At 47.3% G+C, this 57,671-nt stretch carries 43 protein-coding genes, 1 tRNA gene and 2 pseudogenes (1 of these 46 running past the window's edge); 21 read left to right on the top strand and 25 right to left on the bottom strand.

Annotation, left to right across the window (positions count from 1 at the left end; translation table 11 throughout):
• From RDN79_RS08105 to RDN79_RS08050, 12 genes and pseudogenes are all read left to right on the top strand, one after another.
• Window positions 1–2,329 carry the 3' portion of a TonB-dependent receptor gene (locus tag RDN79_RS08105; protein ID WP_298553085.1) on the top strand. It extends 1,151 nt beyond the left edge of the window, so 2,329 of the gene's 3,480 nt are visible here — the last part of the coding sequence; the start codon falls outside the window, past its left edge; it ends in the stop codon at window positions 2,327–2,329.
• Between the two features lie 34 nt (window positions 2,330–2,363).
• Complete coding sequence (locus tag RDN79_RS08100; RefSeq protein ID WP_298553084.1) at window positions 2,364–3,836, top strand: RagB/SusD family nutrient uptake outer membrane protein; 1,473 nt, start codon at window positions 2,364–2,366, stop codon at window positions 3,834–3,836.
• Window positions 3,837–3,918: 82 nt separating this feature from the next.
• Window positions 3,919–5,106 carry a family 16 glycosylhydrolase gene (locus RDN79_RS08095; protein ID WP_298553082.1) on the top strand — a complete coding sequence of 396 codons (1,188 nt, stop codon included), beginning with the start codon at window positions 3,919–3,921 and terminating at the stop codon, window positions 5,104–5,106.
• 1 nt (window position 5,107) lies between these two features.
• Window positions 5,108–6,679 (top strand): DUF4832 domain-containing protein, encoded by a 1,572-nt coding sequence (locus RDN79_RS08090; RefSeq protein WP_298553080.1) that lies wholly within the window; start codon window positions 5,108–5,110, stop codon window positions 6,677–6,679.
• The gene (locus RDN79_RS08085) at window positions 6,676–8,832 is read left to right on the top strand and encodes an alpha-N-acetylglucosaminidase (RefSeq protein ID WP_298553078.1); all 2,157 of its coding nucleotides are present in this window, start codon (window positions 6,676–6,678) and stop codon (window positions 8,830–8,832) included. The genes RDN79_RS08090 and RDN79_RS08085 overlap by 4 nt, the downstream gene beginning before the upstream one ends.
• Before the next feature lie 57 nt (window positions 8,833–8,889).
• A pseudogene (locus RDN79_RS08080) lies at window positions 8,890–9,744 on the top strand (glycoside hydrolase family 31 protein); the annotation flags it as partial.
• 86 nt (window positions 9,745–9,830) lie between these two features.
• Window positions 9,831–10,385, top strand: a complete 555-nt coding sequence (locus RDN79_RS08075) for an RNA polymerase sigma-70 factor (protein ID WP_298553076.1) — start codon at window positions 9,831–9,833, stop codon at window positions 10,383–10,385.
• 71 nt (window positions 10,386–10,456) lie between these two features.
• Window positions 10,457–12,445, top strand: coding sequence for a hypothetical protein (locus RDN79_RS08070; protein WP_298553073.1), 1,989 nt, complete (start codon window positions 10,457–10,459; stop codon window positions 12,443–12,445).
• Window positions 12,446–12,477: 32 nt separating this feature from the next.
• On the top strand, window positions 12,478–13,422 hold the full coding sequence (locus RDN79_RS08065; RefSeq protein WP_298553071.1) for a FecR family protein: 945 nt from the start codon (window positions 12,478–12,480) through the stop codon (window positions 13,420–13,422).
• A gap of 215 nt (window positions 13,423–13,637) precedes the next feature.
• Window positions 13,638–16,916, top strand: coding sequence for a TonB-dependent receptor (locus tag RDN79_RS08060; RefSeq protein ID WP_298553069.1), 3,279 nt, complete (start codon window positions 13,638–13,640; stop codon window positions 16,914–16,916).
• Window positions 16,917–16,939: 23 nt separating this feature from the next.
• Window positions 16,940–18,607: a RagB/SusD family nutrient uptake outer membrane protein gene (locus RDN79_RS08055; RefSeq protein WP_298553068.1), complete on the top strand. Its 1,668-nt coding sequence runs from the start codon at window positions 16,940–16,942 to the stop codon at window positions 18,605–18,607.
• A 110-nt stretch (window positions 18,608–18,717) separates the two neighbouring features.
• Window positions 18,718–21,561, top strand: a complete 2,844-nt coding sequence (locus RDN79_RS08050; protein ID WP_298553066.1) for a sugar-binding domain-containing protein — start codon at window positions 18,718–18,720, stop codon at window positions 21,559–21,561.
• 152 nt (window positions 21,562–21,713) lie between these two features.
• On the opposite strand, the gene RDN79_RS08045 is transcribed toward RDN79_RS08050, so the two are convergent.
• Window positions 21,714–22,232, bottom strand: a complete 519-nt coding sequence (locus RDN79_RS08045; RefSeq protein ID WP_298553064.1) for a hypothetical protein — start codon at window positions 22,230–22,232, stop codon at window positions 21,714–21,716.
• Window positions 22,233–22,296: 64 nt separating this feature from the next.
• Window positions 22,297–23,079: a phosphatidylinositol-specific phospholipase C/glycerophosphodiester phosphodiesterase family protein gene (locus RDN79_RS08040; protein ID WP_298553062.1), complete on the bottom strand. Its 783-nt coding sequence runs from the start codon at window positions 23,077–23,079 to the stop codon at window positions 22,297–22,299.
• A gap of 95 nt (window positions 23,080–23,174) precedes the next feature.
• Here RDN79_RS08040 and RDN79_RS08035 point away from each other — a divergent pair, with 95 nt between their 5' ends.
• The 6 genes from RDN79_RS08035 (at window position 23,175) to RDN79_RS08010 (ending at window position 31,899) form a co-directional block, all read left to right on the top strand.
• A complete protein-coding gene (locus RDN79_RS08035; protein ID WP_298553060.1) occupies window positions 23,175–24,080 on the top strand; it encodes a metallophosphoesterase in 906 nt (301 codons plus the stop codon).
• Between the two features lie 5 nt (window positions 24,081–24,085).
• The gene (locus tag RDN79_RS08030) at window positions 24,086–24,700 is read left to right on the top strand and encodes an RNA polymerase sigma-70 factor (protein ID WP_298553057.1); all 615 of its coding nucleotides are present in this window, start codon (window positions 24,086–24,088) and stop codon (window positions 24,698–24,700) included.
• Between the two features lie 91 nt (window positions 24,701–24,791).
• Window positions 24,792–25,790: a FecR family protein gene (locus tag RDN79_RS08025; protein WP_298553056.1), complete on the top strand. Its 999-nt coding sequence runs from the start codon at window positions 24,792–24,794 to the stop codon at window positions 25,788–25,790.
• 48 nt (window positions 25,791–25,838) lie between these two features.
• A complete protein-coding gene (locus tag RDN79_RS08020) occupies window positions 25,839–29,060 on the top strand; it encodes a TonB-dependent receptor (RefSeq protein ID WP_298553055.1) in 3,222 nt (1,073 codons plus the stop codon).
• Window positions 29,061–29,082: 22 nt separating this feature from the next.
• Entirely contained in the window at window positions 29,083–30,813 is a 1,731-nt protein-coding gene (locus RDN79_RS08015; protein ID WP_298553054.1) for a RagB/SusD family nutrient uptake outer membrane protein, read from the top strand.
• A 108-nt stretch (window positions 30,814–30,921) separates the two neighbouring features.
• Complete coding sequence (locus tag RDN79_RS08010) at window positions 30,922–31,899, top strand: family 43 glycosylhydrolase (RefSeq protein WP_298553052.1); 978 nt, start codon at window positions 30,922–30,924, stop codon at window positions 31,897–31,899.
• 84 nt (window positions 31,900–31,983) lie between these two features.
• Here RDN79_RS08010 and RDN79_RS08005 read toward each other — a convergent pair whose 3' ends face one another.
• A complete protein-coding gene (locus tag RDN79_RS08005) occupies window positions 31,984–33,924 on the bottom strand; it encodes a heavy metal translocating P-type ATPase (RefSeq protein WP_298553050.1) in 1,941 nt (646 codons plus the stop codon).
• Window positions 33,925–33,927: 3 nt separating this feature from the next.
• Window positions 33,928–34,176 (bottom strand): hypothetical protein, encoded by a 249-nt coding sequence (locus tag RDN79_RS08000; protein ID WP_298553047.1) that lies wholly within the window; start codon window positions 34,174–34,176, stop codon window positions 33,928–33,930.
• A gap of 107 nt (window positions 34,177–34,283) precedes the next feature.
• Here RDN79_RS08000 and RDN79_RS07995 point away from each other — a divergent pair, with 107 nt between their 5' ends.
• Entirely contained in the window at window positions 34,284–34,838 is a 555-nt protein-coding gene (locus RDN79_RS07995) for an RNA polymerase sigma-70 factor (RefSeq protein ID WP_298553045.1), read from the top strand.
• Between the two features lie 223 nt (window positions 34,839–35,061).
• Here the strand turns inward: RDN79_RS07995 and RDN79_RS07990 are convergent, their stop codons facing one another.
• The 7 genes and pseudogenes from RDN79_RS07990 to RDN79_RS07960 all read right to left on the bottom strand — a co-directional run bounded on the left by RDN79_RS07990 (window position 35,062) and on the right by RDN79_RS07960 (window position 41,326).
• Window positions 35,062–35,979, bottom strand: a complete 918-nt coding sequence (locus RDN79_RS07990) for a hypothetical protein (RefSeq protein WP_298553043.1) — start codon at window positions 35,977–35,979, stop codon at window positions 35,062–35,064.
• A 41-nt stretch (window positions 35,980–36,020) separates the two neighbouring features.
• Window positions 36,021–36,908 carry a slipin family protein gene (locus RDN79_RS07985; protein ID WP_298553041.1) on the bottom strand — a complete coding sequence of 296 codons (888 nt, stop codon included), beginning with the start codon at window positions 36,906–36,908 and terminating at the stop codon, window positions 36,021–36,023.
• A gap of 2 nt (window positions 36,909–36,910) precedes the next feature.
• Window positions 36,911–37,294 (bottom strand): GntR family transcriptional regulator, encoded by a 384-nt coding sequence (locus RDN79_RS07980; protein ID WP_298553039.1) that lies wholly within the window; start codon window positions 37,292–37,294, stop codon window positions 36,911–36,913.
• Between the two features lie 637 nt (window positions 37,295–37,931).
• Window positions 37,932–39,197, bottom strand: coding sequence for an ATP-binding protein (locus RDN79_RS07975; protein WP_298553037.1), 1,266 nt, complete (start codon window positions 39,195–39,197; stop codon window positions 37,932–37,934).
• Between the two features lie 274 nt (window positions 39,198–39,471).
• Window positions 39,472–39,753: pseudogene (locus RDN79_RS07970) on the bottom strand (Arm DNA-binding domain-containing protein); the annotation flags it as partial.
• Window positions 39,754–40,026: 273 nt separating this feature from the next.
• Window positions 40,027–40,099, bottom strand: a tRNA-Lys gene (locus tag RDN79_RS07965).
• A 78-nt stretch (window positions 40,100–40,177) separates the two neighbouring features.
• Window positions 40,178–41,326, bottom strand: a complete 1,149-nt coding sequence (locus RDN79_RS07960) for an AI-2E family transporter (protein WP_298553032.1) — start codon at window positions 41,324–41,326, stop codon at window positions 40,178–40,180.
• A gap of 89 nt (window positions 41,327–41,415) precedes the next feature.
• Here RDN79_RS07960 and dacB point away from each other — a divergent pair, with 89 nt between their 5' ends.
• The gene (gene dacB, locus RDN79_RS07955; protein ID WP_298553030.1) at window positions 41,416–42,873 is read left to right on the top strand and encodes a D-alanyl-D-alanine carboxypeptidase/D-alanyl-D-alanine-endopeptidase; all 1,458 of its coding nucleotides are present in this window, start codon (window positions 41,416–41,418) and stop codon (window positions 42,871–42,873) included.
• Window positions 42,874–42,890: 17 nt separating this feature from the next.
• Here dacB and RDN79_RS07950 read toward each other — a convergent pair whose 3' ends face one another.
• The 14 genes from RDN79_RS07950 to RDN79_RS07885 all read right to left on the bottom strand — a co-directional run bounded on the left by RDN79_RS07950 (window position 42,891) and on the right by RDN79_RS07885 (window position 56,730).
• Window positions 42,891–43,604 (bottom strand): LytTR family DNA-binding domain-containing protein, encoded by a 714-nt coding sequence (locus tag RDN79_RS07950; RefSeq protein WP_298553028.1) that lies wholly within the window; start codon window positions 43,602–43,604, stop codon window positions 42,891–42,893.
• 42 nt (window positions 43,605–43,646) lie between these two features.
• A complete protein-coding gene (locus RDN79_RS07945; RefSeq protein WP_374044497.1) occupies window positions 43,647–44,714 on the bottom strand; it encodes a sensor histidine kinase in 1,068 nt (355 codons plus the stop codon).
• 246 nt (window positions 44,715–44,960) lie between these two features.
• Window positions 44,961–46,181, bottom strand: a complete 1,221-nt coding sequence (locus RDN79_RS07940; protein ID WP_298553027.1) for an ABC transporter permease — start codon at window positions 46,179–46,181, stop codon at window positions 44,961–44,963.
• Window positions 46,182–46,326: 145 nt separating this feature from the next.
• Window positions 46,327–47,067 carry an ABC transporter ATP-binding protein gene (locus RDN79_RS07935; RefSeq protein WP_298553025.1) on the bottom strand — a complete coding sequence of 247 codons (741 nt, stop codon included), beginning with the start codon at window positions 47,065–47,067 and terminating at the stop codon, window positions 46,327–46,329.
• A gap of 40 nt (window positions 47,068–47,107) precedes the next feature.
• Window positions 47,108–48,337, bottom strand: coding sequence for an efflux RND transporter periplasmic adaptor subunit (locus tag RDN79_RS07930; protein WP_298553023.1), 1,230 nt, complete (start codon window positions 48,335–48,337; stop codon window positions 47,108–47,110).
• Between the two features lie 135 nt (window positions 48,338–48,472).
• On the bottom strand, window positions 48,473–49,828 hold the full coding sequence (locus RDN79_RS07925) for a TolC family protein (protein ID WP_298553021.1): 1,356 nt from the start codon (window positions 49,826–49,828) through the stop codon (window positions 48,473–48,475).
• Window positions 49,829–50,043: 215 nt separating this feature from the next.
• The gene (locus tag RDN79_RS07920; protein ID WP_298553019.1) at window positions 50,044–50,595 is read right to left on the bottom strand and encodes a chromate transporter; all 552 of its coding nucleotides are present in this window, start codon (window positions 50,593–50,595) and stop codon (window positions 50,044–50,046) included.
• 1 nt (window position 50,596) lies between these two features.
• Window positions 50,597–51,127 carry a chromate transporter gene (locus RDN79_RS07915; RefSeq protein WP_298553017.1) on the bottom strand — a complete coding sequence of 177 codons (531 nt, stop codon included), beginning with the start codon at window positions 51,125–51,127 and terminating at the stop codon, window positions 50,597–50,599.
• Window positions 51,128–51,133: 6 nt separating this feature from the next.
• Complete coding sequence (locus RDN79_RS07910; protein ID WP_298553016.1) at window positions 51,134–51,412, bottom strand: type II toxin-antitoxin system YafQ family toxin; 279 nt, start codon at window positions 51,410–51,412, stop codon at window positions 51,134–51,136.
• Window positions 51,409–51,603, bottom strand: coding sequence for a hypothetical protein (locus RDN79_RS07905; RefSeq protein WP_298553015.1), 195 nt, complete (start codon window positions 51,601–51,603; stop codon window positions 51,409–51,411). Before RDN79_RS07905 ends, RDN79_RS07910 begins: the two co-directional genes overlap by 4 nt.
• 75 nt (window positions 51,604–51,678) lie before the next feature.
• Window positions 51,679–53,271 carry a S41 family peptidase gene (locus tag RDN79_RS07900; protein WP_298553014.1) on the bottom strand — a complete coding sequence of 531 codons (1,593 nt, stop codon included), beginning with the start codon at window positions 53,269–53,271 and terminating at the stop codon, window positions 51,679–51,681.
• 12 nt (window positions 53,272–53,283) lie between these two features.
• Window positions 53,284–53,757 carry a pantetheine-phosphate adenylyltransferase gene (gene coaD, locus RDN79_RS07895; RefSeq protein ID WP_298553013.1) on the bottom strand — a complete coding sequence of 158 codons (474 nt, stop codon included), beginning with the start codon at window positions 53,755–53,757 and terminating at the stop codon, window positions 53,284–53,286.
• Complete coding sequence (locus RDN79_RS07890; protein WP_298553012.1) at window positions 53,744–55,609, bottom strand: DNA topoisomerase IV subunit B; 1,866 nt, start codon at window positions 55,607–55,609, stop codon at window positions 53,744–53,746. Before RDN79_RS07890 ends, coaD begins: the two co-directional genes overlap by 14 nt.
• The gene (locus tag RDN79_RS07885) at window positions 55,597–56,730 is read right to left on the bottom strand and encodes a hypothetical protein (RefSeq protein WP_298553011.1); all 1,134 of its coding nucleotides are present in this window, start codon (window positions 56,728–56,730) and stop codon (window positions 55,597–55,599) included. Before RDN79_RS07885 ends, RDN79_RS07890 begins: the two co-directional genes overlap by 13 nt.
• 271 nt (window positions 56,731–57,001) lie before the next feature.
• On the opposite strand from RDN79_RS07885, the gene RDN79_RS07880 reads away from it, so the two are divergent.
• On the top strand, window positions 57,002–57,190 hold the full coding sequence (locus RDN79_RS07880) for a hypothetical protein (RefSeq protein ID WP_298553010.1): 189 nt from the start codon (window positions 57,002–57,004) through the stop codon (window positions 57,188–57,190).
• The last annotated feature ends 481 nt before the right edge of the window (window positions 57,191–57,671 follow it).

The raw sequence follows: 57,671 nt of genomic DNA, 5'->3' as shown, positions 1-57,671 counted from the left end.
GGCAACAAACAATTATAATCGTGAATTATGGTTGCGTACGAATGGTGTGGGTATTTATGGGGGAAAGTCGGAATCAGATATTGCGATGCCATATGTACCTAAATATACTGAATCAGAAATTGCCAATCCGGCAAATAATACGAATTGGTTCGACGAAATCTCACGTTTAGGTTTCCAGACTTCTCATAACTTGTCTGTAACGGGTGGTAACGACAATACGAAATATTTGGTTTCTGGAAACTATTTCAAACAGGACGGTGTAATCAAGAATAACGCCATGGAACGTTATTCCGCCCGTGTTAATCTGGATCAGAAATTGAGCAAGTATGTGAAGATGGGTATAAACTTGAATGTTTCCCGTAACGAATATGATAATGTGCCGTTGGGCGATGGACAGAATGAAAATGCTGGTATTTTGGTTTCTGCCGCTCAGTTCAACCCGTCTCTGCCGATCCGTGATGAGAATGGCGATTATTCGATGAACTCTGATGCCTCTTTCTTGCCTAATCCTGTGTCTTTATTGGATATCACAGACAAGACAACAAAGGAGCGTCTGTTAGGAAACGTATTTTTTGAAGTGCGTCCTATCCAGGATTTGCTGTTGAAAGCAAACTTCGGTATTGACCGTAACTATCAGAAACGTAAACAGTATATGCCGACAACAACTCTTTACGGAGCCAGAGAAAACGGTTCTGCTTATGTGGCTCAGGCTGATAACTCCGATTATCTGATGGAATTGACAGCAAGCTACACGAAACAGATCGGTGAGCATAATTTTGGTGTATTGGCAGGTCATTCTTACCAGCTGTTTACATATGAAATGTTGTCGGGCAAGAACAATGACTTTATTACGGACGGTTTCTTGTTCAATAATTTAGGTGCTGGTAATGCGAAACGTCCGACTGTCGGTTCAAGTGCTACGAAATCTCGTATGGCTTCATTCTTCGGTCGTGTGAACTATTCGTTCAAGGATCGTTACCTGTTGACTGCAACTATTCGTACGGATGGTTCTTCAAACTTTGCTGAAGGTAATCGGTGGGGTGTTTTCCCGTCAGTTGCTGCCGGATGGAGATTTTTGGAAGAAGATTTTATGTCTCCGTTGAAAAACGTGTTATCTAACGGTAAGTTACGTTTGAGCTATGGTGAAACCGGTAACTCTAACGTGGGTGATGTGGCTTATAGTTATTATAAGGTCGGAAATCGTAATAACATCTTCGGAGGTTCTATGGTCAACGGTGTTTACCTGGACCAGCTGGGCAACAGTGATGTGACTTGGGAAACTACACGTGAGTGGAACGTTGGTTTGGATTTAGGATTCCTGAATGGACGTATCAATGTAACAGCTGAATATTACCATAAAATTATCTCGGATCTGCTGAACGAGCGTACATTGCTTTCTTATAACGAAGTAAACAAGCTTATTGCAAACGTTGGCAAAACACAGAGCCAAGGTTTTGAGTTGACAATCAATACAACGAATATCCGCAATAAAGATTTCGAATGGACTTCCGATTTGACATTCTCTTTGTATCGTGACAAGTGGAAAGAACGTGATCCGAACTGGAAACCGAGTGCTTATAGCGAATATAACGGATATATCCGTACGTTTGCAGGTTATTTGTCGGATGGCCTGGTTCAGCCGGGAGAAACAATCGACCACATGCCGGGTGCACTTCCTGGACAAGTAAAGATTAAAGATATCGATGGTTATGTGTACGAAGCTGATGGTTCCATCAAGGTAGACAAACATGGTATTCCAATGAAGACCGGTAAGCCTGACGGTAAGTTGGATGATGCCGATAAAGTGATTTACGGAAGTAAAGACCCAGGTTACTTGTTGGGATTCAACAATACATTGCGATATAAAAATTTTGATTTCAATATCTATTTCTACGGACAGTTTAACAAATTGTCTGCTGGTAGTTATAAGAAAACATGGATCAGTAATAACGTAAATGATTTGCGTCGTGGTTATAATCAACCGACTTCCATTAGCGACCTTTGGAGTTCTTCTAATCAGGACGGAACATTACCGGGTTATTTCCAAACAGAAAGCGCATATGGAACCGGTGATTACTATTACGAAAAGACATGGTTTATTCGTTGTCGTAACATTACGTTAGGTTATAATATTCCGATTAAGACCAGCAAACATATTTTGTCAAACGTACGTGTATACTTTGATGTGAACAATCCATTTATCATTACTCCGTATACAGGTCTTGACCCCGAAACAGATGCTTCAAGTAGTGATACCAATGCATCGCAGTTGCAATGGGCTTACCCGAACGTTCGTACATACAGTTTCGGTTTGGATATTACATTCTAATAGTATAAACAGATAAAAATATAAAGATAAAGTCATGAAAAAATTATTATATACAGTAATGTGCTGCTGCGCATTAGCCTCATGTACTAATTTGGATTCGGAGAGATACGACGCGATTAATCCGGACTTCTTTCCGACAAATGAAAAGGATGCGGAAGCACTTGTTGTAGGAGGTGTTTATGCTCCTTTCCGTAGTGCTGAGTATAGCGGTGTATTCAGTACGGCTCATAGCTTTCAGGTTATCGGAGATATGTCAACCGATATTGCTGTTTGTTGTTGGGTAAATGATAGCTGGATTCCGTTGACGACTCACAACTGGACTCCGAACCATTCTTATACGACTCTCAACTATACGGATTATGCCAAATATTTAGGAACAATGACACTGACATTGGACCGTATTTCAAAGGTGGAAATGAGCGATGAGAAAAAGGCCTTGCTGGTTTCAGAAGCTCATTTCGGACGTGGATGGCTGGCTTTCATGTTGTATGATTTCTATGGTCCTATTCCAATTCCGACATTGGAAGATCTACAAAATCCGTTGGATGAAATCATCGAACCGCGTGCGACTAAGGAAGAAATGACAAACTTCATTGAAACGGAATTAATAGAATCACTGAAAGGTCTGCCGACCCGTACGACACAGTACGGACGTTTCGACAAGGGGCTGGCATATACAGTCCTGATGAAGTTCTACATGCACGAAAAGAATTGGGCAAAAGCAGAAGAATGCGGTCGTGAATTGATGAAAGCAGAATATGGCTACGGATTGATGGACAGATATGCAGATATCTTTACGCTCGAAAATGAAGGGAATAAAGAGATTATTTTTGCTTGTACGCAAGAAAGAGGAACGGCCCTGCAATTGTGGCATGACCATGCACTGCCGGGCAACTATCCAACTCAGAATACTGCTATCCAGAAATGGGATGGTTTCAAAGTGCCTTGGGCTTTCTATCATACTTTTGAAAAGAATGACGATCGTTTGTCTGTTTTGGTTGGTGAATATGTAGGTACTGATGGTGTTCTTTTCAATGAAGAATCCGATATCAAGAAACATGGTACTATTTATTCAGGAGCTGTGCCAGTGAAGTATGGCGAAGACCCTGAATCTACTGGTGACGGTAGCCAGATCGACCTGGTTGTTTACCGCTATGCGGATGTTCTGACTTTGCTTTCAGAAGCAATCGTTCGTAAAGGGAATGCCGTTACTTCCGAAGCGTTGGATCTGTTGAACCAGGTTCGTGTGCGTGCCAAACTGAATCCATATGCTATGGGTGATATAAAAGGCGTAAACGATTTCTTGCAGAAGATATTGGATGAAAGAGGTCATGAACTATGGTGGGAAGGCGTTCGCCGTTCCGACCTGATCCGTCACGGACAATTCATCCAGAACGCAAGAGACCGTGGTTGTACGACTACTAAAGATGAATTCGTTCTCTTCCCGTTGCCTCAGGCCGTTATCAATGAAGGTAAAGGTAAGATCATTCAGAATCCGGGTTATTAATCCGATTTTTTAGAGTCTATATTTAATAGAGAAAGGGCCGCTTTATTGCGGCCTTTTTTCTCTCTGTTAACACGTAAATATCATGAGTAACAAATATATATTCAGTACACTTTTTGCCTGTTTCCTTTTGCAGGGTAACTTACAAAACATACAGGCGCAGGATTATCCCGCCAGCCCGTTGGAAAAAGAGGGATACCGTTTGATCTTTCACGATGAGTTCGAGGGGAAAGAGATCGACCGGGCGAAATGGATTCCGGAGTATCTGCCTTCCTGGCCGAAAGACCGGACTGTCTGTACACCGACATACGAAATGAAAGACGGCGTGATCCGGCTGACGATCGATCGGGATTCGAAGAACGAGTTTGATAAAGGGATGTATATATCGGGCTTTATGAGTGCCAGCCGTACAGGCATGCATCATTATGACCCGGAAAGAAAGGCGCTTCACCGGATTAAGACCGAAGCTACGCAGATCAACCAGTATGGTTATTATGAAATGCGGGCGAAGATGCAGGCCGGAGGCGGTGTGCATTGTGCTTGGTGGCTGATCGGCTTTGAGGATGATCCGAACCAGAGTTGCGAGATCGACATCTTTGAAATATTGGGAACGGATGTGGATCGCATCTGGTCGACCGTGCATAGCTGGAAAGACTCGACGATCCGATATCATACGGAACATCCCTGGTTTGCCAATAAGAAGTTGGCGGATGAGTTTCATGTATATGGCTTCGACTGGACACCGGAAGGCGTAACCGTTTATGTGGATGGCATACAGGTGATGACGCATAAGGCGGCGATCACGTATCCGCTGATCCAGATTATCTCTTTCTATGACAATCGGAAAGCGAAGAACGGCTGGACAGGGACGTACGATCCCTCTGTCCCGTATCCGAAGAGTTTCGATATCGACTATATCCGCATGTACAAGAAGATACCCGACAGCTGTCAGGCGGTACCGGAAAATGAACTGCGTATTACTGCAATCGAGCCTGCCCGCTTGCAGGTATCCGAAGGAAAAGCTACCTTGCGCGATATTGACGGACATGTGACACGCGAATTGTTGTACACGCCTTCGTTTGTGAACGTGCATTATAACGACGGGACGGTAACACAGCAGTTCGTGGAATGGGAACCGTTGAGCGATACTGCCTTTCGCCGGATTCAGGATGCCGGGACGGTTATCGTGAACGGAAAGATCACCGGCCTGTCGGATGATTTGCTGAAAGGGCAGGAAGCAACATTGATTATAACAACAACTAAAAACGATTGATATGAAGAACATAGTGACCTTGGCTCTGGCTATCGCATTGGCACTTGGGTATTTCACCTCTTGCAACTCCGGTGTGCAGCATCGTACTTTCCGGGGCATTTATGCGGATGATCCGGCAGGTATGGAAGGACTGTATAATCCCGAAAGAGGGTTCCGTCTTGAAGTGGCGCTGGATGTAACGGAAAAGAACTATGTCTGGGCTCCCGAAGAATATCCTGATATCACCTCCTATCTGGAAGAGCAGTCCGAACTTTATGCATCCGACAGTGTTTCCCTGGTTCAGACCTATTTCTATCTGACGGGAGCAGTCGGAAAGGATTTGACAGAGGCGGATTTCCGGACGATGAATATTTTTCTTGATAAACTGCGTGAACTTGGCAAGAAAGCAGTGCTCCGTTTTGCCTACGAAACCCAATTTATGGGAAGGGCGGCAACGGGGCCGACGTTGGAAGATATCGTCCGTCATACGGAACAGCTCCGGCCTTTTCTCGAAAAGAATAAAGATGTGATCCAGGTCGTGCAAGCAGGTATGATCGGCGCTTGGGGAGAATGGCACAGTTCTTTTCACGGCTTGGAGAAGTCGGACGAGACGAAACGGACTGTTTTGCAACACATCTGCCGGATGGCACCGGAAGGGCGGGCTGTCCAGATACGGGTTCCCGAATATAAGAACTTGTTGGATCCGGTTTCGGATGATTATAAGCGTGTCTCTTTTCACGATGATTTTATTGTGATCAAGCAACATCGCTGGGATGGTGAAATGTCCGAAGGCACGCCGGCTTATGAACAAATTGTGCGTGAGTCTCCTTATCTTCCGGTCGACGGGGAACTGCCCTGGGGGACCTGGAGCATGAATGAGGACCCTGATAATCCCGAAGCCGGATGGGTGATCGACGGATTGCAGACGGCACGGCGCCTGTTCCTGCAACATTTCACTTCGCTTAGTGCGACCCATAACTATAAAGAAAAGAATACGAAAGAGAAGTATTCCATGATGTATTGGAAGGAAACCCCTGTTTCCGTAGAATTCCTGCGGGAAAACAAGATGCCGGTATCGGACGGATATTTCACCAGGAAAGACGGTTCTGTGGCAGAACGGAACGTATTCGATTATATCCGGGACCACCTCGGTTACCGTATCGAGTTGCAGGAGATGACGGCTCCGGCGACTTTGCTTGCCGGGCAGGCTAATCCGGTCGAGATATCTTTGGTAAACCGGGGATTCTCGACCTTGTTTAACGAACATCCGGTCTATTTGGTCCTGATCGACGAGTCTGGCAAGGTCTGCCATGCCGCCTTGACCGATGCGGATGTGAACGACTGGCAACCGTATGAGCCGGGTGATAGCGCATGTACTCCGTTGCTGCATACAATTTCGACCGATCTGCAAATTCCGGCAGACCTGGAAAAAGGGACGTACCGCCTCGGCCTATGGATTCCGGACGGTTCCGCTCGTCTGCAGTATGATAACCGTTGCGCGATCCGTTGCGCGAATGGCGATACGCAATGGTGGGTGTCGCCTGACGGAAAGTATGGTGTCAATATCTTAATGAATAAAATCTCTATCAAATGAAAATCATCCATATCCTCGGCTTGCTGCTGGTTGCGCTTGCCGTTAAGGCGGCTTCCCCTATCGAAGGGTTGCTGGAACGTATCGACAAAGGTGCATCGCGTAAATTTGTGATTGAACAGGTAAAATCGCCTGCCGATTTCTTCGAACTCGACCAGAAAGGCGACAAGGTGGTGATCCGTGGAAACAATTATGTGAGTATCGCTTCCGGGTTGAACTGGTATCTGAAATATTATGCTGGGATTCATCTTTCCTGGAACGGCATGCAGGCGGAGTTGCCCGAAGTCCTGCCCGCCGTGAAGCAGAAGGAACGTCATGAGACGGATATGAAATACCGTTATGACTTCAACTATTGTACGTTTTCCTATACGATGGCTTTCTGGGATTGGGCGCGTTGGGAGAAAGAGATCGACTGGATGGCGTTGCACGGGATCAACCTGCCGTTGGCGATGGTCGGGACGGATGGTGTCTGGTACAATGTATTGAGCAAGTTGGGCTATACGAAGGAGGAGATCGACGAGTTTGTAGCCGGTCCCGGTTTCCAGGCCTGGTGGCTGATGAACAACCTGGAAGGCTGGGGCGGTCCGAATCCGGACAGTTGGTACGGGCAGCAGGTCGCTTTGCAGAAACAGATCGTGAAGCGGATGCGTGAGTACGGTATCGAGCCGGTTTTCCCCGGATACTCCGGGATGGTTCCCCATAACGCAAAAGAAAAGTTAGGCTTGAATGTCTCCGATCCGGGTTTGTGGTGCGGATATCGCCGTCCGGCATTTTTGCAGCCGACCGACCCTCGGTTCCAGGAGATTGCTTCCTTATATTATAAGGAGATGAATAAGTTGTACGGCAAAGCGAACTATTACAGCATGGACCCGTTCCATGAAGGCGGGAGTGTGGCCGGCGTGGATCTGGATGCGGCCGGCAAAGCGATTATGCAGGCGATGAAAAAGAACAATCCGGAAGCCGTTTGGGTGGCGCAGGCCTGGCAGGCGAACCCGCGTCCCCGGATGATCGAGAATTTAAAAGCCGGTGATCTGATCGTGTTGGATTTGTTTGCGGAAAGCCGTCCGCAGTGGGGGGATCCGGCCTCTACCTGGTATCGGAAGGATGGTTTCGGGCAGCACGACTGGATTTACTGCATGTTGTTGAACTATGGAGGGAACGTCGGGTTGCACGGGAAGATGAAACATGTGATCGACGAATTCTATAAGGCAAAGGAAAGCCCCTTCGGCACGACGCTGAAAGGGGTCGGCATGACGATGGAAGGAAGCGAAAACAACCCGGTGATGTTCGAACTGTTGACCGAACTGCCTTGGCGCTCGCAGCGTTTCGATAAAGATCAGTGGTTGAAAGCCTACACGGCGGCCCGTTACGGAAAGAGCGATCCGGCTGTTGAGGATGCATGGGTCCTGTTGAGCAATTCCATCTATAATTGTCCGGACGCGAATACGCAGCAGGGAACCCATGAGTCCGTGTTCTGTGCCCGTCCTACCGATCATCCGTATCTGGTTTCGAGCTGGTCGGAAATGGAAGATTATTACGATCCGAACGATGTGATCCGTGCCGCCGCCATGATGGTGTCTGTTGCCGATCAGTTCAAGGGAAACAATAATTTCGAGTATGATCTGGTCGATATCGTCCGCCAGGCAATCGCCGAGAAAGGACGTCTGACGGAAAAAGTCGTGGAAGCGGCCTTCGCCGCCGGCGACAAGGTTTTGTATAAGGATGCCGCCGACCGTTTCCTGCGCCTGATCCTGTTGCAGGACGAATTGCTCGGAACACGCCCGGAGTTCAGGGTCGGAACCTGGATTGGCCGGGCCCGCAGTCTGGGAAATACCCCCGAAGAAAAGGACTTGTACGAATGGAACGCCCGTGTGCAGATCACGACCTGGGGCAACCGGTTGGCGGCCGACGAAGGCGGCTTGCGTGATTATGCCCATCGTGAATGGAACGGTATCCTGAAAGATTTCTATTATATGCGTTGGAAGACCTGGTTCGACTATCAGACACGGCTTTTGGAGGGTAAAACTCCGGCAAAGATCGACTTCTATGCGATCGAGGAACCCTGGACAAGGCAGACAAGTCCTTACTCCAACCAGCCGGATGGTGATTGCATTCCAACTGTAAAACGTATATTTGCCGAAATATTCGGTAACTGATGATTTATTGTCGTGAGAGAATTCCTGTTGTACTTTCTTTTAGGCACGGATTACTCTTGGTGGAACGGCTATAGCGCCTGCTATGACCTGAGTAATCCGGCGGCTGCCGGACATCTGAAACAACAGTTGCGCGGCATGCAGGAGAAATACGGGGCGGATGGCTTTAAGTTCGATGCCGGTGACATCGGCCATTATAACGACCCGGAACTGGAGTTTTACGATAAGTCGGCTACCTCCGTCGATATATGCCGGTATTGGGCGAAGATCGGGTTGGACTTCCCGTTCAATGAATACCGGGCCGGATGGAAGATGGGCGGCGAAGCATTGGTCCAACGCCTCGGTGACAAGGATTACTCCTGGAAAGCAGTCGGTCTGCTGATACCCGACATGATGGCTGCCGGCCTGTTGGGCTATGCATACGCCTGCCCGGATATGATCGGCGGCGGACAGTTCGCTTCATTCTTGGGGGTAGATCAGACGAAGCTCGACCAGGAATTGATTGTCCGTTCCTGCCAGGTACACGCCTTGATGCCGATGATGCAGTTTTCGGTAGCCCCATGGCGTATCCTCGATGCGGAACATCTGGCGATCTGCCGCGATTATGCCCGTCTGCATGAAAAGATGGGAGCATACATCCTCGAACAGGCGCATCATGCCGCAAAGACCGGGGAACCGATTATCCGTCATATGGAATATGCGTTCCCGCATCAAGGTTTCATCGATTGTAAAGACCAGTTCATGTTGGGCGACAAATATTTGGTTGCTCCGGTACTGACGAAAGGGAATACACGAAAAGTGCAGTTGCCAAAAGGCGTATGGCTGGACGATACGGGCAAAAAGTTCAAGGGGCCGAAAACGATCGACGTGGCGGCTCCTTTGGAACGCCTTCCTTGGTTTGAAAAAATAAGATAAATGCGCAGAAAGTTTCCGGAAAACACTCTTCCCGGAAACTTTCTGTTAGGAAATTTATATTATCTTTATCCGCGAATAAAGGAACCATGGAAACTACCTCGGAGATAAAAGCTTTTAACAAATTGTTTGCCGATTATCACGGATTGTTTGTGCGTTTCGCCAATACGTACACACAAGATGAAGCGGCAGCGGAAGATATTGCTGTCGAGGGGATCATGTATTACTGGGAAAACCGCCACGCGCTTGCATCCGATTCGAATATCCCTGCCTATATCTTGGAAGCGATCAAACATAAATGCCTGAACTACCTTCGCCATCTTCGTGTCCGCGAGGATGTGGAACAACGCATCCAGGAACACCAGCAGCGGGTGAACGACCTGCGGATCGCCACCCTTGAAGCCTGCGATCCGCAGGAAATCTTCAGTTCGGAAGCCGGACGTCTCGTCGATGAGGCCTTGGCGATGATGTCCGACAAGACCCGCCGGATCTTTATCATGAGCCGCTATGAAAATAAAACCTATCCGGAAATCGCCGCCCATTTTTCGCTCTCCGTCAAGAGCGTGGAGTTCCATATTTCCAAAGCATTGAGGATCTTAAAGGTGCAGTTGAAGGATTATATGACCATCCTGTTGTTCATATGATTTAGGGGGTTCTCCGTTTGAAGTGCTTATTATTATAGGAAGTTTGAAAAACACATTATCAATTAAATAACATGAAAAAACAGATTTATTGCCTTTTATCTCTTTTATGGATCAGTTGCCTTTCCGTTTCGGCAGCCGATCGTTGGGTCATTAATCCTGCCGGTGGTATTACCTGGCAGATAGACGGGCGCGTCCCGCATGAAGACCATCTCGAAATGAGCGGGTTGAAAGTTTCGACCGTCCTGCGTTACGGAGTCGATGCGAACGGGGCTTTTCTGCTGAACAGGAGTCTGGTATGGCCGATGCTCCGCACGATCCCGAACAATACGCATGCCAGCCTGATGCGCCGTTTTGCCTGGGACGTGACGGATATGGTCGAAGTAAACGGACAGTCGTTGCTGAACGAAAAAGTAAAAGAGGTCACGTTGAACGGCACGATGGTCGTGCAGAGCGAATATGTGCTTCCCCGCAAAGGCAAGCTCGGCCTAACCCGCATCCTGTTCCCTTCCACCAAGAATCCTGCTTTTTGTGAAAAATATATTTTACGGAATACAGGCGAATCCGTCGTGTCGGTGGAAATTCCTTCTTCCCGTTCGGTGATCGGGACGGATCCTGCGAAAGGAGTGGAGGGTAGCTACAAGCTGGTTGCGACTATCAACGGACAAGCGGCCCGCCAGTTGCAACCGGGCGAGGAGTTGACCTTCAGCGCGACCTTCGCCGGATATAAGAAGGATGAAAATGAACAGGCTTTCGACATAGAGCAGGAATTGCAGGCCCGCCAAGCGTTGATTGCCGGATTTTGGGACAAGCTGGTCTTAGACACGCCCGATCCTGTCATCAACACGATGTTCGCCTTTGCAAAAATACGCGGTGCCGAAAGTATTTACGACACGAAAGGCGGCTTGATGCACGGTCCCGGCGGCGAATCCTATTATGCCGCTATCTGGGCGAACGACCAGGCGGAATATATCAATCCCTTCTTCCCTTATTTAGGGTATGAGATTGGAAACCGCTCCGCACTGTGTTCCTATGAGCACTTTGCCCGTTTCATGAATCCGGAATACAAGCCGATCCCCAGTTCGATCATAGCCGAAGGCATCGACATCTGGGCGGGAGCCGGCGACCGTGGCGATGCGGCAATGGTTGCGTATGGCGCTTCCCGTTATGCTTTGTCATGCGGAGACAAGGAGGAGGCCGAAAAATTATGGCCGCTGATCGAATGGTGCCTGGAATATTGCCGGCGCAATTTGAATGAAGGCGGAGTTGTGGCTTCCGATGCGGATGAACTGGAAAACCGTTTCCCTGCCGGAAAAGCAAATCTTTGTACTTCTTCCTTATATTATGATGCTTTGATCTCGGCCGGTTATTTAGGAAAAGATTTGGGTAAGCCGGTAGCTGCCTATGCTCGTCAGGCTACAACGCTGAAGAAAAATATCGACCGCTATTTCGGCGGGACCGTCGAGGGATTCGATACCTATAAATATTATGAAGGCAACGATGTCCTGCGTTCCTGGATCTGCATACCGCTCACGGTTGGAATCCAGGACCGGAAAGATGCGACCATACAGGCTTTGTTCTCGCCGCGCCTGTGGACGGAAAACGGTTTGCTGACGCAGGCCGGAAGTGAAACATTCTGGGATCGTTCCACCTTGTATGCTTTGCGTGGCGTGTATGCTTGCGGCGAAACGGAGAAAGCCACAGATTACCTGAAGTTCTACTCTTCCCAGCGTTTGTTGGGAGAACACGTCCCTTATGCCATCGAGGCATGGCCGGAAGGCAGCCAACGCCATTTGTCGGCCGAAAGCGGTTTGTATTGCCGCATCATCACGGAAGGCATGTTCGGTATTCGCCCGACCGGCCTGAATTCATTTGTCTTTACTCCCCGCCTCCCGCAGGAGTGGGATCACATGAACCTGCGGAAGATCTGCGCTTTCGGAAAGGTCTTCGATATCGAGGTGAAGCGTGCCGGAGATAAATTGCAAGTTGCCGTTCTCTCCGACGGAAAAACGATCAGCAACCGGAAAATAAAAGAAGGTGAAAATATCCGGATAAAATTTTAGGGGGTTGCTTCCGGGGAGTGCTTATATAGTATATGGACAAAAAAGTATTACATCGGTTTTTTGCAGGGACAGCTTCTTTTGAAGAGGAAGAGGCTGTCTGCAATTGGGCGGATGCTTCTGATAAAAATAGGGAAGAGCTGATAAAAGAGCGGAAATATTTTGATGTGCTGTTGTTGCATCAGGCGAAAAATAGCCCTTCGGAACGGGCCGCCCGCCGTCTCAGTTTGCCTTTCGTTATCGGAGAATCCCTGAAGATAGCTGCTGCAATATCCGTTTTGATAGTATCCGCCTTGTACATATATGACCGTATGGCGAAGCCGGCTCCTGCGTTGGCGATGAACAAGATTTCCGTCCCTCCGGGTCAGCGGGCGAATATCACCCTGTCCGATGGGACGAACGTTTGGCTGAACGCTTGTAGCGAATTGACCTATCCGGCCTCTTTTAAGGAGGAAACCCGTAACGTCTCGCTGAAGGGGGAAGCCTATTTCGACGTATCTAAAGATGCGGAACATCCTTTTGTCGTACAAACGAATCGATACGATATAAAAGTTTTGGGAACGAAATTCAATGTCCGGGTGGAGGAGCTGAATTGTGAGTTCTCCGCTGCTCTGTTGGAAGGTTCTATCGAATTGACGAACAACCTGGAACCGGGATCGAAGCTCCGGCTTGCCCCTATGCAGAAAGCTGAATTGAGAGGCAATGATATGGTGGTCGAATCGATCCGCAACCTGGATGATTATCGTTGGAAAGAGGGGCTGATCTGTTTTGAGGATATCCGTTTTGCCGATTTGATGCAACGCTTTGAAAAGACGTATGATATCCGTATCGTAATCCGGAACGAAAGACTGCATGACTATAAATGCAGCGGTAAATGCCGTGTCTCGGACGGTGTGGATTTCATCTTGCAGGTGTTGCAACGCAGTACGCGTTTTAGCTTTACCCGTAGTGACGATAACACGATTATCTATATCAAGTAAGTAACCTTAAATTAAAAACGAGAAATGCCTATGGAATGAAATAAAGCACGGAAAACAATGTAAAAAGGCGATGAATGTGCGAGATTCACCGCCTTGCAACTAACACATGTCTAACACAAGTATTAATCTTTAAATATCACAAAGTTATGAATAAAATACCTTTGTCGGGGTTTTGTCTCTTATTAAAATCACGGCATAAACATTTATTTAGGATTATGAGAATAACCTATATGTTATTATTTGCAGCCATTCTCTGCTTGCATGCAGAGAATGCGATATCGCAAAAGATCACCTTGCAGGGTGATAATCTTTCAGTGAAAGATTATCTGAATACTATTGAAAAGCAGACGGAATATCTTTTTATCTATGACACAGGCGTGAATGTGAATAAAAGGATATCCGTTAATATGGTCGGTAAGTCCATCAAGGAGGTTCTGGATAATCTCTCTACCCAGTTGGGATTAAGTTATTCCCAGAAGGGTTCCTACATTGTCCTGTCGAGCCATAAGGCAAAGGACCCATCCGCCCCGGTCGTTGCCCAGCAAAAGAAGACAATCACAGGGGTGGTCACGGACGATCTGGGTGAACCGATTATCGGAGCCAACGTGATTGAAAAAGGAACTACAAACGGCATTATCACTGATATCGATGGCAAGTTTACGCTGGAAGTCGCTCCGGGAGCGGTCGTACAGATCTCATATATCGGTTATAATACACAGGAAGTAAAGGTCGGTAACCAGTCGACCTTGGCTATCCGGTTGGTCGAAGACACCCAGGCATTGAGCGAGGTCGTTGTGGTCGGTTACGGTGTTCAGCGTAAAGTGACGACTACCGGCGCCGTTACCAAACTGGAAGGGGACGAGATCAATAAGATGACCGTCGTGAATGCCACAAAGGCATTACAGGGTTTGAGCCCCGGTATCACGGTCGTCGACCGTGGCGGCGCTCCGGGTAGTGACGATCCTGAAATCTACTTGCGCGGTGTCGGTACGACCGGCAATGCCAAACCGCTGGTATTGGTGGATGGTATCGAAATGTCACTCAGCCAGATCCCTTCTTCCGAAATCGAGAATATCTCCGTCTTGAAAGATGCCGCATCTGCTTCTATCTACGGTTCACGTGCTGCTCACGGTGTAATCTTGGTAACGACCAAACGCGGCAAGGAGGGGAAAGTAAAATTATCGTACGACGGTACGATCGGTTTCCAGGACCGGGCGGTAAAAGCTGAGCAGGTTTCCGCACGCGAGTATATGACGATGGTAAACGAGGCGCTTGTCAATTCGGGAGGTTCGATCCAATATTCGGAGGATGATATCCTGGCAACGGAAAGAGGCGATGATCCGTATAATCATTCTTACTTGAACTGGGGGAACGAAGTATATAAGCCCACTTATATCACGCAACATACATTGAACCTGACAGGAGGAAGCGAAGTCGGACGCTATCTGGTCTCGTTTGATTATCTCGATCAGCCGGGGTTGGTTAAGAATACGGAGTACCAGCGTTACAGCTATCGTGTCAATACGGACTTGAATATCGGAAAGATGCTAAAAGTCAGTAGTGACGTGACCTATCGTCACATCGACCGTTTGTGGCCGGAATCTCTGGGAAGCGTGCAATATGAAGTATGGAGTATGCAACCCACCTCTCCTGTAAAATATGAAAATGGTGATTACCGGCTGGACAAGCAAAACCGGAACGCGATTTCCCTTATGGATATGGACGTGGTCGGGGAAGACCGTTATAACAAGGATATTGTTTACGGACAGGTAAAAGCCGATTTCGAACCGATCAAGGATTTGGTGTTTACGGGTATGGCCTCATTGAACGGTTCCTGGGACAGAAGAAAGATCCATTATAAGAATTATAAATACTACAATGAAGCCGGTGAACTGGTTACACAACGCAATAACCCGAACAGTGTAAAAGATTCACGTAACAACAGCTACCAGATGACACTTCGTTTCCTGGCCAATTACAAGAAGCGTTTCGGCGACGATCATGATCTGGCATTGCTCTACGGTATGGAACAAATCTCGTACCGCAACTACTATTCGATGGCTCAGCGTAAGGATTTGATCTCCGATGCTTTGCCGGACGTTTCTTTAGGTTCGGCCGGTAGCCAGTTTGCGGAAGGATATCCGACAAAGTGGGGCATCAATTCTTTCTTCGGACGTGTAAACTACGGTTTCAAGGATAAGTATCTATTTGAAGCGAATATCCGTACCGACGGTTCTTCCCGTTTTGCGAAAGGCCATAAGTGGGGTGTTTTCCCGTCTTTCTCTGCCGCATGGCGTATTTCGGAAGAAGGGTTCATGAAGAATTTAGGATTTGTGGATAATCTGAAACTGAGAGCCTCGTGGGGACAGACCGGTAACGAACGTATCGATGCCTTCATGTATCTGCCCCAGTATAACACCTCGAATGTAGTTATGAACGGCAGCCTCGTCTCTGCGGTTTACCAGAAGAAGATGGCCAATCCGGATGTGACGTGGGAAACGGTGGAACAGACCAATATCGGTTTGGACTTCGGCTTCCTGAATAACACGATTTATGGTGAACTGGACTGGTACTCCAAAGATACGAAAGATATTCTGTTAGCATTGGGCATTCCTCATTTCATCGGTCTGGATGCTCCCGAACAAAACGCCGGAGTGGTCCGTAACTCAGGTATAGAAGCGATGGTCGGTTTTCGCAAAACATTCGGAGAGTTTACGTTCAACACCTCTTTCAACCTGGCTTATAACAAAAACGAATGGGTCGACCGCGGTGGCGACGACAAGAATATCAGCGGTTATAATATCCAGACGATCGGTTCGCCTTTGAACGCTTTCTACATCTATCAGGCAGACGGTCTGATCGCGAACGAACAGGAGTTGGAAGAATACCGCGCCAAATATAAATCGGACCCGCGCGGTATGTCCGATCTTCATGCCGGCGATGTGAAACTGGTCGATACGAATAACGACGGGACGATCGATCCGGACGACCGTCAGATCTTTACTTCCAACATCCCGAAGTTCACGTATGGATGGAATATCAGCGGCGAATATAAAGGGTTCGATCTGAGTCTGTTGTTCCAGGGATCGAGCGGCGCGAACCGTATGATGTACGGCGAATGGATCGAAGGACCGAGCTATGAGGCCTTCACCGGCGTCCATTTCCGCGACAGATGGACGGAAGAGAACCAGAATGGAAATGCCGAAATGCCCCGTTTGGAAGCGGCCAATAACCGGAACGCCTCTACTTACAACTCTTTCTTCCTGAAAAAGACAAACTATCTTCGTCTGAAGAATGCCCAGTTGGGTTATACCTTCTCGAAGGGCATCACGGACAAACTGAGAATCACGAAGCTGAGATTGTATGTCTCAGGTTCGAACCTGCTTACATTCAGTAGCTTGTATCAAGGTCTGGACCCGGAAGGGAAGAGTGATCGGATCAATGATTTCCCTCCGTTGAGAATCGTGAATTTCGGTGTGAACATTATCTTTTAATCTAAACTTATAAATAGAGCATTATGAAAATATATAAGAAATCGTTGCTATATGGGGCATTGGCTTTTACCCTTTGTATGGCAGGCGGTTGTAACAGCAATATCGATCTGGAGCCGGAAGGTATCATTACGGCAGACGGTTATTTCAAATCGGCAGAAGACTATGAAAAGGCGTTGACCGCCTTGTATGAGAGGCTGAATGTCGAAAGCTATGATTTATGGATGGATGGCGTGACGGATAATGGCTTGGTTACGCATAGTTGGAACAGGGGATATGATTTGGGACGAGGCATCGGAAGTACGGCTTCCTCTTTCCCGGCCGACAAATGGGATAAAGGATATGTTTCCGTCCAGCGTGCGAATAACGTGATCAACAACATCGATAAGTACCAGTGGCCGGGCGGGGAAAGCGATGCTAACCGGAACCAGGTTTTGGGTGAAGCTCGTACCTTGCGTGCTTATTTCTACCTGGATTTGGTTTCCATCTTCGGACATATCATGTTTTATACGGAAAATCCGGCTACGGTAGCGGAGAGTGAAAACGTTAAGCAAGTACAGGACCCGAAAGAAGTGTTCGATTTTATCCTGGATGATCTGGACAAGGCAATTGCCGGACTGCCGGACAAGCCCAGCAATAAGTCGAAGATCGGGAAACCGGCCGCCCGCTTGCTTCGTGCACGTGCCGCCGCTTATGCCGCCGGTTACCTGAATGATAAGTCTTATTTCCAGATCACGTTGGACGAAACGGCCCATCTGGTTGCATCCGCTCCGCAACTGGCCGATTTTGACAAGTTGTTCATGACTGGTTGTGAAGACCTGGACGAGGTGATCCTCGTCAGACGCTACTCGTTGGATGCGACGAACAGTTGGGGGAATTGGTATAACCAGTCTATCGGCGGATATTGCGTGACCACTCCGGTGAAGGCTTTGGCGGATGCATTCGAATATGTGGGCGAGAGGAACGAGGCCATGCCCTATCTGAATAAGGACGCCCGTTTTTACCAGACCATCTACGCTCCGGGCATGGAAATGCGCGGCAAATATTTCAATACGATTCCGAACAATGTGGTTGAAAAGGATGGCAAAGCCTATTTCGACCCCAATAAGGATTACGGGACTTTGCAGGACAAGGAAGTCAGCGTAGGCGATGTCTTGTCGGAAGGCGGTGGCGGCGAATGGAACAAGACGCCTACCGGCTTGTCCTGGAAGAAATATTGCCAGGAACCTGAAACCTGGACGACCTACAACTCGTTTATCATTTTCCGCTATGCGGAAGCTTACCTGTTGAGAGCCGAAGCGTTGGTGGAAACCGGAGGAAGTACGGACGAGGCCAAGTCCCTGATAAAAGTGATCCGTGACCGTGCTGGCAATACGAACGATATCGACAAGATGGTTGCCGAACGTTATAACGGCAGCCTCCGTGACCTGGTCCGCAACGAAAGGCGGGTGGAACTGGCGCAGGAAGGCCTTCGTTTTGCCGATATCCGTCGCTGGAACATCTTGCTGGATGTGATGAACAAGCCGATCGAAGGCATCGAATATCGCGACTTCTCAAGCGGGACGCCTAAACCTACCGTTCTGATCCCGGCAGAGAGAGAGGCCTATACCGTAAAAGATTTCTGGTGGCCGATCCCGCAGGCTGAGATCGACTTGAACCCAGGCCGTATCACCCAGAACGAAGGCTGGAAATAATAACCGGTTCTGAATTATAAGGAAAAAGCGCGTCAGGACTATCCGAGGATACTCTGATGCGCTTTTTTTTGTAATTTCGCCACAAGCACGTAAATATAAACTTGAAGAAGATGAAAAATTCGATTACACTTGTTGCCTTGTTGTTAACCGCCGGATTTTTTTCCGCCTGTACCCAACAAATGCCTCGCGATACCCGGAGTCGCCTTTCCTTAGAGGGGAATTGGGGATTGCAACTGGAGACAACCGGCACCGACTCTCTTTTCCTGCCCGGCACTACCGATATAGGAAAAAAAGGAACTTACAATACCGATATGACACTGACTACAGCCCTTTCCAGGGAATATCTGTTTGAAGGGAAAGCGTTGTACACAAAACAGGTCGAGATACCGGAAGAGTGGGGCGGAACAGCCGTCCGCCTGGTGATGGAACGCACGAAACCCACGACGATCTGGGTCGACGGAAAAGAGGCCGGGTCGAATAGCGATATCTCTACCGCCCAACAATATGACCTGTCCGCCTACCTCTCTCCCGGAACCCATACCCTTGCCATTTTAGTCGATAACGGGAAAGAGGCGGTTCCGGAAAAGGTCTACGGTTCTTCACATGCCTATTCCGCTTCCACGCAGACAAACTGGAACGGGATCATCGGTGATTTTTATCTGGAAAGCGCCCCTCTTTGCGGGATCGATGACATCCAGCTTTATCCGGATGTCGCGAAAAAGTCGGTGACCGCTAGAGTCACCCTCCGTAACCCGGATAAAGGGGCGGGAAAAGGGACACTCTCCTTCTATGCCGAAGCCTGGAATACGGATAAACAACATAAAACACCGGTACGGACGATTGAAGTGGACGGGACGAAACCGGAACAGGAGTTCGAGCTTGCCCTGGGTGATGAGGCGTTGTTATGGAGCGAATTTGCACCCGTCCTATACCGTCTCTCTGTTTCGTTGAAAACAGATCGATCCGTCGATACCCAACAGGCGACTTTCGGCTTGCGCGATTTCAAGACAAAAGGACGCCAGTTTACCATAAATGGCAAGACTACGTTCCTGCGCGGGAAACATGATGCCTGTGTCTTCCCCTTGATTGCCCATACCGCAATGGATGTAGAGACTTGGCGGCACTATTTCCAGGTGGCGAAACAATACGGCATCAACCATTACCGTTTCCATTCCTGGTGTCCTCCGGAAGCTTGTTTCGAGGCGGCCGATATCGAAGGCATCTACCTGCAACCGGAACTTCCCGTCTGGGGAAACATCGATATCAACGACCGGGAATTATGCGATTATCTGTTGAAAGAAGGGCGGAACCTGCATCGGGCATATAGCAACCATGCTTCTTTCGTCATGTTCGGGTTAGGCAACGAGATGTCCGGCGAAGAGGGGCTTGCCATGCTGATCCGGACCTTCAAAAAAGAAGACGACCGCCATCTCTATGCTTCCGGTTCGAATAATTATTTAGGTTTTAAGGGCAAACAGGCGGATGAGGATTATTTCACGACTTGCCGTGTCGGGCGTGAAGACGAGAAGCAGTTCAACACGCATGCCCGCGCCTCCTTCTCGTTTGCCGATGCGTATGACGGCGGGTATCTGAATCATACGTACCCGAATTCGGAGATGAATTTCTCATCTGCCAATGATTTGTGCGATATTCCGATTATCAGCCATGAGACGGGACAGTTCCAGGTATATCCGGATTATGAAGAGATCAAGAAATATACGGGTGTGTTGAAGCCCCGCAATTTCGAAATCTTTAGGAAACGCCTGGAAGAGGCCGGCATGATCGGACAGGCGCACGACTTTATGATGGCTTCCGGCAAGTGGTCGGCTCTGTTGTACCGGGCGGATATCGAGATGAACCTGCGTACACCGGAATGGGGCGGTTTCCAGTTGCTCGATTTGCAGGATTATCCGGGGCAGGGATCGGCCTATGTCGGCATCTTGGATGCTTTCATGGAAAGCAAAGGGTTGATCGCGCCGGAGGAATGGCGGCAGTTCTGTTCGGAAGTTGTCCCTCTGTTCTGCATCGAGAAGTTTTGTTGGACAAACGATGAGGCACCCACCGGAGAGGTGGAGATTGCCAATTATTCCGAGGCTGATTTGAAGGGCAAACAATTGTCCTGGACATTGACCGACAGCAAACAACAGGTCTTGGACAAGGGAGTTTTGCCTTTGCAGGTTAAACAGGGAGAGTTGGCCAAGGCGGGTACTTTGAAGCCCTCGATCGCTTCTGTCCGAAAGGCGGAAAAGCTCACGCTTGCCTTGTCGATAGACGGCACGCCTTATCGGAATGAGTATCCCCTATGGATTTATCCGGCTGGTAAGGAGGTGAAACCTGCCGGCGATATTTGTGTGACGGATGATCTGGACGCTCATCTGAACTACCTGACGGAAGGCGGCAAAGTCCTTTGGTTCCCCCCGAAAGACAAACATAAGGACCAAACGGTAGGCGGGCTGTTCCAGACGGATTATTGGAATTACCGCATGTTCCGTTCCATTTGTGAGAACTTAGGACGCCCTGTCTCTCCGGGCACATTAGGGATTCTGACCGATCCTGCCCATCCGGCATTGGCTGATTTCCCGACCGAGTTCCATACCAATTGGCAATGGTTCCCGATCGTCAAGGAGAGTTATCCTCTGATCTTGGATCGTCTGTCGGACGATTACCGGCCGATCGTGCAGGTGATCGACAATGTCGAACGCAACCATAAATTAGGCTTGTTGTTCGAGTTCAAGGTCGGGAAGGGTAACCTCTTGGTTTGCATGTCCGACCTGAAAGCCGTACAAGACAAACCGGAAGCCCGGCAATTCTACCGTAGCCTGCTGGAATACATGGAAACGCCAGCCTTCGCACCCTCTTACTCTTTATCCGCAAAGGATTTGCAAGACCTGTTTACGGCTAAGGTGAAAGCGGGCGAAATGAAGAAACTGTTCAATATTTCGTCTTATAAGTAGCCTCGTTCCGTTAACAGGGAGAGTGCAAAAAAACAAGGCGAGGCCGCATCGGATTGAGGTACGGCCTCGCCTTCGTAAAAGCTCCCCAAGGGGAGCAGGCATGAAAACAGACATTCCCTATTATCATATTGTCACGTCACGCGCCTATGACGCTAAAAACGGATCCCGACCGACATCCCCGTCGTATAGGCCATCCCCGAACCGTTTCGTAAGGGGCTTGCCAGCATATTGCTTCCCAGGGTGAGCGAACGGGCTTTCTTTTTGTTCTTGATTGAAAAGACGAAAAGCGGAACGCTGGCGGCGGTTACGGCGACGCCCGCAAATCCCAATACCATAAAGCGATACCGAAGGGTTGGACCATCCATATTATCTATGACATATCCCATAAAACCACTGATCACCATGACACTCCCGACGCCAAATGCCGTCCATCCACACGCTTGACATATTTTATGCTTTTTCCATTCGGGCGTCAGCTTGTAAGAAAATGGAATCGGGTACGCTATATTGCCGGAAGACGTTGTAGTCCTACTTTCAGGGAGGGAATGCGAAGCTACAGTATATATGGGCTTTTCTTGTCCGTATATACAGATTGATAACAATAAGAATCCGAAGATCAAAATTATTATCTGTTTCCCTGTTTGTCCGTCCTTTAATTTGATGTTTGCCATGATTTAAAGTTTTTAAGCAATACAAATATATGTTTTGTTTATGTATGCCGGCTGGTAAACATCGTTATTCTATAAAAATCAGACTCAACGCCTTCAAATCGTCCGCCCCGATCAAATCCACTTTTTCCTGGATAAAGAATTTCTTGAACTGGGGCGTGTCCGGCGCACCCCACCAGCGGAACAGTTTGCCTTCCGCATGGCTCTGCCGGATATATTCGCGCATCTTTTCGAGCTTTTCGGCAGGTATCTCTCCTTGGCCTTTCCAACCGATGTATTGGGAATAATTATCGCTGATGACGGGCATTTGGGTAGACGGAATGCCTTTTCCCAAATCTTCTATCGTGCCGTCCAGGAAGATAAAACGGTTGTTCTCGGCGGCAATAGCCTTGCGGGGACTTCGGCCCGACAGATAGAACAACATGGCGCTTTCTTGAAGTTTGCCGTCTTTCTCATGGCAGAAAAGAGATTCGTACGGCGCTAACTTCCTTTTCAGGACGGGATACATCGCTTCGCCGTCTGTCTTGCAATCGACCATCAGGTAAAACGGGCGGTCGCTGTCCGGATATACTTTGCCGCCGTTGTTCGTGATCCGTTCGACCAAGGGCAGGAGGTATAGTTTCTCGAATGTGATATCGGGGTTGGGAGCGACCGAATCGTGGGAGACATACAGTTCGCCGTCGATTAGCCATAAATCCGCTTCCACACAATTGAATTGGAAGGAAAGGGCATCGAATAGCGGGCGGGGCCGTTCATAATCGTTGTGCGAGAAAGCATTGTAATGAATTGTCTGGGCTTCGAGCGAGCCGGATAACAGACTGATCAGCAAGATAATTACTTTTAGTTTCATATGGCAGATTCGTATTTTGATATGGCAAAGGTAATCAGTTTTATCCAATTCTCCGGGAATATTGTTTACATTTGCCGTGATCAATCTGATAAACCATGAATAGACGATTATTTTTTAAGAAATCATGCGCCGGGGTGTTGCTTTTGTCCTGTTCGGATTCCTTTGCCGTCGGTCTAAACCGGCAAAAGAACCTGCGTTTCGGCTTGGTGACGGATATCCATTTTGCTCATCGGAACGTACACGGAACCCGCTATTATGAACAGTCCATCATAAAATTATCGGAAGCGATAGACGTTTTTAATAAGCGGAAATTAGATTTCATGATTGAGCTTGGAGACTTGAAAGATATGGGAGATACCCCTGAAAGAGGACAGACTTTATCGTTTTTGGATGAGATAGAAGCAAAGTTCCGGACTTTCGACGGCCCGGTCTACCATGTGTTGGGTAATCACGATATGGATAGCATCTCGAAATCTGAATTTCTTGCTCATACGATCAATTACGGGGATGCGAAAGGAAAGCCTTATTATTCCTTCGTACGGAACCGAATTAAGTTTATCGTGCTGGACGGTAATTGCAACGAGGATGGTTCCGATTATGATTCCGGCGCTTTCGATTGGACCAAAGCGTTTATTCCAACTGCTCAGAAGGAATGGCTCCGGCAGGAACTGATGAAAGACGATTTGCCGGTCGTGATCTTTATCCACGAATTGTTGGATACTTTCTCCGGGATCGACAAGGAACTTTGTATCGGCAATGCAGAAGAGATCGTTTCGATACTTGAGCAAAGCGGCAAGGTCGTAGCCGTTATCCAAGGGCACCATCATGCCGGTAATTATAGTTTCCGGGCAGGAATCCACTATTTTACGATGAAAGGAATGATCGAAGGTAGCCTTCCCGAAAATAACAGCTTTGCCGTTATCGAGATAGACAAAGACTTGAATATCTATATAGAGGGGTTTTATAATTGCGAGAATAAGGAGATGAAGCATAATCGATAATCAGTATGAAGAACTTCACAGACGAGAAGATTCTCCTTCAGGAGATAAAGAACGGAAACGGTGAAGCGTTCGAATTTCTGTTCAATACCTATTATCCCCGGTTACGGGGATATGCTGCTCGTTTTGTGACAGATGAAGAGGCGGTCCGGGATATCATACAGGAAAGCTTTTTGAGATTCTGGGAAAAACGTGATTTGATAGAGGCAGTTTCCATTTCATCCCTCCTTTTCGCAATGGTGAGGAATGCTTGCCTGAACTATTTGAAACATTTACAATTGGTGGAACAGCATAGTTTGGAGCATTTGGACGAGGTGGGTGGACGTGAAGAACTTTATTATTGGGATTTTAACCTGAGCCCGGAATATTCCCTCCTGTATAAGGAATTGCAACAACAGATCAGTCTTGTTATGAATGATTTGCCTTCCCGTTGCCGTGAAGTATTTGAAATGAGTCGTTTTAAGAAAATGAAAAACCGGGAGATTGCAGATGCTCTCCAAATATCGACTACTGCGGTGGAAAAACATATAGCCAAAGCCTTAGCACGCTTTTCCGCACATTTTAAAGACAAATATCCGTTGGATGTCTATATCGCTATACTGGCTTGGCTGCTTTCCGAATGAAATCTCGTTTCTTTTGTTTTGAGGATTTTTTTTAAGAAGGGGGTTGGGTAAAATTCATTTGAGTTGTTACATCATATAGAAAGCAAAAGTTATGAAAGAGCAGGAGATCGATAATCACCAGTTGGCAATACGTTATTTTGAAGGACGCATTACTCCCTCCGAAGAAGAGCTTCTTTTCCGGTTTTTGAATGATGCACCATCTAATGAAAGAACGTTCCGTCAATGGGAGGAAGAATGGATGCTTTCCTATAAACTGATTCCTGAAGTTTCGAATGAATGGAAACAGTTACAACGCCGAGTGCAGGTGCGTCAATCGTTGAATGGCACGTTTAGTACTAAACGCAGGCAATTGCAGCGGTTTATCGCGGTCGCTGCAATTGCCTGCGTGTTAGTGTTGGGCGGTATGTATGGTTTTCATTTTTACCGGAGTATGGAGCTCGCCAATAACCTGTTTGCTTTAGAAACGGCCTATGGAGAAAAAAGCAAACTGATACTGGCGGATGGAACGATTGTATGGTTGAATGCCGGTTCTTCTTTACAGTATGCTGGTAATTTCAATTCTAAAAACAGGGAAGTCTTGTTAACCGGCGAAGCTTATTTCGAAGTGACCAAACAGTCTGATGGAACTCCTTTTATGGTTAAAACGGATCAGTACAGTGTATTGGTGAAAGGAACAAAATTTAATGTATCATCTTATCCTGAAGATATTTCTGCTAAAACGACATTATTGGAAGGCTCTATCGATATTTTATATAAAGGGAGACATATTCCGGTTGCACCGGGAGAATTGCTGAGTCTTGACAAACAAAACGGAAGTTTTTCCCGTCAGAAGGTTCAGGCATCTCAATATAAATCTTGGACAGAAGGGAGAGTTGAATATGATAAAATCACTCTCAATGAGCTGGCAGTCCGCCTATCCCGTAAATATGACGTTCAGATTCATTTGGGAGACGACTTGGAAAAAGATATAGCTTTCCGCGTATCACTTCGCAATGAAGAGACGGTCGGAGATGTCTTTCACGCTCTATCCGAGATTATTCCGATCCGTTATGAACGGCGGGGTCGGGATATTTATATTAGAAAACAATAGCGCAATTGTTAATATATTATTAAATCTAATTCTTTAATTTATTGGTTTATGTATAGAAAACATGTAGGAAGGGCGTTAATCCTTGCCTTGATGCTTTCTGGGGCTACCTCCATGAATGCACAACGGATCACCCGGCAATTTAAAAATGTTCCTTTAAAAACAGTCTTGGCGGAAGTAGAGAAAGAACTGCAGTATTCCATCATTTACAAAAAGGATGAAGTGAATGAGAAGAAGCAGATTACGCATAATTTTAATGATGCATCCTTGGAAGAAGTGCTATCTGCCGTATTGGATAACGGATTGTCTTATTCCGTCCAAGGCAAGATGATCGTCATTTCCAAGAAAGAAGTCGCAGAACCCTCTGCCACCCAACAAAAGCAGATCATCGTAAAAGGCATCGTAAAAGATGAGAATGGAGAACCGGTCGCCGGTGCGAATGTGGTAGAAAAAGGGACGGCTAATGGTACGATTACGGATATGGATGGGAATTTTTCATTGTCGATATCCGAAGGCTCCCAATTAAGCATAACGTACATCGGATATTTGGACAAGGATGTCGTGGTTAGTAAAGGCAAGACAACTTTGAACATCCAATTGAAGGAAGATACGCAAGCTTTGGATGAAGTGGTTGTGGTTGGTTATGGCTCTGTTAAAAAACGTGACCTGACAGGATCTGTTTCACAGATTTCATCTTCGTCGATTCAGAATCAGGCGGTGATGAAAGATCCTATGCAAGCATTGCAAGGTAAAATTGCAGGTGCGGATATTACGATGGGAAACTCTCCTGGAGCATCTTCTACCATTGTGATCCGTGGATATAATTCGATCAATGCGGGCAATGATCCATTGATAGTGGTGGATGATGCTCCGTTCGGAGGAAAGATCGATGAGATCAACCCGGCAGAAATCGAATCGATTGATGTCTTGAAAGATGCTTCATCCACTGCCATTTATGGCTCTCGAGGAGCAAATGGTGTTGTTATCATTACGACTAAACGTGCCCGTAAGGAAGCTAAACTGTCTGTTAGCTATGACGGATATGTCGGCGTGTCCAAGTCATTCAAGAATTATGATATGATGAGCGGTGAAAAATATGCAGACTGGAAAAGAATGGCTAATTACGGAAAGACAGATAAGGAAATATTTGATGATATTCAATTAAAAGCCTTGAACTCCGGACAATTTGTAGATTGGCAAGATTTGATGTTTAGCGGTACGGGCTATAAAACAGACCATAATGTCAGTATCAACCAGTCGAATGGCCGTAACCGTAACATGTTAGTGTTAGGTTATAATAAAGACCAAAGTATTATTGATAATATGGGATATGAACGTTTCTCTGCTCGTATTAACGGGGATATGGAATTGGCAAAGAACTTGACGGTAGGCTATTCTTCTCTTTTAGCATTGACGACTCGTAATAATGGAGATAATAGTGTCTGGAAATATGGAACAGTTATTGATCCACTAACGGAGGTTTATGACGAGAATGGAGATATGCGCTTTTACAATAGCGGTTGGTATCAGACGGTATTGCATTCGAATCCTTTGTTCGATACTGATAAGAATAATGTAGACAATAAAGAAAAACGTACCCGTATCCTTTTGAACTTATTCGCGGATTGGGAAATAATCAAAGACTTGAAATTCCGTACAAGTTTGACATATGGCTTGTCGTCAATCGAGAATGGAGTTTATAAGAGTTCTACTTCTCAAGTTCGCCAACTGGCGGATCCGTCTGCTGAGTATAAGAAAACGAATGAACAGCAGATTACATTCACAAATATGTTGAACTATAAAAAAACATGGAATGAGCATAGTTTGGATGCTTCGCTCGTGCATGATATGCAGACTGATAAGTCGGAATTGGTCGGATTGACAGGGCAAGGCATGCCTTACTTTGGTTCTTCGTTTAATGTGAATGAAGCACCAGATGTCTTTACTCGTCTATCTTCTGTACGGAAATGGGCATTGTTGTCATTCATGGGAAGGATCAATTATTCGTTTAAGGATCGGTATTTATTGACATTGACAGGACGTTATGATGGCTCTTCTCGTCTGGCTAAAGGTAATAAATGGGATTTCTTCCCCTCTGTGGCATTAGCTTGGCGTATGAATGATGAAGTATTTTTGAGAGATGTTGATTGGCTTTCAAATTTGAAATTCCGTTTAAGTTGGGGTAATTCAGGCAATACGGCCATATCGGAATATGCCACACAAGGAGCTTTAGGTAAATATGTCTATTATTTTGGTACGAATGAACAGTCGGCAATGGGATATCTTCCTACAGAATTAGCTAATAACCAATTGGGATGGGAACGAACGGAAGAATATAACGTCGGTGTTGATTTCGGCTTCTTGAATAATCGTATCAACGGTTCTATTGATGGATATGTCCGTAATACGGATGACTTGTTGATGAAACGTAATTTACCGATTACTACCGGATATGAATTTACTTGGCAGAATGTAGGTAAAACTCGTAATTCGGGTGTAGAAATCGCGTTGAATACAGTTCCGGTGGTAACGAAAGATTTCAGATGGACAGTGGACTTGACGTTTGGTTATAACAAGAATGAAATTGTCGAATTGTTTAACGGGAAAGAGGATAGCCCGGGGAATAAATGGTTTATTGGAGAACCGTTGTATATTGAACGCTTGTATAAATATATCGGTGTTTGGCAAAAGGGAGAAGAGGAAGAGGCTGCACGATATGGGCGTGAACCGGGAAATCCTAAAATAGAAGATGTAAACAATAATGGTGTATATGATGAAGGCGATTTGTACACATTCAATAAGATACCGAAGTGGACGGCAGGCTTGTCTACCGGACTGTATTATAAGAATTTCGATTTGAATATTTATTTCTATACGCGTCAGAAATATGGGCAGGTGTTAGGTGTCTTGACAGATGAAGCGGGTTCTACTCGTTATAATCATTTGAATGTGGATTTCTGGATGCCGGATAATCCATCTAATGTTTGTCCTAAACCTGTCATAACTAATTCACAGGAGTTACTGACATCGAGTGATTATGCATATAGGGATCTTTCTTTCATTCGTTTGAAGAACATTAACTTGGGCTATACATTGCCGAAAGAAATCTCCAAGAAGTTCTATAGCGAAAAGTTCAGAATGTATTTTATGGTTGAAAATCCATATACTTGGACAAAAAGTGATTATGTAGGACTGGATCCGGAAAACTGTAATGCTTATACGGACCATCGTCCGTTGACTTCATTTGTGTTTGGAGTAAATGCAACTTTCTAAATAGTCTAATTGATAACGAGATATGAAAATACTAAATAAAACATTAATAGGTTTGCTGTCTTTATTCTGCTTAGTGTCTTGCGACTTCTTGGAAGAAACAGCTTATAACAAAGTGACTGTCGGTAATTTCTATACCACTAAAGAGGGAATTACTAATGGTGTGAATGGATTGTATTCTACCTTAAGAAACATGTATATACAGGAATACCTGATTTATATGTGTGAGGGGCCGTCTGATTTATGGATCGCTTATAATGGTAGTGAACAATGGAGAAATTGGACAATAGATGCAACCAATAATGATGTAAGAAGTTTTTGGTATAATTCTTATAAGTCAATAAATCAATGCAATACTGTTATTTATAGTCTGGAAAATGATGAAATTGAAGGATTAGATGAAAGTTTGCGTGTACAATATTTGGCGGAGGCTTTATTTATCAGAGCTCATTATTTTTATCATTTGGTTCAGCAATTTGGAGATATTCCAATGTCTTTAAAACCTACGAATTCTGTTGAAACAGCTGTGTACAAAACAAAGGCTGATGAAGTATGGACGCAAATTATTTCTGATTTGGAGTATGCAATGCAGAATTTACCGGAATCCTATTCTGTTTCAGAATATGGTCGAGTAACAAAATATGCAGCGATGCATCATCTGTCAAGAGTTTTATTGACAGTAAAGCGGGATAATCGTGATATTGAAAATGCATTACAGTATGCAGAAACAGTGATTAATTCTGGACAATATTCATTGGTTCAGTCTCATGCAGAACTTTGGGATATGAACAATAAACATAATTCGGAAGTTATTTTTCCGGTGCTGTATACGCAAAATGCAGAATTGAATGGAAAGGGGAATACGGCTCATATGTTTTTCTGTTCTGCTTATTCAGAAGAACATCCGGCTGTATTACGTGTAATAGAATATGGTCGTCCTTGGAGTAGAGAGCGTTCAACAGATTTTGCTATTAATTTGTTTGATGGAGCGATCGATAAACGTTGGAATGATTGCTTTATTTCCAGATGGAATGTTACAGAAAAATCTGTGACTGAAAAAATATTCAGTCCTTATAGCAAACAGATGGAAGAAAAAGTTTGGAAAAAAGGTGAATTAGCAATGATCGATCCGAGAGAACCTTGGACACCGGAGCAAATCAAAGAAGTTTGGCCGGTTCTTGTTTTCTTACCTGAATATATGCGTGAACAAATTGATCCGGCGATAGATGTCCAGTCTGAAACGAATCCTAATGCAAAGTGGCCTTCCAACACCCGCTTCACAAGTTATAAAATGTATGCTTATCTGGTAAAACATTTAGATCCGTTACGTCCGGAAGTCAATTGGACAGCAGGTTCACGAGATGTGTTTGTTTTCCGTTTAGCGGATACTTACTTGTTGGCTGCTGAGGCTGCATTTTTATTAGGTAATTCACAAAAGGCTGTCGAGTATATTAATGTAGTTCGTCATAGAGCGGCTGTTCCTGGCCATGAAACAGATATGGAGATAAAATCATCGGATGTTTCCATTGATTTTATCTTGGATGAGCGTGGGCGTGAACTGATGGGAGAAATGCATCGTTGGTATGATTTAAAACGTACAGGCAAATTAATGGAACGTATGAATAATTCGAATATGAGTTCTTCTACTGCTGGAAAATTTGAAGAGTTCCATGTCTTACGTCCAATACCTCGTGATCAACTCACCAATGTTTCAAATCCGGAAGAGTTTACACAGAATCCGGGTTATGGTAACTAATGGTTGAGACTTTTGATTCTATATATGGTTTAGGGAGAGATGAGTTTTTGTCTCTCCTTGAATTTGTTTTTATCTTTGTATATTGGATTAATGAATAATAAAGTAATAATGAAAACACTTTTGCTAACAATTCTCAGCCTGCTCCTCTCTTTGTGTGCAAGCGCTCAACAACGTCCCCTCATGCTATACGGTGATACCTCCCGTGTCGGGGTTCCTTATTCGAAAGATCCGCATGTGGTTAATTTTAAGGGGCGCTATTTGATGTATCATTCCATTCCGCCGATGAAGGGGGAACCTGATTCCGGATGGAATATTGGGATTGCGGAGAGTCAGGATTTGGTGAACTGGACGAAGGTGGGAGAGATCACGCCTGCTCCCGGAGCCGATTATGAGCAAAAAGGACTTTGTGCGCCTGGTGCGTTGGTGAAGGACGGAAAGGTGCATTTGTTTTATCAGACATACGGGAATGGGAAGAAAGATGCCATCTGCCATGCCGTATCGGATGACGGCATTCATTTCAGAAGGAATCCTACGAATCCGATTTTCCACCCGGTCGGGGATTGGACTTGCGGGCGTGCCATAGATGCGGAAGTGTGCGAGTTCAAGGGACGTTATTTCCTCTATTTTGCAACCCGCGATAAAAATTATGACATCCAGATGCAGGGAGTAGCCGTTGCTCCGGGCAATACCAATTTCAACCGGGAAGATTGGGTGCAGGCGACGGATTCCTCTATTTTGTATCCCGTGTATCCGTGGGAAGGAAAATGCATCGAAGGGGCTTCGATCGCAAAGAAAGGTGACAAACTTTATATGTTTTATGCCGGGGCTTACAATAATGCCCCCCAGCAGATCGGAGTGGCGGAAAGCGAAGACGGCATTGTCTGGAAACGCCTTTCGGAAGAACCTTTCCTTAGGAACGGTAAATCCGGCGAATGGAATTCCAGCGAATCCGGCCATCCTCATATTTTTACCGATTCGGACGGACGCACTTACCTGTTCTATCAGGGAAATAATGATAACGGAAAAACCTGGTATATCACACAGGAAGAGGTGGTTTGGAAAAATGGGAAACCTTTTCTGAAATAAAAGAAAATCTATCCTTTGCCGGGAGATTAATCCCCCGGCAAAAGAGAGGTTTCATTTTGGCTCCTTAATCCGTGAAATCCGGTTTTACCATGTCTTCCTATTCAGTATGCGGACCGAATTGAAGACCGCCAGCAGAGCGACACCGACATCTGCGAAGACCGCTCCCCACAATGTGACGTATCCCAATGCGCCTGCCAACAGTACGATCCCTTTTACGCCAAGTGCCCCTATGATATTCTGGCGGACAATCGTACGCGTCTTGCGCCCGATCGTGATGGCGGTCGCCACCTTGGACGGCTGGTCGTTCTGGATAACGACGTCGGCACTCTCGATCGCCGCATCCGAACCGAGTCCGCCCATCGCAATCCCTACATGGCTTAGAGCCAATACCGGAGCATCATTCATTCCGTCTCCGACAAAAGCCACGGTTTTGCCCGGCTCTTCAACCATTTCCCGGATATGTGCCGCCTTGTCCTCCGGCAACAGGTTCCCGTATGCCCGGCCGATTCCTAAACGTTTGGCAAAAGAGGCGACAATCTCTTTTTTGTCACCCGACAGTAGACGGATATCCGTCACCCCTAACTCCCTCAGTTTGGCAATCGCCTCCACGGCATCGTCTTTCAACGTATCGGACAATAGCAGATGGCCGGCATATTTCTTATTGACGGCACAGATCACTACGGTCGCCACCTTGTCGGACAACTCTTCGGGGATGGAAATCCCGCGCTCTTTCATCAGGCGGATATTCCCGACAAGCACTTCCTGCCCGCCGATGACAGCCTCCACGCCGTGTCCGGCCAGTTCATGCATCTCCGATATGCTTGCCGCAGAGATATTCTGTTTCTTTGCGTATCGGACGATCGCCTGTGCGATCGGGTGAGTACTTTTCTGTTCGACGGATAAAAGCAGGGCCAATACTTCCGGGCCGGGAATCCCGTGCGCCTGCATATCCGTCACGTCGAAGCGTCCGGTGGTCAATGTCCCTGTTTTGTCGAATGCAACGGTATTTATCCGGGTGACGGCATCCAGATAATTGCCACCCTTGAACAGGATGCCGGCACGTGACGCCGCCCCGATGCCTCCGAAATATCCCAACGGCACGCTGATCACCAAGGCGCACGGGCAGGAGATGACTAAAAAGACCAATCCCCGGTACAACCAGTCATGAAAGACGTACTGGAAAGAAGGCATCATCAGTCCGGCAAGCGCCGGAACCGTTACGATCAGCAGGGCCAACACGATCACGGCAGGCGTATAGAACCGCGCGAACCGGCGGATGAACAGCTCGGCGGGAGCTTTACGCTCGGCCGCATCTTTCACCAACGCTAAAATGCGGGCTAATGCGCTTTGCTCATACGGGCGGTTCACTTCGAGGCGGACGGTTTGTCCCAGTACGATCATCCCCGCCAGGACTTCATCCCCTTTCCGGAGCGTGCGGGGCATGCTTTCGCCTGTCAGGGCGGAGGTGTCGAACGATGCTTCGGGCTCCTGCAAAATCCCATCGAGCGGTATGCGTCCGCCCGGCTTTACCTCGATCCGTTCGCCTGTCCGTACCTCTTTCGGGGAGATATTGACATACTTGCCTTCACGGAATACATCCGTACGTTCGGGACGGACGTCGAGCAGGCGGCTGATATTTTGTGATGCACGTTCGACTGCTTTGTTCTGCAACATTTCCCCGACCGTATAGAATAGCATGACAGCCACGGCTTCCGGGTATTCGCCGATGCTGAAAGCTCCGAGCGAAGCGACCGACATCAATGTGAACTCGGTGAAGAAGTCTTTTCGCAAAGCCTCGCGATAGGCCTCCCGCATGACTGGCAGCCCTACCGGAAGGAATGCCGCCAGATACCAGACGAGCCTTACCGCCGGCGAGAACCAGCCTTGTCCGGTATGCCCAAAGATAAGGCCTGTAACGAGCAGGATGAAGGACAGGACCGGCAATGCCACGTTCGGGCGTTCTTCTCCTTTATTGTGTCCGCAACTGCATCCGCATCCTGAGTGGCAAGTTGTTTTAGCTTCCATGATTCAATCTGTTTTTATTATTCTGATGCAAAGATCTGAAGATATTTTTGCAACTCGATTGCGTTTTACAGATCCGGGGACTTGCATGCCGGGCAGATCCCTTTGACCGTGTAGTTGATCGTATCCATGATGAAGCCTTCGGGCAACTGTACGACCGGGATTTTTTATATGATCCTGCAATATAAGAATCCGGGCGGCTGTCGGGCGTACGCCTTTATCTTTGAGTTTCTCTTCGCATTGTTTTGTTGACATGATTCTATTCTTTTCTCGACACGGTAAAGGTACAACAAAATTAATTCAATTGAGGTGCAAGCTTTTATTTTGATTATTCTGATATTTTTCGCTACTTCGCATTTGTTATGGAATTACCAGAGGAGCAAAATAAGTTAAGGGAGATCGCCGCCGGAAATGTGGAAGCTTTCGAGCATCTGTTTTTCCAGTACCAACCGAGGTTGGTAAATTTCCTTATCGGCCTGACGCATGATAGGGAAGTCAGCCGTGATATGGCCCAGGATTTGTTTCTCTCGTTGTGGAAAGACCGTGAAAAACTGAAGAATGTCCGTTCTTTCTCCTCCTACCTTTTCCAGATGGCGCGTTTTACCGTGTATGACTACTTCGACCGTCTCATTGTCTCGGAAAAATATACGAACGAATACCTGCAGGAAGCCTCCCCGGCCGAATCGGAGGAAGAAGCCTTGTTCGTCCGCGAGCTGCAATCGGTCATCAACCGTACGGTCGAGCGGATGTCTCCCCAGCGAAGCAGGATCTACCGGATGAGCCGTGAGGAAGGTTTGTCCAATGACGAAATCGCCACGCGCCTCGATATCAGTAAACGGACAGTGGAAAACCACCTGACCGCCGCCCTTGCCATTCTTCGCAAAGTCCTTTATCTGTTTTTTCTTTTGCACGCTTGAACCGCCGCCCGTATGCTTATCTTCTGCTGATTAGATGCAAGTGTAATCTGTTTTCCCCGTTGTCGTGTATATATTCGACATTGTCGAGAATATACACGGCATTGTCAAATATGATCTCGACATTGTCGAAAACAAATTACACTTAGATCAAAGCAACCATCTATTTGTATTGGTACGGCACCGAATGACTATGCATCTGGATGAAGACGTAGGGTGCGAGTTTCTATTGTATCCTGAATAATTTGTTTTTGTAATCGATAATCACGGTGTTCTCAAAGAAATAAGCATTCCCGGTTATCCCCCAGACATCAAAAGAACTGTAAATATTATCCCAAAGCCCGTCTTTGGCGTAGTAGACTTTTGAATTGTTTAGTACTTTTCCTCCGAACTCGATCGGCTTGTTTACATTAAAACCGTAAAATGTTATTTCTTGTCCCCACCACAAAGGACCGCTTAAAGAGTCGGTAATGGTAAGGTCCGATATGCTCCAGGCCCTTTCTTGTGTCGTTATTAACTGGAAAGGACTTGAACCAGTGTCGAACAATACTTTACATCTTCTTCCATCAATCTGTAAAGGCAACTTCACTTCCCCATATTTTGATTCAAATTTTTCAGCCGGTAGATTTTTGTATTCGTCCGGCAAGAAGTCTGTGATTGCAAGCCTGCTTGATTGGTAATCGATAATTAAGATTTTATCTTGCACGATGTCAGATGCGAGGGTCCCAATATGCTTGGGTGTATTTGAATGGAGTGAATCTTTAGGAATTTCATTCCCGAAATTTTGCTTGAATCCAATGTTGGCATTACGAAACTCCACTGTTCCTATTTGTAAGTGGACATTTTTATACATCCCGGTTGAATCTCTTTTGCTCATTAAAGATGGGACCTCTTCAAGATAAGGAGTGAAAGTATTCCCGTAAAAGACTGAATTATATGCTCCTAAATCAAATTGCATTGTAAATTCATACGGTAAGTCTTCTATTTTTACCGGGACATTTAAAAATGCTTTTTCAATATATATTCCGGAAATCGTATCACCCTCCCAGCTGAATGGAATCCATTGCAATGATTGTTTTTGCGAACAACTTGTGAAGATTAAAAGAAGGAAAACAAAAGTGATCCTTTGTTTGTGCAGGTTCATAAATGATGATTTTCGGATGATATTTATAAATTCGTTTTCGTTTATTTCAATGTTTCGTTATTCTTAGCCAATGAAACCAAGCCTCCCATGGCTCCTAAGTTCATGGTGTCGAGTGCCGAACTCGGTACGATTACCATTGATCCTTTTTCTTTTAAGCCTTCGAACAGCATATTCATTCCTCTGAGATGTAATGCCACAGGATTGTCGGTATATTTCTTACTGGCTTGTTCGAACTTTTCTGCGATCTCCGTTTCTGCCGTTCCCAAGATGACACGTGCCCTTCTTTCACGTTCGGCCTGCGCCTCTTTGCTCATCGCTTCGGCCAGGTCTTGCGGAATGGCGATGTCTTTGATGCCGACAGTCTGGCATGTGATACCCCACGGGTTCGTGTTCCTGTCTAAGACCTGTTGCAGATCTTCGGCTATCTTATCGCGTTCTTGCAAGAGGTCCGACAGTTCGTGCTTACCGATGGTATCTCTTAAGCCGGTCTGTGTGATATGTTCGATCGCTTTCTGGTACTCCTGTACTTCCAGAGCCGCTTTTTCCACGTCCCAGACGGTCCAATATACGACTGCATCGACATTTACCGGAACCGTATCTTTAGTCAGAGTTTGTTCGGCCTTGAATGCACTTACCCGTACACGCTGATCGATATAAGTCGATACACTGTCTATAACCGGGATAATCATAAAAGGGCCGGGACCTTTCAAACCGCTATATTTCCCCATACGCAGGACTACCGCCCGTTCCCACTGGTCGGCAATGCGGATCGCAGAAGCCGCCAATCCGGAAAGAAGGAGCAGGAGGATGAATACCGGTATGTTTACAATCTGCAGAACATACAAAACGGCTGATACGATCACCAGTATCAGCAGAACGGAAAGGGATATGGGATTAAACCAACCCTTGTTAATTACATTTGTTGTCATATTCATTGTTTTTTGAAAGTTTCGATATCCTTTAATTCTCGAATAACTTCGTCCAGGCTGAAGCCGTAACTCAGTATAACAGAAGAAAATTGCGTACAAATTTCTTTCAACTTGTCTTCCCGTTCTTTTTCCGGTACCACATGGTCTGTTCTGCTAATAAATGTTCCGGTCCCTTGTTGAGTCTCCAAGATATTCTTGATCTCCAATTCTTTATAAGCCTTGGATACCGTATTTAGATTGACCTTCAACTCTACGGCAAGCGCTCTGACCGTAGGAAGCTGTTCACCCAACTTGAGTTGCCCGGATGCTATGCCAAACCTGATCTGATCAATGATCTGACGGTATATCGGCATACCGCTGGAGTAATCTAATAAAAACTTGATCATATAATTTTATATTATGCTATATGAATATTGTACTATTATTATAGTACAAATATACAAGAACAAATTATTCCACAAAAACTTTTTATGGAAATAGTTAAGGTGCATGGATGAATTTCGTAGGGAGGCTGTATGCAGGAGCTTTTAATGAGTGATATATGAGATTGATTTGTAGTGTATTAATGGCTTCTGTATATTTCTATTTGTGTGGAACCGTTTCTGCCTCTTGTCAAAAAACAAAAAATCCTTGATAACATCGAGTTACCAAGGATTTTGTTTTCAGTGATCCGCCTGGAATTCTCCTTGCAGAGTTACCACGCTGATATTTAAAACTTTACGTTTTTTATCTTCAAGCATATCCCATGATTTAACCCACTGATTTGCTACGTGCTTTTGCGGTAGTTTGCTCATGAAGAATACTGAGGGTAAAGATAGCTATTCTTCTTCATATTTACAAAATATAGAATTTCACATTAATTGCCGCCAAAAAGTGAACGCTTCACTTATCATTATTGACAATCACCGACTTATCTATTCTTTCATCGGAAAATCCACACGATTTAGCACACGATTATTTCCCATCGTTCTGCCCGTGATTTAACACGATTGTTGTTGCAAATATATTAATTCTGTCTTGTTATTACAAACTTAACAGCCATTTCCATACCGGAACGATTTCAATTGTTTTACCGTTCATTTCTACCACCCGCTCCGTATCACGGGTAATAATCAGCAGTTTCTTGCATTCTAATACTTCGGTAATTTTTAGCAAAGCTTTTACTTCCCTGTCAAACGTGCCGTCGCTATTGTCGAGATTGTAGCATACTTGAATCGCTGTGTAATCATCAGGAATGTAGAAGTCTACTTCAATGCTTTGATTATAGAAATAAACGGCATCATTTCGCCCGTATTTACGCAATAGATTTACGGCTACCATGTTCTCCAACAAAGAAGTGTTTCCGTCCAATAAAAAGAGGTTGAGAATACCGTTATCCGTGAAATAGTACTTCGGTGAAGTTTCCTTATCGACCAATTTACCTGCTATGTTTTGCACGGGATTGATAAGCCAAGCATCTTTGGCGTATTCCATATAATTAATAACGGTCTGTGTTCCTACCTTTGCTCCGGTTGAAGATACGATATTCGCTATGCGGGTAAACGATAAGGGTTGTTTTACGCTTTCAGCCAGTTTCTTGAACATGATACGCAAAGCGAACGTATTATCTACTGTATGACGGGCTGCAATATCTCCCAAATGAATTTTCTGATAAACACTGGTCAGGTAATCCCGTTTGGCAGAAAACTCTGCTCCTTCCGGGAATCCACCAAAGTAGAAATAATCGTTGAATTTTCGTAATATTTCGGCTTTGCCTTCCGTAGATAGGAGATGATTAGCAGTTGCAGGAACATTGTTTGCTGTCAAAAATTCTTTGAAAGAATACGGATAAACATCTACTGGGATATAACGCCCTCCTAAAGTCGTTTGGATATCCTGACTTAACATTTTGGCATTACTTCCCGTGATGTAAACCCGATGTTTGGTGTCAGCCATTCGACGGGCAAATTTTTCCCATCCGGAAACGTTTTGTATCTCATCCAAAAACAGGATAGGCTTCTTTCCGTACATTTCCAGATGAACTTCTAACAGCAGATTCAAATCCTCCGCTTTCATTCCTGTAAGGCGTTCATCTTCAAAATTGATATAAAGTATTTCATCCCACTGCACACCTTGCGCCAGTAGTTGTTGCATCCGTTGATATAGCAGGTAAGACTTTCCCGCTCGCCGGATACCTACAAAAACGTAGTTCCCAAATTCCTCAAAAGTGAAATCGCGAGGAATTACCTTGTATCTTGGGACTTCCAGTTGATTGTCGGCTATAACCGCTTTCAGAATATTCTTGTCCATATCTTCCCGTTTTTATTCTACTAACAGTACAAAGGTAGCGTATTTTTATTTTATGCGCAAAACAAAAATGGCAATTTATCATTTTGTTCGCAGAATAAAAAATCTTCTATTCTAAAGTTGGTATGTCTTAAAAAGAAGTTTTACCCTGTGGAAAAGAGCTTTACTCTGGAATTTGTCGCAATAGTCCATCAACAAATCTTTGTTCAAATCATCTTGCATGTAATCTTCATCCAAGCGTAATTCTTTTAACTCTTGTTTGCTATTGTAGAACGGATAAAGGTATAACAACATAACCGTCCATCTCTAATAAAGAGTGGTAATGTTGGTGTACGGAACTGCGGATACTGTCTAACATGGAATTGATACTCACCGCTTCCGCACTTCTTCCTGCTGCCTTTCCTGCGCTGACACTCCAATTAATAGGGTTTATTTCCAATTTGGTGTTGAATTGTGCCACGATTTGGTCGATGGTGATGCGTGCGATAATTGGTGCATTGCCGTTTTTCTTTGCTGCATTTCGTTTTACGAAAAACAAGACCTTAAATGTACTTCTCATAATCTCAATTTTTTTAGTTACAAAATTACTTTGATTGATTGAAAATGAGATATTTGCAGACCGGACAAATATGGACATCGGTTAGCCAATTTTGGACATTCTGTGACCTGTTTTGCCAAAGATTGGATTGGTCACGAATTGGTCATGAAAGTATGTCTTTTTGTGACCTTTTGATGTCTTTGGTCACGGACATTATACAAAGAAAAAACTCCTGCAATACCTTGATATTGTAGGAGTTATCTTCTTAAAGTCTTGTTTTGACTTGTCTTTCAGTGATCCGCCTGGGGTTCGAACCCAGGACCCCATCCTTAAAAGGGATGTGCTCTACCTGCTGAGCTAGCGAATCATCCTGTGCGTTACTTCTGTAATGCGGGTGCAAAGGTAGGGCTTTTTTTTATATATGCAATAGCTGGTGCGGGTTTTTTTATTCTTTTGGAGGTGTTTTTTTCTTTTGAACTTTTGATAACTCGTGCTTCTCTACGAGAGATTGGTCTTCTTCCATAAGTATAAAACGTTTATAATAAGAAAGAAAGAGAGTGGTCAGGGGGAGAGCGATGATTAAGCCGATAAAGCCTAACAAAGTGCCCCAAATGGATAAAGAAAGAAGGATGATAGCCGGATTCAGACCCATTGCCTTTCCCATGATGCGGGGAGTGAGATACAAGTCTTGTATGCACTGCACGATGCAAAGGACAAGAATTCCCGCTCCGAAGATCAGCCAAAAGTTTTCTCCGGTCTCCGCAGATTTGAGGAGACTCAGCAAGATCATCGGGATAATGCCGATTGCTTGCATATAAGGGATAAGGTTGAGGACACCGATGAATAGTCCCAGGATGACGGCCAGCGGGAAGCCGACGATCTTGAATCCGATGGCGAGGAGGATGCCGACACATAAGGCAATCAACGACTGCCCGCGGAAATAGCGGTTCATGCTGTATTCGACATCATCGGCCAATCCTTGCACAAAGGGACGGTAACGTTCGGGGATCAGGCGGATCCAACCGTTGGCAATCCGTTCGTAATCCAACAGGATAAAGATGAAATAGAGTAAGATGACGAACACGATCGTAATGCTGAAAAGGATAGAGAAGGTGTTGGTCAGGACTATCCACATTTTAGGAGCGATCTGTTTGACCGCCTTTTCTATGTTTTCCTTGCTCAGAAGCTGTGCCAACTGATCCGGGTCGATATTCTTTTCCAAGTATTCCGCCCATGACTGGGGAATCATCGGGATATGCCCGTAGCCGCTGTTATGTTCCTGCATCAACTCCAAGGTCCGGTTGAACTCCTGGGTGACGGAGGGGACGATTACGACACCCACCAGCGAGATCACCAGAAGGATGGACACGAGAACGGCCAGGATAGACAGCAAGCGGCTTTTCAGCTTGACTTTATACTGGAAGAACTTGACGAACGGTTGCATCATATAAGCCAGCAGCCAGGCAATCAGGAAAGGTAACAAAGCATTTCGAAGGACGGCGATCAGATAGATGATGCCGCTGATAACAGCCAGGCCGAACAGAATACGTGCCACCCTGTCGAATGTGAATGGTTTATCAAACAATGGGTTCATATTAAATTCATATCTTTGTGGACAAAGATAATGCAAACCGACTTATCTTCGCCTTTATGGCAAAGATAAAATAAAGTTGAATAGAAAAGATGATACGAAACAAAATAGTGCCGCTTTGCCTGTTGATTTGCTTCCAACTGATGGCGGATGCCCAGACTCCCGCTCCCATTAAACGCGTATTGCAGGCTCCTTATATGCGGGGAGCCTCTTTCTCCTTGATTGTGAAAGATGTGCAGGATGGGAGAACGGTCTACAGTTATGATACGGACCGTTTACAGTCTCCCGCCTCGGTATTGAAAACGGTCGCCACGGCGACAGCGCTTGAGATATTGGGAGAAGACTACCGCTACCCGACCACGTTGGAATATGACGGAATACTGGAAAACGGCACGTTGAAGGGGAACCTCTATGTAAAAGGCAGTGGCGATCCCTCCCTGGGCTCTTCGCATTTCGCTCCGGGGCAGAACAAGTTCCTGGCTACCTGGATAGCCGCTTTGCAGAAGGCCGGCATCCGGCATATAACCGGTTCTGTAATATCCGACGAGAGTATTTTCGATACGGAAGGCGCCTCCGTTAAATGGCTCCGGGAAGATATGGGGAATTATTACGCTCCAGGAAGTTACGGCCTTTCCGTCTTCGATAATATGTATAAGTTATCCTTGCAAACGGGGGCTGCCGGGACGCGGCCAACCTTGAGGGGCACGGAACCGGATATCCCCTTTATCCGGTTTAAAAACTATCTGAAGGCCGCTCCGGTTTCTTCGGACAGCGCCTATATTATCGGTGCTCCGCTCGATGATGTGCGCTACCTGTATGGTGTCCTGCCTGCGAACCGGGAGGCGTATGTCTTGAAAGGAGATATTCCCGATCCTGCCTTGTATTTGGCTCGCTATCTGACGGACCAGCTTCAGCGGAAGGGAATCCGGGTGGATGGCCCTCCTTCCTGTTACCGTATCGAGGCGGAGGAAAACCGGTGGAAGAAGGGAGAGAGGAAAGAGGTTGTTACGACCTATTCGCCCACCCTGCGGGAGATAGCAAGCGTATGTAACCATGTCAGCCATAACCTCTATGCGGATGCTTTGGTCAAAACGGTCGGGTTGCAATACAAACCGCGCAAGAACGAGGTGATCTCTTCGTTCGGCCGTGGCGTGCAGGTCGTGAAAGAATATTGGAAGAAGAAGGGGCTGGATGTCTTTCCGCTCCGGATGAACGATGGCAGCGGCCTGGCCCCGGCAGATAAGGTGTCGGCCGGATTTATGGGAGAGCTGTTGGTCTATATGGCGACGGAATCCGTCGTTTCGGATGCCTTCATTGCCTCTTTGCCGCAAGCCGGGATAGAGGGATCGGTGCGCAATTTCCTGAAAGGATCGAAGTTGCAGGGAAAAGCCCGCCTGAAAAGCGGCGGCATAACGGGTGTCAGGAGCTATGCCGGCTATATCACGAAAGATGGAAAGACGTATGCGGTAGCTGTTTTCTCGAATAACTATTCTTGTCCTATGAGCCGGATGACGGGCGCTTTGGAACAGTTGCTGCTGCAACTTTTTTAATGGACAATTGTCTATTGTCAATTGAAATTGAGTGAACGTTGTGCCACGAACTCGGTAAACTTTGCCTTGTAGTTGTCGGAGATCGGGATATATTCTTTTCCGAACACGATCCGGTTCCGTTCGATCACCTTGATCTTTTCAGGCTGTACGATAAAGGAACGGTGTACGCTGATAAAGCGGCTTGCCGGCAGCATCTCCTCCAGCGACTTCATGCTCATCAGTGAAAGGATAGGATGCGGTTTATCCTCGACGAATATCTTGACATAGTCTTTCAGCCCTTCGATGTAGAGTATCTTGCGCAGTTCGACCTGTACGAGTTTATATTCCGTCTTGATGAAGATCGAATCGATCTCTGCCGCAGGCGCCTGCATATGCTCGTACCATTGCAATGCCTTGTTGGCCGCCTTGAGGAAATCCGGGTAACTGATCGGTTTCAGCAGATAGTCGAGGGCGTTCACCTTGTAGCTGTCGAGGGCGTACTGTTCGAAAGCCGTCGTAAAGATGATGCGGGTGTCCGCCTCCAGTATCCGTGAGAATTCCATGCCGCTCAGCTCCGGCATCTGGATATCGAGGAAAAGCAACTCTACCGGCTGTGCGCTCAATACGGGCAATGCCTCAAGGGCGCTGTTGAACTTTGCCGTGAGGCGGAGGAACGGAGTCTTGTCCACATAGCTTTCCAGCAGACTGATGGCCAGTGGTTCGTCATCGATGATTGCACATGTTAACGTCATAATTTGTTGTATTGATGTACCGGACAAAAATACAATAAATCCTTATGCCTGCAACTCTAACAGGCAAACATATTCATCCCCTTTTTGCCCGTACGTGAAGATATGATGCGACGGATACAGCAATTCCAACCGCCGGCTGAGGTTTTGCAGTCCTATGCCGGAGCCGCTCTTGTCCTGTCCGTTGTCTTTCGGGAAGTGGCTGTTGCGGATGGAGCAGACGATCCGTGTCCCTTCCTGGTGAATCTTCAGGTCGATAAAAGAGGGCTTGTTGTGGCTCACCCCATGCTTGAAAGCATTCTCGATCAGGGAGATGAAAAGGAGAGGCGCCACCTGGGCTTCAGATGTGGCGGACGATATGTCGGTCGTGAGTTTCACATGTTCCGGCAGGCGGATGCGCATCAGTTCCACATAGTTCCGGATGAAATCGAGTTCCTTCTCCAACGGAACCATCGGCTGGCTGCTGTCGTAGAGCACGTAGCGGAGCAGGCGGCTCAGGTCGTGCACCGCCTCCTGCGCCTTCTCCGGGCTGAAAGCGATCAGGCTGTAGATGTTGTTCAGCGTGTTGAAAAGGAAATGGGGGTTCAACTGACTTTTCAGGTTCTGCAATTCCGCTTCGGCACGGCTTTTCTCCAGTTCCCGGCGCGACGATTCCATCTCGTACCAGCTCCCGGTCATCTTGATGGCGACGCTTAGCCCTGCCACCAACATGTATAACATGGCGTTCACCATGAAGAAACCGACCGTCTCCTGCCATTCCCTTTCCGGCCTCGGATGCTCCCATTCGGGATGCGGGAGCAGTTCGAACATCAGATGGACGGCCCCCATCGAGGCAGCGATCAGTACGACATTGCATAGCAAGAACTTCCAGGGACGCTTGGCGAACAGGAAATGGTCGATCAGCACGAAATAGTTGGCATAGAACACCAGCATGAACGACAGCGGGACGATCATGGAGCGGACGTAGCTCAGGACCGTCACCGTCTGCGACTCGCGTCCGGTGAAGAAGAACGGCAGCCCGAAGAGGATGGCCCAGGCTGCGATATGGATCAGCTTCCCCATGCCTTTGAAGGGGGGAGCCGGTAATGTGTGCATTGTCTCTGTTGTTTCCATTTATGCAAAGATACTGTTTATTATATATCAGAGAAACATCGGGCATGGAAGAAGTGTTGCTTCTTTGTCGAACGCAAGTAAGCATCGGCCATCGAAGACGGTAAGCATTCGGCTTACCGCAAACGTTCGCGGTGCAATACCGCGTAGCTATGCGGTTTATTGCCGCAAAACTATGCAGTAAAAAGCCGCGTAGCTTTGCGGCATGCTCGACGCAGAGCGTCTTCTTCCCTCGATGCTTCCCGCCTGCTATTCGTAACGTATCGCCTCTATCGGGTCGAGCTGTGCCGCCTTTTTGGCCGGATACCATCCGAAGAACACGCCCGTGACGGTACAGACGGCAAACGACAGGACGACGCTCCAGGGCTGGATGTAGATCGGAAAGTGGGCGACCCCGTTCACGACAAGGGCCGCGCCCACTCCAAAGACTACACCTATCAAACCGCCTGTCACACTGATCAGGATGGACTCGATCAGGAACTGTGCCAGGATGTCGATGCCTTTTGCCCCGATACTCATACGGAGGCCGATCTCGCGTGTACGCTCCGTCACGCTGACGTACATGATATTCATGATTCCTATACCGCCTACGAGGAGCGAAATACCCGCCACAGCCGCCAACAGCACGGTCATCATATCCGTAGTGCTTGTCAACATCGTGCTCAACTCCTGCTGACTACGGATGGTAAAATCATCATCGTCACTTTCCTTCAACTTATGGTTGCGGCGGAGTATTTCGGTAATCTCGTCGATGGCCTGGTCGGTGTATTCCTCCTTGAGGGCCGAACAGGTAATGCCTTGCAGATGGGTGATGGCCAGGACCTTTTTCTGAATAGTTGTGTATGGAGCTAAGATTAGGTCGTCCTGGTCCATTCCCATGCTGTTGTATCCTTTGCTTTCCAGCACGCCTACGATGCGGAAAGGCAGTTTCTGAAATCGTATGACCTTGCCTACCGGGTTGCTGCCGTCGGGGAAGAGGTTGTCGACGACGGTCTTGCCGACCACGCATACTTTGGCGGCCGTCTGGATGTCCTGTTCGGTGAACATGTCACCGTCTCCGACTTTGTAGCGCCGTATCTCCAGGTAGTCGGGACTGATGCCGTAGACCGTGGTCGGGGCGTTGTTGGCGCCGTAGATCGCCTGCCCGCTGCTGTTGACGGAAGGAGAAACGGCCGAGACAAAGCGCGTTTCGTCCACAATGTCTTCGTAGTCCTGTAGTTTCAGGGTCTCCATCGCGGAGGCATCCTGCCGGACACCGCCACGCACGTCGGCGCCCGGGTGTATCATGATCATGTTGGAACCCATCTCGCTGATCTGCGCCTGTATGCTTCGCTTCGAGCCTTGTCCGATGGCAAGCATCGTGATCACGGAGGCCACGCCGATGATGATGCCCAGCATCGTGAGGAAGCCGCGCAGCTTGTTGTTGGCGAGGGCCCGGATGGCTATTTTTATTAGGTTTGTTCCGTTCATTGTTTTTGTTGTTTTATAAGTTACTCTTTAAACACCTTTGCCTCCTTCCGCTTGTATCGGATGATTCCGGTATTCGCATAAAGGGGCACCCACGGAAGGGTGGCAAGGTGCATAACCTTATATTCATTTAATATCGATTAAATGATCAATCATCGTTCTTCGGCAGCCGCGCCAAAGCTTCCGCCGCGTTCAGGATATTCCGGTTGACCGTGTCGGAGGTGACATGCCCGTCGCGCAGCGTGATGTTGCGGCTGCTGTATTGGGCGATCTCCGGGTTGTGGGTCACGAATATGATGGTACGTCCCTCGGCATGCAGTTTCTGGAAAAGCACCAGTATCTCGAAGGAGGTACGGGTATCGAGGTTTCCGGTCGCTTCATCGGCGAGGATGACGACGGGGTCGTTTACCAGTGCCCGGGCGATGGCGACGCGTTGCATCTGTCCGCCGGACATCTGGTTGCTCTTATGCATCAGGCGGTCGCCCAAGCCTACGGCAACCAGCGACTCGACTGCTTTCCGGTGGCGGGCGGAGGCGCTATAGTTCGGATTGTACATCAGGGGAAGCTCCACATTCTCGACCGCAGTGGTCTTGGGGAGCAGGTTGTAGCTCTGAAAGACGAATCCGATCTTGCGGTTGCGCAGGGTGGCGCGGGCGTTCTTGCCCATCGTGCGGACCGATGTACCGTCGAGGTAATATTCCCCGCCGGTCGGCGTGTCGAGGCAACCCAACGTGTTGAGCAGGGTGCTCTTTCCGGAGCCGGATGTCCCCATGATGGTGACAAACTCGCCTTCGTAGATCGTGAAGGAGACGCCACGCAAGGCATGGACCGTTTCGTCTCCGACCTTGAAGTCACGCTTGATGTTTTCTAATTTGATTATCTCTTTCATATTGTTGTACTCCTTGTTTGGAGGGCAGGTAAGCCTGCCCCTACTTGGCACTCTTCTTGTTCTTATTGTTTCCCGGAGGGCCTGGCATGAACGGGCTTCTTTCCGTCTCGGCTTCGGCTGCCGGGGTAATGAAGGCGGCCTCGAAATCGACTGCCAGCTCTTCACCTTCGTTCAGGCCGTCGGTGATCTCGATCATGTTTCCGCTGGTGGAACCGACGGTGACGGCTTTCGGTTTCAGTTCCTGTCCGTTCTTGATCCATACGAGACGTTTCCCGGCAGGGGCTTCCGCACCGGCTTCGGAGACGATGTAACCCAGTTGTGTCAACATCCCCGCATCCGGCACGAAACGGAGCGACTTGGTCGGGACCGTCAGCACGTTGTCGCGTTCCAGCGTGAAGATCGTCACGTTGGCTGTCAGGCGCGGTTTCAGCTTCAGGTCGGGATTATCGGCCGATATCACGACTTCGTAGGTGACGACCGTCGAGGTCGAGGCAGAAGCGGAACTGCTGCTTTCGCTGTCGCCGAGGCGGATCTGCATGACCGTGCCTTCGAAAATGTCGTTCGGGTAGGCGTCGACGGTGAAGGAGACACGTTGCCCGTTTTCCACGTTGCCTATATCGGCTTCATCCACATCGGCGATCACCTGCATCTTGGTCAGGTCGGCCGCGATGGTGAACAGGGTCGGGGTCTCGAAGCCGGCGGCCACTGTCTGTCCTTCTTCAACGGCGCGGTTGATCACGACGCCGTCGATCGGGCTGGTGATCGTCGCATATTCGAGGTTGCGTTTCACCTTGACCATTGCCGCCTGGTTCTGTTCGTAGGCGGCTTTTGCCTTCTCGTAGTTGTAAGTGGACGTCTCGTAGTCCGCATCGCTGATCAGCTTCTTTTCGAAGAGGATCTTGTTGCGGGCGTAGTTCTTCTGCTGGTATTCGTATTCGCTCTTGCTGCTTGCTAACTGTGCTTCGGCGGAGGCGAGTTCGGCTTTCAGGTTGACCTTGTCCATTTCGGCAATCAGCTGCCCTGCTTTGACCACATCGTTGTAGTCGGCATACAACTTGTCGATGATGCCAGACACCTGCGTACCGACTTCTACTTCCGTTACCGGTTCGACTGTCCCGGTTGCCGTTACCGTGTTCGAGATGGAACTGCGTCCCACTTTGGCGGTTTCGAGCCGGATGCCGCCTTTCGACGTTTTGCCTGTGAAGAGCCAGATGCCGCCGGCTACGGCCAGTACGCCTACTATACCGATGATTAGTTTCTTCTTGTTCATATATCTTTATCTGTTTTTATTTCTTCTTTGATAGCGGTTCCTTTTGTGGGGTCCCTGCCGGAGTGAACCGGAGCAGGGACCGAAACAAAAAGAGAGTGAATATATTCATTAGCGGTTCACCCCTAATGTCATGTTTCAGAATAAATTGATCTCTTCTCCCTGATAGAAGCGCAACAAGCCTGCGTTCAGTATGGCCGTGTATTTGGCCTGGAGCGTTTCCTGTTGTGCGCTGAGGAGGTTGTTTTTCTCTGTAAGCAGTTCGACCGTGTTTTTCATACCTACGTTGAACTGTTCGCTGACGAGGGAGTAACTTGTTTCGGTACTCTTTAGCTTCTGGGCGGCAGCCACATATTGCTGTTGTGCGCTGTTGGCAGCCAGCCAGAGGCTTTCGATCGTTTTATAGAGTGTCTTTTGGTTGTCCAGCAGGTCCAGTTGGCTGGTCTGTTTTTGCAGCTTGGCCTTGTTGATGGAGCTTTTCGTCTGCCGTTTGTCGAAGATCGGGATGCTGAGGGTCAGTCCCAATGAGTTGTTCCAGTTCCGCTTGACCTGTTCGCTGAAGCTGAAGTCGTTGCCGTTGGCATTCGTGCTTCCGATACCTGCGCTGAGGCTTAGAGTCGGGAGGTAGCCTGCGCGTGCCATCTTGATGCCCAGGTCCGAAGTTTCCACATTCAGCTTGCCCGCCTCTATTTCGGGGCGCAAGCCGAGGGCGGTGTTGTAGACGTCGTCTTTTGCAGGGAGCGGGATCAGGACGTTGCTGTCGCTCAGTTGCGGCAGGTAGAGGTCCATTTCGATGTCCCCGTCCAGTTCGAGAAGCTGTTTCAATTGCAACTTATAGTCCTGAAGGGTCGCCCGGGAAGTCACCAACTGGTAGTTGTCGCTACTTACCTGCGCTTCCAGTTGGGCGAGGTCGCTTGAGGCGATACTGCCGACGTTGAACAATTCCTGTCCCCGTTCAAACTCTTTCCGGCTTACTTCAAGTGTCGATTCGTTCACTTTGACGGCTTCGGCCGAATAGAGGATCTGCACATATAGTTGGGTGATGCTTTCCTCGATGGAGTTTTCGCTTTCGTCCACGTTCAGTTCGGCGATGCGGTTGTTCAGCTTCTGCTGCTTGACGGTGTTCACCCGCTTGCTGCCGTTATACACGGTCCAGTTGGCGTCGATGCCGTAACTGCCGTTGTACGAGGTCTTGCTTTCGCTTGTCGTGATGTTATCGCCGCTGATGATGGTGCCGCTTGCACTGTTCGGACGGTTGACGACGCGCTGGCTGATGTTCCCGCTCAGGGAGGGCAGGAAATCCGCCTTGGCTGTCTTTACGTCTTCTTGGGCACTCTCGGCGCTGATACGGTTCCGCTGGATGGTGATGTTATGCTCCAGTGCATAATCGATGCAATCGCGAAGCGTCCATTGCTTGGGTGCGTCTTCCTCCGCTTTCATCCCGGCGGGCAGGAGAAGCAGGCAGGAGAGGAGTATGGAAGAAATCTGTTTCATGATGCTTTCGTTTTGTAACCTGACAATCTTTTTACCTTTTTACGAAAGCAAAACTACAACAGGATGAAAGCCTATACAATCAGATTAGAAAAAGAGGAGCGTTTCCTCGACAAAGGAGGACTTTCTATCGATGAAAGCCTGACTTGAAATAAGGGTGTTTATTTATAGAAAGCCCTGAATATTGATTGTGAAAGTCCTGACTTTTGCAGTGAGATTTACCAATAGAGAACTATCCCGGCGATTCCTGCCAGGATAATCATCAGGATCGGGTTGATCTTGAACTTCCAGGTGAGGATGAACGCAGCCCCGAAGATCAGGAAACTTTTATAGTCGATGAAGTTCTCGCTATTCATCAATAGCAAAGCCGCCGCCGCAATCAGGCCGACCGTAGCCGGACGAAGGCCGTAGAAAGCGGCCGCTACATATTTGTTGTTCCTGAATTTGGCAAAGGCGTATGAGATGGCCAGCACTAACAGGAAAGAGGGCAGGCAGACGGCAAATGTCGTCAGGCAGGAGCCTAATATGGCCATCGCGGGCGAATAGCCGGCATTGTGGATGGCTGTATATCCGATATAGGTGGCGCTGTTGATCCCGATCGGGCCGGGTGTCATCTGCGAGATGGCGACGATATCCGTAAATTCCTGCGACGAGATCCAACCGTAGCGGTCCACCACGTCCGCCTGTATCAGGGAGAGCATCGCGTAGCCGCCACCGAAACCGAATATCCCGATTTTCAGATATACATAGAATAATTGCAACCAGATCATATCAGTCTTTCTTTATTTTCAGTCCGTAAACAAGTCCTCCTATGATGGCTGCCAGAATGATCCACACGGGAGACCATCCTCCCTGCCAGATCAGTAGTGCGGCAGCGATAGGGATAATCAGTTCTTTGTAACTCATCTTAATCGAACGTGCCGTTGTCAGGCAAGGCACGGCAATCAGGGCGACGACCGCCGGACGCAATCCTTTGAACGCTTTCTCTACCCATACGTTGTCCTGTACCTGCGTGAAGAACAGCGCGATAGCTAAGATGATGAAAAAGGAAGGAAGGATGCTTCCCAAAGCGCACACGACGCCACCCGGCACTTTTTTCAGCTTATATCCTACAAAAATAGAGATGTTCACGGCGAAGATGCCGGGCAAGGACTGGGCTACGGAGAAGAGGTCGATGAAATCTTCTTTCGAAAGCCATCCTCTATCGACCACCTCCCGCTGTATCAGGGGCAGCATCGCATACCCACCCCCGATAGTGAAAGTCCCTATTTTGACGAATGTCAGAAAAAGTGTCCAGTACATAAGCTCTTAGAATAAATCTGAATGTGTTCCGGTTGAGGTTAATATCAAAATGAGTTCATCATCGTTTTGCTTCCATATTAATAACCAATTGCCTTTAATATGACATTCCCAATAGTTGGCATAATTACCACTTAGTTTGTGGGCACGATATTGTTTTGGTAATGTCCCGTTCAATTTGAGTTGCTCTATTACAGTATAAAGGAGACTAAGTTTTAGTCCCCTCTTCTTGCATATTTCCAAGTCTTTTTCAAATCGTTTGGTTATTAGGACCGTGTATGAACTCATAATCCCATCATTTGTTTTAGTTCATCCGTAGAAACTTCGCGAACACGTCCGGCTTTGATATCGGCAATGCCTTCATCAAGACTTTTCTGAGTTTTTGTGCGTTTGGTTGTCAGAGTCCATCCGAATTTCTTCGCTATTGTCTTGATGAAAGACAATTCCGAATCCGGCAAAGTGAGTTCTATCGTTTTCATCGTTGTGTCCATCTTTTGTGTTCCTTTCTTTTTCGTTGATGAATACAAATATACTAAGTATTATCGATAATAGGTTTATCGTCCCAATTCTTTTTCGTACCGCTGTTCGTCGTTGATGAGGCGCAAGGCTTCCTGGAAGCTTTCGTTGTCATCGTTGATGACTTGGAAGTATTCGGCCATGTCGTACAGGTCGCGTGCGATAAGCGCCTTGATCTGGAGCATGATGAGCGGTTTGGAACGATTGTATTGTTCTTCGTTGAATTCGATCTTGTCGTCTTTGGCCAGTGTGACCAGCTCCTGCATCATATCCTCTGTCACGTTGAAGTTCTGCTTGTATTGGGCGAACTTCGGATACTTCTTGTTCAGTTCGGCACGATGGCGGTCCAGATAATTCATGGCGATGCGGTTCACAAGGCCCGCAGCCACCACACTACGGTGATAATCCGTGTAGCGGGACGTGTCGACCGGGATAAATACATCCGGCATGATGCCTCCGCCGCCGTAGACGATGCGTTTTGTTTCCAACGTATTGTACTTCATCGAGTCGGGGAAGTGAATGCTGTCCGCGCTCATCAGTTCGCCCCGGTTGTAACGGTCGATCAGGTCATGGTTGTATTGCTCCTGGTTGCCGTTTACATACGGCTTCTGGATAGAACGGCCTGTCGGGGTGTAATAGCGGGCAACCGTCAGGCGGATCATCGAACCGTCGGGCATCGGGATCGGTTTCTGCACCAGTCCTTTTCCGAACGTACGGCGGCCTACGACGACGCCACGGTCCCAATCCTGTACCGCACCGGAAAGGATTTCACTGGCGGATGCGGATGTTTCGTCTACTAATACGACCAAACGTCCCTCTTCAAAGCCTCCGCGAGCCGAAGATTTGGCTTCTTCGCGCGGCTGCTTGTTCCCTTCGGTGTACACGATCAGCTTGTCTTTGCCTAAAAACTCGTCGGCCAAGTCGATCGCGATATTCAGATATCCCCCGCCATTTCCCTGCAAATCGAGGATCAGGTTTTTCATGCCCTGTTTCTTCAGTTTCTCCAATGCTTCCCGGAATTCGTCGGCCGATGAAGCGGCGAAGCGGTTCAGCTTGATATATCCGGTCGTTTTATCCGCCATATAAGCGGCATCGAGGCTGTACACCGGAATTTTCCCGCGTGTGATCTTGAACTCGATCAGGTCCGGGACCTTATTGCGCAAAACCTTCACCCGTACTTCCGTATTTTTCGGGCCGCGAAGACGCTTCATCACGTCGGTATTTTTCATCTTGACGCCTGCAATCAGCGTATCGTCTACCATGATAATACGGTCGCCAGCCATCAGACCTACCTTCTCCGAAGGCCCGCCGGGAATTACCTGGATGACATATAATGTATCCGTCAGCATATTGAATTGGATGCCGATCCCGTCGAAGTTCCCCTGCAACGGCTCTGTCATCTCTTTTGTTTCTTCCGGGTCCGTATATGTAGAGTGAGGGTCCAGCTTCTCCAGCATGCCGACAATCGCATCTTCTACCAACTTCGTCTCGCTTGTAGAATCTACATATAAATTGGAAATGGCATACAAGGCCAATTGAAGCTTGCGGGCATCCGTATTGTTACCACGCTGTGCCGACATCGAAGCGGCAAACACACTCAATATAAGGAGTGGCAGGAAAATTCGTTTCATTGTTCTGTTTTTTTAATATAGGTTTGTCCCTTTCGGCACAAACTGGGAAATATCTTTGCCGTAACGCAGCAGCTCCCGCACAATGCTGGAACTGATATGCGTATGTTCCGGTTCCGTAAAAAGAATAAATGTCTCTATGCCGCTCAACTTACGATTCACGTCGGCTATGCTCTTCTCATATTCGAAATCGTTCACCGTACGGATGCCGCGCAGGATAAAGCCGGCATTCATCTGTTGGGCGAAGTCGACCGTCAGCGAGTCGTACGACATGACCTGTACGCGCGGTTCGTCTTTGTAGAGCTCCCGGATTGCCTCCAGCCGCCTTTCCAGCGAGAAATGAGTCCGCTTCGTGTCGTTGATACCGATCGAGATAATGATCTCATCCACCAGTTCGAGCCCGCGGCTTACCAGTGATGCGTGTCCGATCGTGAAAGGGTCGAACGTTCCGGGGAAAAGAGCGATACGCTTATTTTCAATTGACGACATCTTCTTCTACAACTAAGTTATCGATAATAAAGTTCTGGCGTTCCATGGTATTCTTGCCCATATAGAACTCCAGCATATCTTTGACGAGGTCCTCTTTCTTCATCGTGACCGGGTCCAGGCGGATATCCTTTCCGATAAAATGCTTGAACTCGTCCGGAGAAATCTCTCCCAAACCTTTGAATCGGGTGATCTCGGCATTTTTCCCGGCGGCAGCGATCGCGTTTACACGTTCTTCCTCGCTGTAGCAATACCAGGTCTTCTGCTTGTTGCGCACACGGAACAACGGTGTTTGCAGGATATACACATGATTCCGCTTGATCAGGTCCGGAAAGAACTGGAGGAAGAAGGTAATCAGCAACAGGCGGATATGCATACCGTCCACATCGGCATCGGTCGCAATGATCACCTTATTGTAACGTAAGCCTTCCAGCCCGTCCTCTATGTTCAATGCGGCCTGTAGCAAGTTGAATTCTTCGTTCTCGTACACGATCTTCTTCGTCAGCCCGAAACTGTTTAACGGTTTACCGCGAAGACTGAATACGGCCTGCAGGTTCGGATCGCGGCTTTTGGTGATGGAACCGCTTGCCGAGTCTCCCTCGGTGATGAAGATGCAGCTGTCTTCCAGATTGTCGCCTTTCGTGTCGTTCAGGTGGATACGGCAGTCGCGCAGCTTTTTGTTGTGCAGGTTTGCCTTCTTCGCCCGTTCGCGGGCCAGCTTTGTCACGCCGGCGATCGCCTTGCGCTCTTTCTCCGATTCCTGGATCTTACGCATCAGGGTATCCGATGTCTCGGCATTCTTGTGCAGGTAGTTATCCAGTTCTTTCTTGATGAAGTCCCCGATGAACTTGCCGACCGAAGGACCGTCCGGACCCATGTCTTTCGAACCTAACTTGGTCTTTGTCTGGCTTTCGAAGACCGGTTCCTCCACCTTGATGCTGATGGCCGCCACCACTCCGGCGCGAATGTCCGAGTATTCGAAGTTCTTGCCGTAATATTCTTTTATGACACGTCCCAACGCTTCGCGGAAGGCGGAAAGGTGCGTACCTCCCTGTGTCGTATGCTGGCCGTTGACGAACGAATAATATTCTTCCCCATACTGGTTGCTATGGGTAATGACTACCTCTATATCTTCTCCTTTCAGATGAATGATCGGGTATAAAGGCTCTGTCGTCATGTTCTCGTTCAACAGGTCTACGAGGCCGTTCCGCGAATGAAATTTCTTACCGTTAAAGACAATGGTCAACCCGGAGTTCAGGAACACGTAATTCTTCAGCAGGCTCTCGATGTATTCGTCTTTATACTGGTAATCCTTGAATATCTCCTTGTCCGGAATAAAATAGGTAAGCGTTCCGTTCGCTTCTTCCGTCGGGCAGATCGGAGCGTCATCCGTAACGATCGCCTTGCTATATTCCACCCGCTTGCATTCTCCGTCCCGATAACTGGTGATCAGGAAATAGCTGCTCAGCGCATTTACGGCTTTGATGCCGACCCCGTTCAATCCGACAGATTTTTTAAAGGCCTTGCTGTCGTACTTCGCTCCGGTATTCATCTTACTGGAGACATCGACTACCTTGCCCAACGGAACGCCACGGCCATAGTCGCGTACGGAAACGGTGCCTTCTTCAACGGTCACTTCTATGGTTTTACCATACCCCATCATATATTCGTCGATGGAGTTGTCCAGCACCTCTTTCAGCAATACATAAATACCGTCATCGGCATAACTGCCGTCTCCTAACTTCCCGATATACATACCGGGGCGGCGACGGATATGTTCCATCCAGTCAAGCGTCTTGATGTCATCATCGTTGTACGCTGTCGGCTGTTGCATTGTTGAATTTAGTTCGTCCATTTTTTAATATATGCTCTTCTTGTTTTATGATGTTCGCGTTTGAAATAATCCCACTGTGCCTGTACGGCATTGTTTGTTTCCAGTTCCGGATTGCTTTCCGCATAAACGGCTCCGACACTTTTGTAAACAGGGATCAGATCGTTGAACAGCAACGCGTTCACACCCTTGCTCTGATATTCCGGCAAGACTCCCGTCAGGTATAGGTCGATCACTTTCGGCTTGCTCTTCAAAGCTTTCAGCAGATGAATCCAGCCGAAGGGGAAAAGATGCCCTTTCGCTTTCTGCAAGGCCTTGGACAGATTGGGAAGCGAGATGCCGAAGCCGACCACTTCGTCATCCTCCTCGCGAACGATAAGCGTCACCAGGTCGTAGCGTAGCATCGGAATATACATATTGATGTAGTAATCGATCTGCTTTTGGGTTAAACGGGCGAATCCGTATAGCGGCGCGTACGACTCGTTCAGAGTCTGAAACACCTTCTGCGCGTACGGCATAATCGATTTCGCGTTCTTGAACTTCATCACCTTCAGCCCGTATTTCTTTTTTACGATCTCACCGATACGCAAATGTTTTTCCGGCACGCCGTCCGGGATATAGATTTTAAATTCGTGCCAGTCCTGGTCTTTCGTATATCCCATGCGCTCCATTTGTTTCGGATAGTAAGGATAATTGTAGATGGTCGCCATCGTCCCGATCTGGTCGAATCCTTCTATCAACATTCCCTCATGGTCCATATCGGTAAACCCCATCGGCCCTTGCAAAGCTTCCATACCTTGTCCCTTCGCCCATTTTTCTACGGCGCCGAACAAAGCATCCACTACTTCAACATCGTCAATAAAGTCGACGAACCCGAAGCGTGCATGTTTCTGGTTCCAGGTCTCATTGCTCCGGCGATTGATCATCCCTGCAATACGCCCCACAACCTTCCCGTCTCTGTAGGCCAGAAAATAGATCGCATCACACACTTCGAACGCCGGATTCTTCTTTTTATCCAGCGTCACCATCTCTTCTTCGATCAGGCCGGGCACGTGATATGGGTTGCCTTTATATAATTCGATATTGAATTTTACGAACTTCTTCAGTTCCTTTTTACTGGTAACTTCTTTAATTACTACGCTCATCGGTCATTTAGTTTGAACGGCAAATTTACACAATTAATTCATTTTTAGTGCCGGTTGGCGGGAAGAAAATGTTTGGAGGGACTTTTTGTGCAAGTCACAAATAGTGAAAGTGTACTTTGTGTCGTACGATTTCCTGTATTGATTTTTTAGTAGAAACTGATTTTAACCCCCACCCCCTTATTGTGTAATTAACCTTTATAGACGGTTAAATATGTTTTTTGTAAATGATGGTAAAATCCGACTTTTTAGCATTAAAAACGGCCGTTCAGCCATGAAGTGCGCAGTTTTTTGCCATGAACGCGGTCGTCATTGTCGTGAGGTGCCGAGAGTATCCACCATGAAGACGGTCGTCATGGTAACGAAGACGGTCGTCGTGGCTATGAAGACCGTCTTCATGCCGGCAAATCCCCGGATTTGTTTTGCGATATTCGGGTTCGCCACCGTCTTCCCTTTGCTATAGGCGATTCTCCGGGAGTTGAGGTTTTCCAAAATGTCTGTTTTTTATGTCTTTTTTGTAACAAAAAAGCCTTGATCTTCTATTTTCTGCCTGTCTCGTTTTTTTTATTGTCAGTATATCGTGGGTTGGAGAATCAAAATGACGGACTTGGTTGAACCGGGATTTTGTCTGAAATAGAAATTGTCTGAAAAGGAGGTTATTGTAAATATTTATTCTATCTCCATGATAGGGTCACTTATAAACTCTGTTATGTCTTTGGCAACAAGATCCCGTTGTGGCTCTTCGGTTTCCTTTATTGACATTCTGCCATCTTTATGCGGGTAAAGCAATACATTCTGAAATGTTAAAAAATATTACCCGCTATACTAATTCCAAAGGGTCTTGTTCACTTTTGCTGCCTTATACACAAATCATCATTCTTTTGAGTAATTCTATGCTTCCTCGTCCATAACACATTCTTTTAATCATCTTTAATTTGTTGACA

The organism is uncultured Parabacteroides sp. (genome assembly GCF_902493135.1).
Classification (GTDB): Bacteria; Bacteroidota; Bacteroidia; order Bacteroidales; family Tannerellaceae; genus Parabacteroides.
Note: the sequence above shows the minus strand (reverse complement) of the source record. Positions and strands in the feature narration are given on the sequence as shown.

Bases quoted from the DNA above. Each gene is read 5' to 3' on its own strand.
- RDN79_RS08085 (WP_298553078.1), top strand. From the start codon at position 6,676: ATGAAAATCATCCATATCCTCGGCTTGCTGCTGGTTGCGCTTGCCGTT.
- RDN79_RS07990 (WP_298553043.1), bottom strand. From the start codon at position 35,979: ATGAACCTGCACAAACAAAGGATCACTTTTGTTTTCCTTCTTTTAATC.
- RDN79_RS07950 (WP_298553028.1), bottom strand. From the start codon at position 43,604: ATGACGTTAACATGTGCAATCATCGATGACGAACCACTGGCCATCAGT.
- coaD (WP_298553013.1), bottom strand. From the start codon at position 53,757: ATGTCGTCAATTGAAAATAAGCGTATCGCTCTTTTCCCCGGAACGTTC.
- RDN79_RS08090 (WP_298553080.1), top strand. From the start codon at position 5,108: ATGAAGAACATAGTGACCTTGGCTCTGGCTATCGCATTGGCACTTGGG.
- RDN79_RS07920 (WP_298553019.1), bottom strand. From the start codon at position 50,595: ATGATCTGGTTGCAATTATTCTATGTATATCTGAAAATCGGGATATTC.
- RDN79_RS07960 (WP_298553032.1), bottom strand. From the start codon at position 41,326: ATGAACCCATTGTTTGATAAACCATTCACATTCGACAGGGTGGCACGT.
- RDN79_RS07935 (WP_298553025.1), bottom strand. From the start codon at position 47,067: ATGAAAGAGATAATCAAATTAGAAAACATCAAGCGTGACTTCAAGGTC.
- RDN79_RS08030 (WP_298553057.1), top strand. From the start codon at position 24,086: ATGAAGAACTTCACAGACGAGAAGATTCTCCTTCAGGAGATAAAGAAC.
- RDN79_RS08020 (WP_298553055.1), top strand. From the start codon at position 25,839: ATGTATAGAAAACATGTAGGAAGGGCGTTAATCCTTGCCTTGATGCTT.
- RDN79_RS07980 (WP_298553039.1), bottom strand. From the start codon at position 37,294: ATGATCAAGTTTTTATTAGATTACTCCAGCGGTATGCCGATATACCGT.
- RDN79_RS08005 (WP_298553050.1), bottom strand. From the start codon at position 33,924: ATGGAAGCTAAAACAACTTGCCACTCAGGATGCGGATGCAGTTGCGGA.
- RDN79_RS07995 (WP_298553045.1), top strand. From the start codon at position 34,284: ATGGAATTACCAGAGGAGCAAAATAAGTTAAGGGAGATCGCCGCCGGA.
- RDN79_RS08075 (WP_298553076.1), top strand. From the start codon at position 9,831: ATGGAAACTACCTCGGAGATAAAAGCTTTTAACAAATTGTTTGCCGAT.
- RDN79_RS07930 (WP_298553023.1), bottom strand. From the start codon at position 48,337: ATGAACAAGAAGAAACTAATCATCGGTATAGTAGGCGTACTGGCCGTA.
- RDN79_RS07900 (WP_298553014.1), bottom strand. From the start codon at position 53,271: ATGAAACGAATTTTCCTGCCACTCCTTATATTGAGTGTGTTTGCCGCT.
- RDN79_RS07915 (WP_298553017.1), bottom strand. From the start codon at position 51,127: ATGTACTGGACACTTTTTCTGACATTCGTCAAAATAGGGACTTTCACT.
- RDN79_RS08035 (WP_298553060.1), top strand. From the start codon at position 23,175: ATGAATAGACGATTATTTTTTAAGAAATCATGCGCCGGGGTGTTGCTT.
- RDN79_RS07885 (WP_298553011.1), bottom strand. From the start codon at position 56,730: ATGAGCGTAGTAATTAAAGAAGTTACCAGTAAAAAGGAACTGAAGAAG.
- RDN79_RS07925 (WP_298553021.1), bottom strand. From the start codon at position 49,828: ATGAAACAGATTTCTTCCATACTCCTCTCCTGCCTGCTTCTCCTGCCC.
- RDN79_RS07945 (WP_374044497.1), bottom strand. From the start codon at position 44,714: ATGGAAACAACAGAGACAATGCACACATTACCGGCTCCCCCCTTCAAA.
- RDN79_RS08015 (WP_298553054.1), top strand. From the start codon at position 29,083: ATGAAAATACTAAATAAAACATTAATAGGTTTGCTGTCTTTATTCTGC.
- RDN79_RS08065 (WP_298553071.1), top strand. From the start codon at position 12,478: ATGGACAAAAAAGTATTACATCGGTTTTTTGCAGGGACAGCTTCTTTT.
- RDN79_RS08095 (WP_298553082.1), top strand. From the start codon at position 3,919: ATGAGTAACAAATATATATTCAGTACACTTTTTGCCTGTTTCCTTTTG.
- RDN79_RS08070 (WP_298553073.1), top strand. From the start codon at position 10,457: ATGAAAAAACAGATTTATTGCCTTTTATCTCTTTTATGGATCAGTTGC.
- RDN79_RS07890 (WP_298553012.1), bottom strand. From the start codon at position 55,609: ATGGACGAACTAAATTCAACAATGCAACAGCCGACAGCGTACAACGAT.
- RDN79_RS08040 (WP_298553062.1), bottom strand. From the start codon at position 23,079: ATGAAACTAAAAGTAATTATCTTGCTGATCAGTCTGTTATCCGGCTCG.
- RDN79_RS07975 (WP_298553037.1), bottom strand. From the start codon at position 39,197: ATGGACAAGAATATTCTGAAAGCGGTTATAGCCGACAATCAACTGGAA.
- RDN79_RS08100 (WP_298553084.1), top strand. From the start codon at position 2,364: ATGAAAAAATTATTATATACAGTAATGTGCTGCTGCGCATTAGCCTCA.
- RDN79_RS07940 (WP_298553027.1), bottom strand. From the start codon at position 46,181: ATGAACGGAACAAACCTAATAAAAATAGCCATCCGGGCCCTCGCCAAC.
- RDN79_RS08045 (WP_298553064.1), bottom strand. From the start codon at position 22,232: ATGGCAAACATCAAATTAAAGGACGGACAAACAGGGAAACAGATAATA.
- RDN79_RS08000 (WP_298553047.1), bottom strand. From the start codon at position 34,176: ATGTCAACAAAACAATGCGAAGAGAAACTCAAAGATAAAGGCGTACGC.
- RDN79_RS08010 (WP_298553052.1), top strand. From the start codon at position 30,922: ATGAAAACACTTTTGCTAACAATTCTCAGCCTGCTCCTCTCTTTGTGT.
- RDN79_RS08050 (WP_298553066.1), top strand. From the start codon at position 18,718: ATGAAAAATTCGATTACACTTGTTGCCTTGTTGTTAACCGCCGGATTT.
- RDN79_RS07905 (WP_298553015.1), bottom strand. From the start codon at position 51,603: ATGAAAACGATAGAACTCACTTTGCCGGATTCGGAATTGTCTTTCATC.
- RDN79_RS07910 (WP_298553016.1), bottom strand. From the start codon at position 51,412: ATGAGTTCATACACGGTCCTAATAACCAAACGATTTGAAAAAGACTTG.
- RDN79_RS07880 (WP_298553010.1), top strand. From the start codon at position 57,002: ATGAAGTGCGCAGTTTTTTGCCATGAACGCGGTCGTCATTGTCGTGAG.
- RDN79_RS08025 (WP_298553056.1), top strand. From the start codon at position 24,792: ATGAAAGAGCAGGAGATCGATAATCACCAGTTGGCAATACGTTATTTT.
- dacB (WP_298553030.1), top strand. From the start codon at position 41,416: ATGATACGAAACAAAATAGTGCCGCTTTGCCTGTTGATTTGCTTCCAA.
- RDN79_RS07985 (WP_298553041.1), bottom strand. From the start codon at position 36,908: ATGACAACAAATGTAATTAACAAGGGTTGGTTTAATCCCATATCCCTT.
- RDN79_RS08060 (WP_298553069.1), top strand. From the start codon at position 13,638: ATGAGAATAACCTATATGTTATTATTTGCAGCCATTCTCTGCTTGCAT.
- RDN79_RS08055 (WP_298553068.1), top strand. From the start codon at position 16,940: ATGAAAATATATAAGAAATCGTTGCTATATGGGGCATTGGCTTTTACC.